Annotated in this window: 46 protein-coding genes; 25 read left to right on the forward strand and 21 right to left on the reverse strand. The window is 70.5% G+C overall.

Going from position 1 to position 53154, the window contains the following annotated elements; translation table 11 throughout:
* The 7 genes from RB614_RS40570 to RB614_RS40600 all read left to right on the forward strand — a co-directional run.
* On the forward strand, positions 1 to 2067 hold a 2067-nt coding region (locus RB614_RS40570), incomplete at its 5' end, for a (Fe-S)-binding protein (protein ID WP_308718049.1).
* Positions 2067 to 3161: an acyl-CoA dehydrogenase family protein gene (locus tag RB614_RS40575; RefSeq protein WP_308718050.1), complete on the forward strand. Its 1095-nt coding sequence runs from the start codon at positions 2067 to 2069 to the stop codon at positions 3159 to 3161. The genes RB614_RS40570 and RB614_RS40575, both read left to right, overlap by 1 nt.
* 11 nt (positions 3162 to 3172) lie before the next feature.
* Positions 3173 to 4396, forward strand: a complete 1224-nt coding sequence (locus RB614_RS40580) for an acyl-CoA dehydrogenase family protein (protein ID WP_308718051.1) — start codon at positions 3173 to 3175, stop codon at positions 4394 to 4396.
* An 84-nt stretch (positions 4397 to 4480) separates the two neighbouring features.
* Positions 4481 to 4801 (forward strand): ArsR/SmtB family transcription factor, encoded by a 321-nt coding sequence (locus tag RB614_RS40585; protein WP_308718052.1) that lies wholly within the window; start codon positions 4481 to 4483, stop codon positions 4799 to 4801.
* Positions 4802 to 4877: 76 nt separating this feature from the next.
* Positions 4878 to 8039 (forward strand): ATP-binding protein, encoded by a 3162-nt coding sequence (locus RB614_RS40590; protein ID WP_308718053.1) that lies wholly within the window; start codon positions 4878 to 4880, stop codon positions 8037 to 8039.
* Positions 8040 to 8097: 58 nt separating this feature from the next.
* Entirely contained in the window at positions 8098 to 9054 is a 957-nt protein-coding gene (locus RB614_RS40595) for a hypothetical protein (RefSeq protein ID WP_308718054.1), read from the forward strand.
* The gene (locus RB614_RS40600; protein WP_308718055.1) at positions 9051 to 9401 is read left to right on the forward strand and encodes a hypothetical protein; all 351 of its coding nucleotides are present in this window, start codon (positions 9051 to 9053) and stop codon (positions 9399 to 9401) included. The genes RB614_RS40595 and RB614_RS40600 overlap by 4 nt, the downstream gene beginning before the upstream one ends.
* A gap of 52 nt (positions 9402 to 9453) precedes the next feature.
* Here the strand turns inward: RB614_RS40600 and RB614_RS40605 are convergent, their stop codons facing one another.
* The 5 genes from RB614_RS40605 to RB614_RS40625 form a co-directional block, all read right to left on the reverse strand.
* Positions 9454 to 10632: an ABC transporter substrate-binding protein gene (locus RB614_RS40605; protein WP_308718056.1), complete on the reverse strand. Its 1179-nt coding sequence runs from the start codon at positions 10630 to 10632 to the stop codon at positions 9454 to 9456.
* Positions 10633 to 10654: 22 nt separating this feature from the next.
* Positions 10655 to 11416: an ABC transporter ATP-binding protein gene (locus RB614_RS40610; RefSeq protein WP_308718057.1), complete on the reverse strand. Its 762-nt coding sequence runs from the start codon at positions 11414 to 11416 to the stop codon at positions 10655 to 10657.
* 161 nt (positions 11417 to 11577) lie between these two features.
* Positions 11578 to 13356: a branched-chain amino acid ABC transporter ATP-binding protein/permease gene (locus RB614_RS40615; RefSeq protein WP_308718058.1), complete on the reverse strand. Its 1779-nt coding sequence runs from the start codon at positions 13354 to 13356 to the stop codon at positions 11578 to 11580.
* On the reverse strand, positions 13356 to 14222 hold the full coding sequence (locus tag RB614_RS40620; protein ID WP_308718059.1) for a branched-chain amino acid ABC transporter permease: 867 nt from the start codon (positions 14220 to 14222) through the stop codon (positions 13356 to 13358). Before RB614_RS40620 ends, RB614_RS40615 begins: the two co-directional genes overlap by 1 nt.
* A 315-nt stretch (positions 14223 to 14537) precedes the next feature.
* On the reverse strand, positions 14538 to 14885 hold the full coding sequence (locus tag RB614_RS40625) for a MerR family transcriptional regulator (RefSeq protein WP_308718060.1): 348 nt from the start codon (positions 14883 to 14885) through the stop codon (positions 14538 to 14540).
* 128 nt (positions 14886 to 15013) lie between these two features.
* On the opposite strand from RB614_RS40625, the gene RB614_RS40630 reads away from it, so the two are divergent.
* The gene (locus RB614_RS40630) at positions 15014 to 15727 is read left to right on the forward strand and encodes an SDR family oxidoreductase (protein ID WP_308718093.1); all 714 of its coding nucleotides are present in this window, start codon (positions 15014 to 15016) and stop codon (positions 15725 to 15727) included.
* Between the two features lie 616 nt (positions 15728 to 16343).
* The gene (locus RB614_RS40635) at positions 16344 to 18185 is read left to right on the forward strand and encodes a gamma-glutamyltransferase family protein (RefSeq protein WP_308718061.1); all 1842 of its coding nucleotides are present in this window, start codon (positions 16344 to 16346) and stop codon (positions 18183 to 18185) included.
* 24 nt (positions 18186 to 18209) lie between these two features.
* Here the strand turns inward: RB614_RS40635 and RB614_RS40640 are convergent, their stop codons facing one another.
* Entirely contained in the window at positions 18210 to 18872 is a 663-nt protein-coding gene (locus RB614_RS40640; RefSeq protein WP_308718062.1) for a TetR/AcrR family transcriptional regulator, read from the reverse strand.
* A 100-nt stretch (positions 18873 to 18972) separates the two neighbouring features.
* On the opposite strand from RB614_RS40640, the gene RB614_RS40645 reads away from it, so the two are divergent.
* Complete coding sequence (locus RB614_RS40645) at positions 18973 to 19569, forward strand: DUF4386 domain-containing protein (protein WP_308718063.1); 597 nt, start codon at positions 18973 to 18975, stop codon at positions 19567 to 19569.
* A gap of 40 nt (positions 19570 to 19609) precedes the next feature.
* Here the strand turns inward: RB614_RS40645 and RB614_RS40650 are convergent, their stop codons facing one another.
* The gene (locus tag RB614_RS40650; RefSeq protein WP_308718064.1) at positions 19610 to 20107 is read right to left on the reverse strand and encodes a MarR family winged helix-turn-helix transcriptional regulator; all 498 of its coding nucleotides are present in this window, start codon (positions 20105 to 20107) and stop codon (positions 19610 to 19612) included.
* A gap of 83 nt (positions 20108 to 20190) precedes the next feature.
* Between RB614_RS40650 and icmF the strand changes: the two genes are divergently transcribed.
* From icmF to RB614_RS40665, 3 genes are read left to right on the forward strand one after another with little or no spacing between them, the layout of a single operon-like run.
* A complete protein-coding gene (icmF, locus tag RB614_RS40655) occupies positions 20191 to 23403 on the forward strand; it encodes a fused isobutyryl-CoA mutase/GTPase IcmF (RefSeq protein WP_308718065.1) in 3213 nt (1070 codons plus the stop codon).
* The gene (locus RB614_RS40660; protein WP_308718066.1) at positions 23396 to 24595 is read left to right on the forward strand and encodes an acyl-CoA dehydrogenase family protein; all 1200 of its coding nucleotides are present in this window, start codon (positions 23396 to 23398) and stop codon (positions 24593 to 24595) included. Before icmF ends, RB614_RS40660 begins: the two co-directional genes overlap by 8 nt.
* A gap of 57 nt (positions 24596 to 24652) precedes the next feature.
* Complete coding sequence (locus RB614_RS40665) at positions 24653 to 25837, forward strand: thiolase family protein (RefSeq protein WP_308718067.1); 1185 nt, start codon at positions 24653 to 24655, stop codon at positions 25835 to 25837.
* A gap of 16 nt (positions 25838 to 25853) precedes the next feature.
* Here RB614_RS40665 and RB614_RS40670 read toward each other — a convergent pair whose 3' ends face one another.
* From RB614_RS40670 to RB614_RS40710, 9 genes are all read right to left on the reverse strand, one after another.
* A complete protein-coding gene (locus tag RB614_RS40670) occupies positions 25854 to 26963 on the reverse strand; it encodes an alcohol dehydrogenase catalytic domain-containing protein (RefSeq protein ID WP_308718068.1) in 1110 nt (369 codons plus the stop codon).
* Between the two features lie 39 nt (positions 26964 to 27002).
* A complete protein-coding gene (locus tag RB614_RS40675; RefSeq protein ID WP_308718069.1) occupies positions 27003 to 28628 on the reverse strand; it encodes an AMP-binding protein in 1626 nt (541 codons plus the stop codon).
* Positions 28625 to 29611, reverse strand: coding sequence for an aldo/keto reductase (locus RB614_RS40680; protein ID WP_308718070.1), 987 nt, complete (start codon positions 29609 to 29611; stop codon positions 28625 to 28627). The genes RB614_RS40675 and RB614_RS40680 overlap by 4 nt, the downstream gene beginning before the upstream one ends.
* A gap of 55 nt (positions 29612 to 29666) precedes the next feature.
* Entirely contained in the window at positions 29667 to 30431 is a 765-nt protein-coding gene (locus RB614_RS40685) for an SDR family NAD(P)-dependent oxidoreductase (protein ID WP_308718071.1), read from the reverse strand.
* On the reverse strand, positions 30424 to 31272 hold the full coding sequence (locus RB614_RS40690; protein WP_308718072.1) for an ABC transporter ATP-binding protein: 849 nt from the start codon (positions 31270 to 31272) through the stop codon (positions 30424 to 30426). The genes RB614_RS40685 and RB614_RS40690 overlap by 8 nt, the downstream gene beginning before the upstream one ends.
* Positions 31272 to 32060, reverse strand: coding sequence for an ABC transporter ATP-binding protein (locus RB614_RS40695; protein ID WP_308718073.1), 789 nt, complete (start codon positions 32058 to 32060; stop codon positions 31272 to 31274). Before RB614_RS40695 ends, RB614_RS40690 begins: the two co-directional genes overlap by 1 nt.
* Positions 32060 to 33109, reverse strand: a complete 1050-nt coding sequence (locus RB614_RS40700) for a branched-chain amino acid ABC transporter permease (protein ID WP_308718074.1) — start codon at positions 33107 to 33109, stop codon at positions 32060 to 32062. The genes RB614_RS40695 and RB614_RS40700 overlap by 1 nt, the downstream gene beginning before the upstream one ends.
* On the reverse strand, positions 33106 to 33975 hold the full coding sequence (locus RB614_RS40705) for a branched-chain amino acid ABC transporter permease (RefSeq protein WP_308718075.1): 870 nt from the start codon (positions 33973 to 33975) through the stop codon (positions 33106 to 33108). Before RB614_RS40705 ends, RB614_RS40700 begins: the two co-directional genes overlap by 4 nt.
* Positions 33976 to 34068: 93 nt before the next feature.
* Entirely contained in the window at positions 34069 to 35211 is a 1143-nt protein-coding gene (locus tag RB614_RS40710; RefSeq protein WP_308718076.1) for an ABC transporter substrate-binding protein, read from the reverse strand.
* Between RB614_RS40710 and RB614_RS40715 the strand changes: the two genes are divergently transcribed.
* Positions 35195 to 35395 (forward strand): hypothetical protein, encoded by a 201-nt coding sequence (locus RB614_RS40715; protein WP_308718077.1) that lies wholly within the window; start codon positions 35195 to 35197, stop codon positions 35393 to 35395. The genes RB614_RS40710 and RB614_RS40715 overlap by 17 nt on opposite strands.
* 79 nt (positions 35396 to 35474) lie before the next feature.
* On the opposite strand, the gene RB614_RS40720 is transcribed toward RB614_RS40715, so the two are convergent.
* On the reverse strand, positions 35475 to 37073 hold the full coding sequence (locus RB614_RS40720) for a class I adenylate-forming enzyme family protein (protein ID WP_308718078.1): 1599 nt from the start codon (positions 37071 to 37073) through the stop codon (positions 35475 to 35477).
* Positions 37070 to 37864: an enoyl-CoA hydratase/isomerase family protein gene (locus RB614_RS40725; RefSeq protein ID WP_308718079.1), complete on the reverse strand. Its 795-nt coding sequence runs from the start codon at positions 37862 to 37864 to the stop codon at positions 37070 to 37072. The genes RB614_RS40720 and RB614_RS40725 overlap by 4 nt, the downstream gene beginning before the upstream one ends.
* A 171-nt stretch (positions 37865 to 38035) precedes the next feature.
* On the opposite strand from RB614_RS40725, the gene RB614_RS40730 reads away from it, so the two are divergent.
* Positions 38036 to 39649, forward strand: coding sequence for a flavin-containing monooxygenase (locus tag RB614_RS40730; RefSeq protein WP_308718080.1), 1614 nt, complete (start codon positions 38036 to 38038; stop codon positions 39647 to 39649).
* Positions 39650 to 39652: 3 nt separating this feature from the next.
* Here the strand turns inward: RB614_RS40730 and RB614_RS40735 are convergent, their stop codons facing one another.
* Both RB614_RS40735 and RB614_RS40740 read right to left on the reverse strand, forming a co-directional pair.
* Positions 39653 to 40597 (reverse strand): SDR family NAD(P)-dependent oxidoreductase, encoded by a 945-nt coding sequence (locus RB614_RS40735; RefSeq protein ID WP_308718081.1) that lies wholly within the window; start codon positions 40595 to 40597, stop codon positions 39653 to 39655.
* Positions 40594 to 41574 carry a phosphotriesterase family protein gene (locus tag RB614_RS40740; RefSeq protein WP_308718082.1) on the reverse strand — a complete coding sequence of 327 codons (981 nt, stop codon included), beginning with the start codon at positions 41572 to 41574 and terminating at the stop codon, positions 40594 to 40596. Before RB614_RS40740 ends, RB614_RS40735 begins: the two co-directional genes overlap by 4 nt.
* A gap of 152 nt (positions 41575 to 41726) precedes the next feature.
* Here RB614_RS40740 and RB614_RS40745 point away from each other — a divergent pair, with 152 nt between their 5' ends.
* The 3 genes from RB614_RS40745 to RB614_RS40755 all read left to right on the forward strand — a co-directional run bounded on the left by RB614_RS40745 (position 41727) and on the right by RB614_RS40755 (position 45426).
* On the forward strand, positions 41727 to 42560 hold the full coding sequence (locus tag RB614_RS40745; protein WP_308718083.1) for an HpcH/HpaI aldolase/citrate lyase family protein: 834 nt from the start codon (positions 41727 to 41729) through the stop codon (positions 42558 to 42560).
* Positions 42561 to 42601: 41 nt separating this feature from the next.
* Positions 42602 to 44572 carry an acetoacetate--CoA ligase gene (locus RB614_RS40750; protein ID WP_308718084.1) on the forward strand — a complete coding sequence of 657 codons (1971 nt, stop codon included), beginning with the start codon at positions 42602 to 42604 and terminating at the stop codon, positions 44570 to 44572.
* A gap of 92 nt (positions 44573 to 44664) precedes the next feature.
* On the forward strand, positions 44665 to 45426 hold the full coding sequence (locus RB614_RS40755) for a FadR/GntR family transcriptional regulator (RefSeq protein WP_308718085.1): 762 nt from the start codon (positions 44665 to 44667) through the stop codon (positions 45424 to 45426).
* A gap of 7 nt (positions 45427 to 45433) precedes the next feature.
* Here the strand turns inward: RB614_RS40755 and RB614_RS40760 are convergent, their stop codons facing one another.
* Positions 45434 to 46627, reverse strand: a complete 1194-nt coding sequence (locus RB614_RS40760; RefSeq protein ID WP_308718094.1) for a CaiB/BaiF CoA transferase family protein — start codon at positions 46625 to 46627, stop codon at positions 45434 to 45436.
* A 66-nt stretch (positions 46628 to 46693) separates the two neighbouring features.
* On the opposite strand from RB614_RS40760, the gene RB614_RS40765 reads away from it, so the two are divergent.
* The 7 genes from RB614_RS40765 to RB614_RS40795 all read left to right on the forward strand — a co-directional run.
* A complete protein-coding gene (locus tag RB614_RS40765; protein ID WP_308718086.1) occupies positions 46694 to 47596 on the forward strand; it encodes a fumarylacetoacetate hydrolase family protein in 903 nt (300 codons plus the stop codon).
* Positions 47597 to 47663: 67 nt separating this feature from the next.
* A complete protein-coding gene (locus RB614_RS40770) occupies positions 47664 to 48827 on the forward strand; it encodes an acyl-CoA dehydrogenase family protein (RefSeq protein WP_308718087.1) in 1164 nt (387 codons plus the stop codon).
* Positions 48824 to 50068 carry a CaiB/BaiF CoA transferase family protein gene (locus RB614_RS40775; protein WP_308718088.1) on the forward strand — a complete coding sequence of 415 codons (1245 nt, stop codon included), beginning with the start codon at positions 48824 to 48826 and terminating at the stop codon, positions 50066 to 50068. Before RB614_RS40770 ends, RB614_RS40775 begins: the two co-directional genes overlap by 4 nt.
* Positions 50061 to 50825, forward strand: a complete 765-nt coding sequence (locus tag RB614_RS40780) for an enoyl-CoA hydratase/isomerase family protein (protein WP_308718089.1) — start codon at positions 50061 to 50063, stop codon at positions 50823 to 50825. Before RB614_RS40775 ends, RB614_RS40780 begins: the two co-directional genes overlap by 8 nt.
* Entirely contained in the window at positions 50825 to 51268 is a 444-nt protein-coding gene (locus RB614_RS40785) for a MaoC/PaaZ C-terminal domain-containing protein (protein ID WP_308718090.1), read from the forward strand. The genes RB614_RS40780 and RB614_RS40785 overlap by 1 nt, the downstream gene beginning before the upstream one ends.
* Positions 51265 to 52389: a CaiB/BaiF CoA transferase family protein gene (locus RB614_RS40790; RefSeq protein WP_308718091.1), complete on the forward strand. Its 1125-nt coding sequence runs from the start codon at positions 51265 to 51267 to the stop codon at positions 52387 to 52389. Before RB614_RS40785 ends, RB614_RS40790 begins: the two co-directional genes overlap by 4 nt.
* A partial coding sequence (locus tag RB614_RS40795; protein WP_308718092.1) for an electron transfer flavoprotein subunit beta/FixA family protein occupies positions 52386 to 53154 on the forward strand: 769 nt, incomplete at its 3' end. The genes RB614_RS40790 and RB614_RS40795, both read left to right, overlap by 4 nt.

Here is a 53154-nt window from a genome sequence, read left to right on the forward strand (position 1 = left end):
ACCGTGGTTGCGGTGGTGTTGGCTGTGCGTGCGGTGTGGCGGATGGTGGCGGTGATCCGGTTGGGTCAGCCTGATCCGTCCCGGTTTGTTGGTAAGTCGGTGCGGTTGAGGCGGATGTTGGCGGAGACGTTCGGGCATACCCGGATGTTGAAGTGGTCGGTGGTGGGGGCGGCGCACTGGTTTGTGATGGTCGCGTTCATCGTGTTGTCGCTGCTGGTGCTCGAGGCGTATTTCGAGGTGGTCGACCCGCACGCGGGTCTGCCGATCGTGGGTGGGTGGGCGGTTTACGGGCTGGCGACCGAGGTGATCGGGGTGTTCGGCCTGGCCGGTATCGCGGTGTTGATCACGATCCGGTTGGTGAACCGGCCGACCCGGCCGGCTGGGCGGTCGCGGTTTACCGGGTCGACGATGTGGCAGGGCTACTTCGTGGAGTGGGTGATCGTCGCTGTTCTGGTCTGCGGGTTCGTGATCCGCGGGTTCAAGACCGCGACCGGGCACATGCCCTGGCCGGCCTGGGCCGCCCCGGTCTCACACGCCCTCGGCGATCTGCTGCCCGCCTCCGAGGCTGGGCTGTCGATCGTGGCGGCGGTGAAGATCGTGGTGTCGATGACCTGGCTGATCACGATCGCCACGAACCTGACCATGGGGGTGGCGTGGCACCGGTTCGCCGCGTTCGTCAACATCTTCTTCAAACGGGACCCGGCCCGCCCGGCCGGCTCCGGGCTGGGCGCTGTCAAACCGATGACCTCGGGCGGCAAACTCCTGGACTTCGAGGAAGCCGACCCGGACAAGGACCAGTTCGGGGTCGCCGCCGTCGAGCAGTTCAGCTGGAAAGGGCTGCTGGACTTCACCACCTGCACCGAGTGCGGCCGCTGCCAGTCCCAATGCCCGGCCTGGAACACCGGCAAGCCGCTATCCCCGAAACTGTTGATCCTGTCGCTACGCGACCACGCCTACGCCAAAGCCCCCTACCTGCTCGCCGACACCAACAGCGACCACTCGACGGTGGACGCCCTGGCGTTGGCCGAGGCGCAGCGGCCGCTGATCGGCGGCGCCGACGAACAAGGGGTGATCGACCCGGACGTGTTGTGGTCCTGCACCACCTGCGGCGCCTGCGTCGAACAATGCCCGGTCGACATCGAACACGTCGACCACATCGTGGACATGCGCCGCTACCAGGTCCTGATCGAATCCGCGTTCCCGTCCGAAGCCGGCGTCATGCTCCGCAACCTGGAAAACAAAGGCAACCCCTGGGGCGCCCCACCCAACACCCGCGAAGACTGGACCAAAACCCTCGACTTCGACATCAAACGCGCCGACGCGGAGACGAAGTTCGAATACCTGTACTGGGTCGGCTGCGCCGCCGCGTTCGAAGACCGAGCCAAGAAAACCGCCCGCGCGGTGGCCACCCTGCTCCACCAAGCCGGCGTCGACTTCGCCATCCTCGGCGAAGGCGAAACCTGCACCGGCGACCCCGCCCGCCGCCTCGGCAACGAGTTCGTCTTCCAAATGCTCGCCGCCCAAAACGTCGAAACCCTCACCGAAGCCAACGTCACCAAGATCGTCGCCTCCTGCCCACACTGCTTCAACACCCTCGCCAACGAATACCCCCAACTCGGCCTCACCAACGTCCACGTCGTCCACCACACCCAACTCCTGGCCGACCTGGTCACCACCGGCAAACTCACCCCCGTCCAACCCCTACCCGGCACCATCACCTACCACGACCCCTGCTACCTCGGCCGCCACAACCGCGTCTTCACCCCACCCCGCCAACTCCTCACCACCACCACCGCCACCGGCATCACCGAAATGCCCCGCAACCAAGAACGCTCCTTCTGCTGCGGCGCCGGCGGCGCCCGCATGTGGATGGAAGAACGCATCGGCAAACGCATCAACACCGAACGCGTCGACGAAGCCCTCCACACCGGCGCCACCACCATCGCCGTCAGCTGCCCCTTCTGCCACACCATGATCAACGACGGCGTCACCGGCAAAGGCGCCGGCGTCGAGGTCGTCGACGTCGCCTCGGTACTCCTGCGCACCATCCAGAAAGGACAGCCGTGATGCAACTGGAGCTCACGAAGGACCAGGAGATGTTCCGGCGGACCGTCCGGCAGTTCCTGGAACGGGAAAGCCCGCTCACCAAGGTCCGCGAGCTGGCCGACGAGCCGGCCGGGTTCGACCGCGCCTGGTGGCGGCAGGGCGCCGAGATGGGCTGGACCGCGATGCTCGTACCCGAGGAGCTCGGCGGCGGCACCCTCTCCGGCCAGGGGCTGCTCGACCTCGCGCTCGTCGCCGAGGAGATGGGGCGCCTGGTCTCCCCCGGCGCGCTCGTACCGGTCAACGTGGTCATCGCGTCCATCGTGGACGCCGGCGTCGGCGGGCACGGCAAGGCGCTCGAAGCGCTGATGGCCGGCGAGGCGATCGCCGCCTGGTACGACGGCAGCGGCGTGACCGCGTCGCCCGCTGGCGGTGGCTACACCCTCGACGGCACCGCCGAGCTGGTCGAGGCCGGCGCCGACGCCGACCACCTGCTGGTCACCGCACGGACCGGCGACGGCCTGCGCCAGTTCCTGCTGCCGGCCACCGCGCCCGGGCTCACCCCCACCCGCCGCGACAGCCTCGACCTCGTCCGCCGCCACGCGGACATCGGCCTCGACGAGGTACGGGCCGATGTGGACACTCTCGTCGGCGGCGATCGCGACGCCGCGGCGGCGGTGGACCGGCAGCGCCAGATCGCCACGGTGCTGCAGACCGCGGAGACGGCCGGCGCGATCGACCGGGTCTTCGAGTTCACCACCCAGTGGGCCTTCGACCGGTACTCGTTCGGCCGGCCACTCGCCTCGTACCAGGCGCTCAAGCACCGCTTCGCGGACATGAAGATGTGGCTGGAGGCCAGCCACGCGACGGTCACCGCCGCGGCCCGCGCGGTGCAGGAGCGCTCGCCGCACGCCGCCGAGCTGGCCAGCGTGGCCAAGGCGTACGTCGGCGACCGGGCCGCCGCGCTCGTCCAGGACTGCGTGCAGATGCACGGCGGCATCGGTGTGACCTGGGAGCACGACATCCACCTGTACCTGCGCCGGGTCACCGTCAACCAGCTGACCTACGGCACCCCGAGCGACCACCGCCGCCGCGTCGCCGACCTGCTAGCCGCGTGAGGAGACCCGAGATGAGCGAAGACCTGGAGTCCTACCGCCTGGCGGCCCGCGAGTGGCTGGCCGCCAACCTGCCCACAGTGGACGGCGGCGGTGCGCGGCTCGGCAGCGACGACGAGGCCTGGCAGCGCGCCCGCGAGTTGCAGCGCATCCTCCACGATGGAGGGTACGCGGGCATCGCCTACCCCAAGGAGTACGGCGGGCGGGGGCTGACCCCGGCACACCAGCGGGTCTTCAACGAGGAGTCGGCCGGCTACGAGATGCCGCTGCTGCTCAACGTGCCGACGTTCTCCATCTGCGCCCCAGCCATCCTCGACTTCGGCACCGAGGAGCAGAAGCGCGAGCACCTGCCCGCCGTGCTCCGCGGTGACGAGGTGCTCGTCCAGTTCCTCTCCGAACCGCGCGGCGGCTCCGACCTGGCCGGCGCGATCACCCGGGCCACTCGCGACGGCGACATGTGGGTGCTCAACGGGTCCAAGATCTGGAGCTCCGGCGCGTACGCCGCGGACTACGGCATCTGCCTGGCCCGCACGGACTGGGAGGCGCCGAAGCACAGCGGGCTGACCATGTTCATCGTCAAGGTGCACCAGCCCGGCGTGGAGGTACGGCGGATCAAGCAGGTCAACGGCGACAGCGAGTTCTGCCAGGAGTTCTTCGACGACGTGCAGATCCCCGCCTCGGACGTGCTCGGCGAGGTCAACGGCGGCTGGGCGGTCGCCTCCCGGCTGCTGTTCCACGAGCGCACGGCGGTGGGTGGCGGCTCGCCGTACGTGAGTGGCGGCCACGCGGTCGCCCGGGTGCCGGAGCCGGACCTGGTCGAGCTCGCCCGCCGCGGCGGCCGCCTGGACGATCCGGGGGTACGCGAGCTGATCGCCGAGTCGCACATCCTGCGTACCGTGGCGGGTCAGCTCGTCGACCGGGTGTCGGCCGGCATCCGCGGCGGCGCGATGCCGGATCCGGCCGCGTCGCTGCCCCGCCTGTTCAGCGCGACCAGCAACGAGCGGCGGATCGACATCGCGCTCGCGGTCGCCGGCCCGGCCGCGGTCATCCCGCCGGCGGGAGCGCCCGGCGACCTCGGCGCGCGGTACCTGATGCGCCAGGGCGGCAGCCTCGGCGGCGGCAGCAGCGAGATGGCCCGAAACATCATCAGCGAACGGGTGCTCGGCATGCCGCGGGAGTTCGCGGCGGACAAGGGGGTGCCGTTCAGCCAGGTGCGGCAGAGCCAGACGCCAGGGTGAAACGACGGGGAAACCTCCGCGGCCGGCAGGGCGTGCTAGTGTGTGACGGTTATCGAACTATCTGATAATCGCCAGGAGCCCGCCTTGCCGCCGAAGGTCGCCCACCCGCCCACCGACCTCTCCGAGGTCTTCAAGGCCTTCGCCGACCCGATCCGGTGGGCCATGGTCGTGGAGATGTCGCAGTACGACGAGTACCCGGCGGCCAACCTCGAAGAGCTGGTGGGCCTGAGCCGCCCCACGATCTCGTACCACGTGAAGGTGCTCTACCACGCGGGCCTCATCGAGGTCCGCAAGGAAGGGCGCAACTTCTACTACCGGCTGCGCCGTGACGTCGTCCGTGACGTGATCGCGGAGACCAACCGGCAGCTCGGCATCGTCGCGAAGCGGCGCGCCAAGAGCGCGTGACCCACCGGCGGGAAAGCGCCTAACCAGCCATTTCGCGGAGTGACCTCGCGGTCGCGGCGCACTAACGTGATCAACGATGACGGATGAGGCCGCGTTCGTAGGCCGGGAGCGGGAGCTCACCGACCTGCTGGCGCTCGCCGGCCGCACCGAGGCGGGGCACGGCGAGTTCGTGCTCGTCCGCGGCGAGCCGGGCGTCGGCAAGAGCGCCCTCGCCGAGCGGGTCGCCACCGCCTGCCGGGCCGGCGGCTTCGCCGTCCACTGGGGCACCAGCCTCGACGGCGACGAGCAGCCGCCGTTCTGGGTGTGGATCCAGGTGCTGCGCGGCGTGCTCGCCACGCTGCCCGCGGCCGAGGTGCGGCAGGAGCTCGGCCCGGCGTACGGGGAGCTGGGCCTGCTGGTGCCCGAGCACGTGCCGCCGTCGCGGCGGGCCGAGGGTGGCACCGCCGACGCGCACGCGCAGTTCGTGCTCTACGACGCGATCACCCGGGTACTGCTGCTGGCCAGCCGGGCGCGGCCGCGGCTGCTGGTCCTGGACGACCTGCACGTGGCCGACCGCTCCTCGCTGCGCTGCCTCGCGTTCCTGGCCCGCCAGATCCGCGGCGCCCGGCTGATGGTCGTCGGTACGCACCGTGACGTCGACCTCAGCCCGGACGGCGCGTGGGCCGGCGCGTACGGCGACCTGGCCCGGCTCGCCGGCTCGGTCGAGCTGCACGGCCTCTCCCGCGACGAGATCGCCGCGCTGATCCAGGCGATGCTGCCGGGGCCGGACGCGGCGGGGGTCGCGCGGGAGGTCTTCCAGGACAGCGGCGGCAACCCGCTCTTCGCCCGCCAGGTCGCCCGGCTGATCGCGACCGAAGGGCAGGCCAGCCGCGTACCGGGAAACCTGCGCGAGGTCGTGCTTCGGCGGCTCGCCCGGTTCGCGCCACCGACCCGCGCCGTGCTCGGCGCCGCGGCGGTGATGGGTGCCGCGTTCGACGTCCAGGAACTGGCCGCGATGTGCGACCTGACCCCGCCGGAGCTGGTCGACACGCTCGACGGGCCGATCGCGGCGCGGATCCTGGAGCCCGACCCGGGGGTACGCGGGCGGCTCGCGTTCACCCACGGCCTGATGCGGCAGGTGATCCTGCAGGAGATGCCGGCCGGCAGCCGGACCACCCTGCACCTGCACGCCGCCCAGGCGCTCGAACGGCTGCGGCTGGCCGACCCCGGCCCCTACCTGTCCCGCCTCGCCGGCCACTACGTGGAGGCGGCCGCCGCCGGTGACGTGGGGCCGGCGATCCGGTACAGCCGGGCGGCGGCGGCCCAGGCCCTGTCGTCGTACGCGTACGAGGACGCGCTGCGCCACCTGCTGCACGTGCGCCGCTTCCTGGAACGCGACCCGGGTACCCCGCCCGAGCGCCTCGCCGAGGCGTTGCTGGAGGTCGCCGACGTCCAGGTGCGGGTGGAGGGGACCGGCCCGGCCGCCCGCACGTACCGGTCGGCGCTGGAGGTGGCCGACCGGATCGGCTCCGCGCGGCTGTACGCCCGCGCGGTCCTCGGCTGCTGCGTCGACGGCACCAACGGCTGGCACGAACGCCCGGACCTCGTCGCCCTGCTCACCGGCGCCCTGGACCGGCTGCCGGCGGCCGAGCGGGGGCTGCGCTCCGCGGTCCTCGCCGAGCTGGCCGAGGTGGTCGCGGTCTTCGACGACGGGTTCGAGCGGGCGGTCGAGGCGTCCCGGCAGGCGGTCGCCAGCGCCCGCGCCTCCGGCGACGACCTGGCGCTCAGCCGCGCGCTGCTGGCCCAGCTGCACGTGATCTGGGCACCGGCCGCCCTCGACGAGCGCAACGAGATCGTCGCCGAGCTGGCCGCCATCGCCCGCCGCCGCGGCGACGACGAGATGCTGATGCACGCGCGGCTCAACGCCTTCGGCCTCGCCCTGGAGGTCGGCGACCGGACGACCGCGGACGCGCTGCTGACCCGCATCGTCGCGGCGGCCAACCGGCTGCGCACCCCGCGCTGGACGCTGCGCCGGCTGACCAGCGAGGCCACGATGGCGACCATCACCGGCGACCACGAGCGGGTGCGGGCACTCGCCGACGAGGCCATCGAGCTGGGCGAACGCGCGCCCACCATCGAGTCGCCGGCCGCCCCGGCGCACATCCTGTCGGCGCTCGCCCTCGACGACCCGGGGCTCGACCTCGCCGACCTCGCCGACCGGTCCCGCCAGCTGGCCCTGGAGTTCGGGCACTCGGCCTGGTCGGTGGCGGCGTTGATGCTCACGCTCGCCGGCCGGTACGACGAGGCCCGGCCGGCGCTGCGGCGCGGGCTGGAGGTGCTCTCCACGTACCGCAACCGGCGGGCCCAGCTCAGCTCGGCCGTGCGGCTGGCCGAGGCCGCGCTCCGCCTCGGCGACCTGGCCGCGGCCCGCACGGTCTTCGGAGTGCTGCGGCCGTACGCGGACCGGGTCTCGGTCGCCGGCGACGGCTGGGCGGCGCTCGGCCCGGTCGCGCTCACCCTCGGCCAGCTCGCCGCCGGCCTCGACGACCGGGAGGCGGCGGTCGCCTACCTCGCGCAGGCCGAGGAGGTGTGCCGCCGGATGGGCGCGCCGGCCTGGCTCGACCGGGTGCGCGCGGCCCGCGCGCGGCTCACCGACCCGCCCGCGCCGCCGGCGGTGTTGCGGGCGTCCCTGGAACGCGAGGACGACTACTGGACGATCGGCTGCGGCGCGGCGACCGCGCGGCTCAAGGACAGCAAGGGACTGCGGTACCTCGAGGAGCTGGTCCGGCGGCCGGGCGTCGAACGGCACGTACTCGATCTCGTCACGGTCCTGGAGGGCGGCGCCGGCGCCGAGCGGCGGCGGCTGGGTGACGCGGGCCCGGTCCTCGACAGCCAGGCCAAGGCGGCGTACAAGCGGCGCCTGACCGACCTGCGGGAGCGGTTGGAGGACGCGGAGGCGATCGGCGACGAGGGCACCGCGGCGGCGGTGACCGCCGAGATCGACGCGATCGCGGCGGAGCTGGCCCGGGCGGTGGGGCTGGGTGGCCGCGACCGGCGGACGGCCTCCGCGGCGGAGAAGGCCCGCCTCAACGTCACCCGCGCGATCCGGGCCACCATCGCCCGGATCGGCGAGGCGCTGCCGCCGCTGGGCGCGCACCTCGACACGGCGGTACACACCGGAACGTACTGCGTCTACCAGCCGCCCGGCGGCCAGCGGGTGGTGTGGCAGGACCGCGCGGCGGTGTTCAGCCGCCGGTGAACGGCGGCGCCATCGATTGAACGCCTCAGTGTTACGCAAGTGTTAACCGGAGGCGACCATGGCACAGCCGCTCCCCCGCTCCGTCCCTGTCCCGGCCTTCTCGTGGCGCTTCGCCGTCACCGGTGTCGGCGCGATGCAGATGCTCGTGGCCGACGCCCTGCTCAACCAGAAAGACATCCCGGTACGGGTCACCGTGCGCGAGCCCGGCCGGCCCGCACTGCGCCCCGCCGGCTCCGCGCCCGCCCCCGAGGACGCGGTCGTGCGGCGGGTGCTGGCCGACCCGCGGGTCGAGATCGCGTACCCGCGCGGGATCTTCGCCGACGCCGTGCCCGATCCGGATGCCACGCTGCTGGTCGGGGATGCCCGCCGGCTCCCCGCGGCGCCGGACGCGACCGCGGCGGTGGTGGTGGGTTCGGCGGCCGCGGCGGTGGCGCTGGTCCGGCGTGCGCGCGGTACGCCCCTGCGGGACGTCCACCTGCTGCTGGACGAGGCGGCGCCGCGCCGCCGGCCGACCGCCGCCGCGCTGGAGTCGCTGCTCGACGAGGACGTGAACGCGGTGGTCGAGCCGTCCCGGTCCGGTGGCCTCGGCCCGGCCGTCCTCGACGAGCTGGGCGAACGGTTCGGCTCGCCGGACGCGGTGTGGCTGCACGTCGACTTCGGCTGGACGCCGGTGCAGGTGCTCGGCCGCGACCGGGTGCGCGGCGTCGTGCTCAGCCGTGGCCGCGACCTCCGCACGGTCACCGCGCAGGCGCTGCTCACCGGCCGCCGGTACCGGGCGGTCACGCTGCCCGGGCACGAGGGGGCCTACCTGGTCCCGCCCGGCGGCGTCCGGGTCAGCGCCGGCACGCCGTTCGAGTACGTGGCCGCGCGCACCGGACGGTACGACCGCGACTCGCGCGCCGCCGGCCGGGTCGCCGAAGCGCTGGTCCGCGACGCCCTCGCCGGCCGCCTCGCCCGCCCCTCCACAGTGGACTCCGACAACGTCGTCCCGCTGCGCCGCCGGCGCCCGGAATGACCTCCTCCCCGGGGGCCGCCCGCCTGCGCTCGCTGACGACCGCCGCCGAACGGGGCGACGCGGCCGCGCTGGCCGCGCTTGCCGAGGCGCTGTTCTGCGCGGCGCTGCAACCGTCGGACCAGCCGACCGCCGAACAGGTGCGGGCGGCCATCGGCGAGGTGGTGCACCGCTGCGACGGCGACCAGCGGACCTGCGCGTGCGACCTGGCCGAACGGTACGGCGCGGACCCGGAGCGGGCCCGCGACCGGATGAGCTGGTGCCGCAACGTGGTAACCGTGACCTACTGCGTGACCGGCGACCCGGGCGACAGCGCGTACCTGCGCGCCCTCTTCTGGCGCCGCGCCTGAGCAACGGATCCAGGGGAAGCCACGGCTCCCCCTGGATCGCGACGCCCCGCCGCTACTCGAACTTCTTGACCACCTTGATCTGTTCGCCGTCGACCTGGCCGACGTACTGCTGGTGCAGGCACTGGTGCTGTGCGTCGCACTCGTACGAGCCGACCAGCGTCTTGATGCCGTTGAAGCCGGTGAAGCCCTTCAGCGCCTTCAGGTAGTCCGACACGTCGTCCGGGTCCGTCGACTTCGTGCTGTCGATCGCGGACGCGACCGCGAGCACCGCGTCGTGCATCTCGGCTGTGTTGTCGGCCGGCTTGACCGCCCCGGTCACCGCCTCGTACCAGGCCTTCTGCTCGGGCGTACGCACGGTCGGGTCCCACACGCTCTCGGTCATGATGGTCACGTACGTGCCCTGCGCCATGTCCCACGGGATCGTGGAGCCGAACGCCCCGGTGAGCGCCGCCGCGCCGATGACCTTCGGCGGGGTGCTGGTCTGCTTGGCGATCTCCGAGTACATCAGCTTTCCGGTCTGCGCGTTGAGCAGTGCCACCATAAGCACGTCCGGCTTGCCCGCCAGGATCTTCGTGACCTGCGCGGAGACGTCGTTGTCGGTGGCGTTGATGTACTGGGTCTCCACGATCTGTGCGCCGCCCTGCTGGAGCAGCGGGGTTACCAGGTCGCCGTACCCCTTGCCGAACGCGGTCGAGTCGAGCAGCAGCGCCACCTTCTCGGCCCGCAGGTCCTGCAGCGCGTACTGCACCTGGTGCTCGGCCGTCTCGTCGTCGGGGATGTTGAAGCTGAACGTGTACGGGTTCTTCGTCTTGTCGAGGTTGTTCGCCGTGCTGGCCGTGCCGATCATGCTGATCGTCTTGGCCTTCAGGAAGACCGGCGAGGCGGCCAGGTTCTGCTGGGTGATCGAGTAGCCCACGACGAACGGCACGTCGGCCTGGGTGAACTTGCGGGCCGCCGCCTGCGCCGTGGCCGCCGTGGCGCCGATGTCGACGACCTCGGCCTTGAGCTTGCGGCCGCCGAGCACGCCACCCTTGTCGTTGACCTGTTTGATGGCGTACTCGATGCTTTTCTGGATGCTGTCGTTGGCGAGCGGGCCGGTCAGCGCGGCGGCGATGCCGATCGTGATGTCGCCGCCGTCGCCGGAGGCGGCGTCGCTCTCCCCACCGCAGGCGGCCAGCGGTCCGGCGGCGAGCAGCAGACCCGCCACCCCGGCGTGGAACCATCGTCTCATAGCACTGTCCTTAATGGAGTAGTCAGTCGGTGCCGAGGTACGCCTCGGCGACCACGTCCGCGTCGCGGAACTGTTCCGGCGGGCCGCTGGCCACGACCCGACCGTTGCGCAGCACGTGCACCTCGCTGGCGATGTCCAGGGCGGAGATGTTCTGCTCGACGATCAGCAAAGTGATCCCCTGGCTCCGCACGGCCGACAGCCGCTGGTACACCTCGTGCACCACCTTCGGCGCGAGCCCGATCGACGGCTCGTCCAGGATCAGCAGCTCCGGCTCGGTGAGCAGCGCCCGGGCGATCGCCAGCATCTGCTGCTCGCCGCCGGAGAGCAGGCGCGCCTTGTGGCCCGCCCGGGCGCGCAGCACCGGGAACGTCTCCAGCACCTGGTCCGTCCGGGCCCGGAAGTCCGTGGTGCGCCCGGCCGCCCGGGCCAGCGTGAGGTTTTCCACGACGGTGAGGTCCTTGAACAGGCGCCGCCCCTCGGGCACCAGCGTGATGCCGCCGGCGACCCGCTGCTCGGTACGGCGCTTGCGCAGCGACCGGCCGCGGAAGTACACGTCGCCGGCGGCCGGCTTGACGGTGCCGGCGATCGTCCCCATGAGACTTGTCTTGCCGGCACCGTTCGGGCCGAGCACGACGACGCACTCACCTGAGCCGACGCTCAGGTCGACGCCCTGGACGGCGACGAGCCCGCCGTAGGTGACCCGGACGCCTTCGAGCCGGAGCAGTTGGTCCACTGTGGAATCCTTCGCGACGGTGGCAGGTGAGCCCAGACGAAGATCACTCATGGCCGTCCTCGCTTCGCTCCGGGCGGCCACGAGACTCCCAACGCACAGCGCCCTATGATTCGCTCGCTACGCTCACTCATGGCCGTCCTCGCCTCGCTCCGGGCGGCCACGAGACTCCCAACGCACCGCACCCAATGATTCGCTCGCTACGCTCACTCATGTCAGACCCCCAGGTACGCGTCGATGACGGCCTTGTCCTCGCGTACGTCGGCCGGGGCGCCGTGCCCGATGACCGCGCCGAAGTCGAGGACGGTGACCCGGTCGGCGACGCCCATGACCACGTTCATGGAGTGCTCGACCAGGAGGATGCCCATGCCGAGGCCGGCGAGCCGGCGCAGCAGGTCGACGAGCGCGTCCTGCTCGATCGCGGTCAGCCCGGCGGCCGGCTCGTCCAGCAGCAGGAAGCGCGGGTCGAGCGCGAGCGCGCGGGCCAGCTCGGCGCGGCGCTGGTTGCCGAAGCCGAGCGACTTGGCCGGCACCGCCTCGAACGGGCCGATGCCGACCACGTCGACGACCAGCTCCACCCACGCCTTGCCGCGTACGTCCGGGAACGCGCGTCCCAGCGCGCCCGGCGTGCGGCTGCGGTGGTCGGCGGTCACCTGGACGTTCTCGTAGACCGGGAGGTCGGCGAAGAGCCGCCCGTTCTGGTAGGTGCGGGCGGTGCCGGAGGTGGCCCGCTGCGCCGGCCCGAGGCGGTCGATCCGCCGGCCGTCGAGCGTGATGGCGCCACTGTCCGCTGTGTACACACCGGAGAGCACGTTGATGAACGTGGACTTGCCGGAGCCGTTCGGGCCGATGAGCGCGTGGATCTGGCCGGCCTCGATCGTGAGGTCGACGCCGCGCAGCGCGCGCACGCCGCCGAACGACTTGACGACGCCCGTGGCGGCGAGGCTTCCGGCCGGCGCGTGCCCGTTGGCCGACGGGTCCACCGGGCGTGGCTCGCGCGGCGCCGGCGTGCGCGGTGGGATCGGCTCGACGAGGTGCTTGAGCGCGGGCACCCGGCCCGCGAGGGGGCGCAGGCCGCCGACGATGCCGACCGGGCTCACCAGCGCACCGAAGACGATCACCAGGCCGAACATCAGCTGGCTGTACGCGTGGTACTCGGTCAGGTACTCGTTGGCGGTCTGCAGCAGCGCGGCGCCGACGATCGCCCCGATCACGCTGCCCGACCCGCCGATCACCAGCATCGCGATGGTGACCACCGCGAGGTCGAGCGCGAACGCGGTCGGGTCGATGAACGCGAGCGTGTGCGCGAACAGGCTGCCGGCCACCGAGGCGAAGACCGCCTGGAGGACGAAGGCGAGGTTGAGCGCGCCGTTCACCTTGACGCCGCTGCCCAGCGCGGCCAGGTGGTCCTCGCGGATCGCCCGGAACTCGCGGCCGCGCTTGCCGCGCAGGATCGCTGAGGCCACGACCGCGAGCGCGACGAGGACGAGGATGTTGACGATCGTGTTCTTGGCGACCGTGTCGGCCTCGAAGCCGCCCACGCCGAACGACGGGATCGCCGCGATGCCGTCCACCCCGTTGGTGATGCCGGGGTACGCGAGCAGCAGCCCGCCGAAGATCTGCACCAGCGCGAGCGTGGCGATCGCCAGGTATATCTCGCTGACCCGGAGGGTCAGCAGCGCGAAAAGCGCCCCGACCGCCGCCGAGATGGCCGCGCCGACCGCCATCGCGGTCAGCGGCGCCATCTCGCGCGCGGTCGTGAGATAGGCGGTCGCGTAGGCGCCGACGCCCATGAAGGCGGCGTGGCCCATCGTGAACATGCCCGACGCGCCCTGGGCGAAGTTGAGTCCCACGGTGCAGAGCGCGTACGTGGCCATCAGGCCGACGGCCGCGAGCCAGCGCTGGTCGCCGGTGAGCGCGGCGACCGCGACCAGCGCGACCACGCCGACCGCGAGGGGTGCGGCGAACGGGTTGTGCAGCAGCCGGTACGTCATCAGACCTTCTCCACCAGTCGGGTCCCGAACAGCCCCGCGGGCCGCACGATGAACAGGAGGATCACCAGGCCGTACACCGCGATGTTGCGGTAGTCCGGGTCGATCAGGTACGCCGCGTTGACCTCCAGCACGCCCACGACGAGGCTGCCCACCACGGCGCCGACGAGGCTGCCGAAGCCGCCGACCATCGTGCCGACCATGGCCTTGAAGACGATGACGTACCCGAGTAGCAGCGAGACGAAGAACGACGGCGCGAGCAGAGCGCCGGCGACGCCGGCCAGCACGGCCGACCCGGCGAAGGACGCCTTCACCACGCGGGCGGTGTTGACCCCCATGATCTGGGCCGCCGTCGGGTCGTCGGCCGTCGCGCGCAGGACCAGACCCACGAAGGTGTACCGGTAAAGCAGCCACAGCCCGAGGACCACGACGACGGTGACCACCAGGATGATGAGCTGCTGGTAGTCGAGCGCGGCGCCGAAGACGTGGATGGCCGGGCGCTTGACGAGCACGTCCATGTTCTTGTCCTGCGGTCCCCAGACGAGCTGGATGACCGCCCGGACCACGAGGCCGAGCCCGAGCGTGGCGATCGCGCCGACCAGCAGGGCCCGGCGGCGGACTGCGGGTCTGGTCAGCAGTTCGGTGCCGAGGCCGATGACGGCCATCGCGACGGCGACCAGGAGCAGGCCGAGGTACCAGGGCAGGTGCCACAGCATCGTGAACGTGTAGCCGAGGTAGGCCCCGATCGTCAGGAAGTCGCCGTGCGCGAAGTTGAAGAACCGGGTGTTGTTGAACAGGACGATGAAGCCGATGGAAACCAGCGCGTACGCGCCGCCGAGCACAATGCCGTTGATGGTGGCCTGCAGCATGCCTTTCCTCCTGACGCCAAGGGCCACTTGCTGGTCGGTTCGGCCGCTTCGGGGCCGGTGTCCGGGTGATCACCGCCGACATCGTTGACGTCACACTGTAGTGGCGAGATCGTTAAATGTGTAGAGAATTTTGGAACTATGTTGTCAGCTGCGCCGGCCTCGTCCCAGTCGCATCACGTCCCCGCCGATCCGTGGATGTTTCGAGAATTCTCAAACCGTAACCTCGGCGTACGGCGTAGTCAACGGGACCGGGGCAGCCCGACGCCCCCGATCCCCGGTCGTGGGACCTACCCGGCGGTGAAGCGCCGGGCGTCGTCAGGCGCGGCGGGCCTCGGCGGCGGCGATGAGCTCGTCGAGCCGGGCGAGGGCGGCGTTCAGCTCGTCGACCCGCTGCTGGATGCGGGCCCGCTCGGCCGTGAGCATGGCCCGCTGCTCGCCGGTGGTGGTGCCGGTGTCGACGCACGGGAGGAGCTCGGCGATGCGGCGGCTGGGCAGGCCGGCGGCGTAGAGCTGCTGGAAGAAGCGGACCCGGTCGACGGCCGCCTCGTCGTACTCGCGCTGACCGCCGCGGCTGCGCTCGGAGGTGAGCAGGCCCTGCTCCTCGTAGTAGCGCAGCGCGCGCACGCTCACCCCGGCGCGCTTGGCGGCCTCGCCGATCCGCACGGCAACCCTCCGGTGTAATCGCGGTCACGGTACTTGACTCTGACGTCAACGGTAGGTTCTACCGTTCGGGCATGAGCATAACGAACCCGGAAGCGAACGCCGAACAGTACGCCGAGGCCGCCCGCGGCCTGCCGATCGAGGGTGCGGTCGCGCTCGTGACCGGCGCCAACCGCGGCCTGGGCCGGCACTTCGCCCAGCAGCTCGTCGAACGCGGCGCGGCCCGGGTGTACGCGACCGCCCGCCGCCCGGAAAGCGTCGACCTGGCCGGCGTCGTGCCGCTGCGCCTGGATGTCACCGACGAGGCAACCATCCGAGCCGCAGCCGCCGCGGCCGGCGACGTGACGCTGCTGGTCAACAACGCCGGGATCAGCCATTGGACCAACCTGGTGACCGGCACCCTGGACGCCATCCGGGCCGAGATGGAGACCAACTTCTGGGGGAACCTGGCCATGGTGCGCGCGTTCGCCCCGGTGCTCGCGGCCAACGGAGGCGGGGCGATCCTGAACGTCCTGTCCGCGCAGTCCTGGTTCGCCTACCCGAGCACGAACGGCTACCACGCCGCCAAGGCGGCCCAGTGGGCGCTGACCAACGCGGTCCGGATGGAACTCGCCGAGCAGGGCACGCTCGTGACCGGACTGCATCTGGGCGCGGTGGACACCGATTTCAGCGCCGCCTACGACGGACCCAAGGGCGATCCCGCCGACGCCGTCCGCGCCGGCCTCGACGGAATCGCGGCCGGCGCCATCGAGGTGCTCGCCGACGACTGGAGCGCGCACGTCAAGCGGTCCCTGGCCGACGACCCCGCCCGCCTCTACGCCGAGATCCGCGCCGGCGCCGTCTGACGGCGACCGCCGCGCCGGCGTCCAGTTCGGAACGGACGCGCAAACCAGCTCCCCGGGTAGGTCCGCGTCCGGTATCGGATCGAAGTAGTCGCGGGACTCGACGATGAGGCCGTCGCGGACGCGCATGACGAAGACGGACCTTCGCAGACGCCGTTCACCAGGCGGAGGAAGACCTCACGTGGACTGCTCGTGCTGGGCTTGCTTCGCGCGGGTCAGTCATTGCCAGGGCACGCCGACCATGCCCGCGCCTCTGCCAGAATCTCGCCCGTCTCGGCGTCGAGAATGACCGATCGCCCAGTGCCGAGCGGCGGCGGAAAGGCGTCTGCTCGCGGTGGCGATGACGGACACGCCGGCACCGGGTCCGGAGGTAGCGCAGCGACCGGCTCTCCGATGAGGACAGCCATGCTCACCGTGACGATCACCGCTACCGCACGCGGTGCACGTCCCGCTCGGCGATTGGCTGACTCCGTGGAAGGAGGATCCAGGTCGATCACAACCACAGCCGAACGGTACCCGTGGCTGGCCTCCGGCCGTTGCGCCGACTCTCCACCGAGTGCGGACGGCGGGTTTGAACTCGGGCGCGGTTCGGGCCGTACACGTATCAATGGATGTGAAAATGGTGGGTCGGGGCCGGCGCCTGGCGGCGGCGGCCGTGGTCGTGATGAGCGGGTCGTTGGCTGGCGTCGGGCCGGCTGCCGCGCCGGCGACCGCGGACGCCGCGCGGTCGCGGGCCTGCGAGCATCGCTCCAATGAGGACCGGACCGCGCCCGCGCGCGGCCGGCGGTTGATGGTCGCCGCCGCACATCCGCTGGCCGCGGCGGCGGGTTGCCGGGTGCTCGCCGGCGGTGGGATGGCGGCCGACGCGGCGATCGCGGTGCAGATGGTGCTGGCCGTCGTCGAGCCGCAGTCGTCCGGGCTGGGCGGTGGAACGCTGATCACCTATTACGACCGGCGCTCGGGACGGGTCGAGTTCTACGACGGCCTGGCCGCGGCACCCGCGGCGGTGACCGAAGGGTTGCGGACGCCCACCGCCGCGGAGATGGAGTCGCTGGGGGTCGACAGCTTCGGCGCCGCGGCCACCTACTCCGGCCGGGCGGTGGGGGTGCCGGGCACCGTCGCGGTGCTGGACCAGATCCACCAACGGCGCGGCCACGCACCCTGGAGCGGCCTGTTCGACGCCGCGGTCGACCTGGCCGAGAACGGCTTCGCGATGCCGCGGTACCTGCACGACACCATGAGCGCACCGGCCGGCGGCGTGCCGCGCTGCGACTATCCCGATCTGGCCGCCCGGTACTGCCGGGACGGAGCACCGATACCGGTCGGCGAAACGGTTCGCAACACCGACCTCGCCGCGGTGCTGCGCGAGGTCCGCGACGGTGGCGCCGCCGCGTTCTACGATCCGGCGGGGAGGGTCGCGCCGGCCATCGTCGAGCGGGCCGCGCGGGGGCCGTTCAAGCTCGCCGCCGACGAGAGCGGCCCAGCGGTCATTCCGAGCCTGATGACGGTCGCGGATCTCGGCGGATACCGGGCGGTCGGCCGGGAACCGCTGTGCCGGTGGGTGCTCGACCGCCAGGTGTGCACCGCGGCACCGCCTTCGTTCGGCGGGCTGAGCGTGCTGCAGCAGCTCGGGTTGCTGGAGCGGGCGGACGTGGCGGCGATGGCGCCGGACTCCCTGCTTCGCACCCACTATTCCATCGAGGCCAGCCGGCTGGCCCAGTTCGATCGGCGCCAGTACGTCGGCGACCCGGACTTCGACCCCGTCCCGGTCGCCGGTCTGCTGGCCGGCGAGTACCTGGACAGCCGGTTCGCGTTGCTGTCACCGACCACCGCGGTGCGGGAGGTCGCCCCGGGCCGGCCGGGCGGCGACGAGGGCACCACGAGCAATGTCAGCATCGTCGACCGGGCCGGCAACGCGCTGTCCATGACCACGACGATCAACTCGTCGTTCGGCGCGCAGATCGAGGCGCGCGGCATCGCGCTCAACAACGTGCAGGAGAACTTCACCCGGCCCGACTCGATCTCGCCCGGGCAGCGGGTGAACGGGATGGAGCCAGGCAAACGCCCGCGGACCTCGATAGCGCCCACGGTCGTCCTCGACCATGCCGGCCGTCTCGACCTGGTCGTCGGTGCGGCCGGCGGCAGCGCCATCCCCGACTACATCACCCAGGCCACGCTCGGCGTACTGGTCGACGGCCTCGACCCGCAGACCGCGATCAACCAGGGGCACTGGAGCGGTCAGGAGATCGCGAGCGACTGCGGCGGTGTCATCGGCCCGCGGTCGGAACTCGAGGAAGGCACCGCGGCCGCCGGGTTGCTCGACAGGCTCCGTGAACTGCGGCATCCGTGCGCGCGCGTGGTCGAGCTGCGCAGCGGGCTGACCGCCGTCGACGTCGACGGTCGCGGCCTGCTGTACGGCGCCGCCGATCCACGCCGCGACGGCGCCGCCGTCGGCTACTGAGGGCTTTCGGAGTCGGGGCGGCGCTCACTGTGGGCGCGTGGCGCTGGTGTGCGCCGCCAGCGCGTCGAGGATCAGATCGAGGCCGAACTCGAACTGGCCGCCGAAATGGTATCCAGGCTGCTGGACGTGTTGGGTGGCGAACTCGACCAGATGCGGGTAGTCACCCGGCACGAAGCCTTCCATGATCGAGCCTGCGACCGCGTCGGCGGAGTCCGCACCGTCGAACGGCAGCGACGCCTCCTGAAGCACGAAGCCGTAGACGTACGCATCGACGATCGCGTACGCGTGGGCCGTCATCCGCAGCGAGAATCCCCCGGCCCGCAGCACGCCGAGCATGGCGTCGTTGTGGCGCAGGGTCGCCGGCCCGGGATTGGTTCGGGTTTCGACCAGGGCCAGCGCCCACGGGTGCCGCGCGAGGACCGCGCGGGCGGAGAGGGAACGACGGCGCACCTCGGCACGCCAGTCGCCGCCCACCTCGGGCAGTTCGATCTCCGCGAAGACCCGGTCGACGAGGGCGTCGAGCAGCTCGTCCTTGTTGCGGACGTAGTAGTACAGCGACATCGCCTTGGCGTTCAGCTCGGCGGCCAGCGACCGCATGGTCAACGCCCCCAGACCGCGTCCATCGGCGATCTCGACCGCGGCCCGCAGCACCCGCTCGCGACTTAGCTGCCGTGCCTGTTCGCCCACAGGTTGGTTCCCGTCTTCCCGACATTCCGTTGACCGGCCTCGCCGCCAAACGTATCGTACTTAGTACCACTTACTTAGTACGAGACCTTGAGAGGCGAAGATGTCCGTCCGCACGGCCGGCAGATACGCCGGTGCGTTCTTCTTGTTGGCATTCGTCTCGTACGGCATCGGCAGCGCTCTGGCCGGCCAGTTCGTCGGGACGGCGCTCGTGGTGCTCAACTCCGTCATGGTGGCGGCCATCGGCGTCCTGGTCTTCCGGGCTCTGGGCCGGCAACACCCGAGGACCGCCCGGATATACCTTGTCGCGCGCACCGTGGAAGCGTTCCTGCTCACCGCCGGGATCGTCCTGCTGGACGCGGCAGGGTCCGGTGCCGCCGACATCGCCTACCAGGCGGCGATGCTGTCGCTGGGGCTGGGCAGCCTGCCGTTCTGCCTGGCCCTCGATCGGCGGCGATGGCTGCCGACCTGGCTGGCGATCTGGGGATTCGCCGGATACGCACTGCTGGCGACGGGCGCGGCCGCCGAGCTGACGGGCGCCCCGATCGGCCTCGTCCTGGCGATCCCCGGCGGCCTATTCGAGATCGTCTTCGGCCTGCTGCTACTCCGCCGAGGCTTCGCACCGTCCACCACCCAGCCCGGCACCGCCCCCGCCGGAGCGTCGAGCACCGCGGCGGCCCGCACAGCGACTCGCAGCTGAGCCCGAGTCCGGTCGTAGATCAGGGCGGCACCGGGTGACCTCAGAAGTCGCCCGCGTCCCGGCGCATCTCGGTGAGTACGTCGATGAGGGTGCCGGCCTCGCGCCGCGATATTCCCGGTTCGGCGAAGACGGTGGCGTTGAGGTCGTGAGTCGCCGCGTCGGCGAGTTCCCGGCCGCGGTCGAGCAGTTCGACGACGGTGGCGCGCCGGTCGTCCGGGTGCGGCACGCGGCGGACCAGGCCGGCGGCTTCGAGCCGGTCGACGGCGTTGGTGACGCTGGTGGGGTGGACCTGGAGGCGTTCGCCGATGATGCTCATGGGTAGCGAGCCCTTGCGGCTGAAGTAGAGGAGCATCAGCACCTCGTAGCGGGCGAATGTGACGCCGTGGGGTTTGAGCGCCGCTTCGACCCTGGCGAGCACGATCTGGTGGGCTCGCATGAGCGAGGTGACGGCCGCCATGCCGTCGGCGGCGTCGCGCCAGCCGTGGGCGGCCCAGAGACGGCGGGCCTCCGCGATGGGGTCGAGTGGCAGTCCGGGCACGAAGGTCAGCGTAACGGGCGACACAGATATGCGGGCGTCCAAAATATGGACGTCAGATAGTTGGTCGTCCTAGCATCTCGGTCATGAGTCTCCACGCGCCGACCCACCCCGTACGGTTCGTGACGGCGGCCAGCCTCTTCGACGGGCACGATGCCGCTATCAACGTGATGCGCCGGCTGCTGCAGGGCCAGGGCGCGGAGGTCGTACACCTGGGCCACGACCGCGGCGTGGAGGAGGTCGTCACCGCGGCGCTCCAGGAGGACGTCCAGGGCATCGCCGTTTCGTCGTACCAGGGCGGTCACGTGGAGTACTTCGAGTACCTGGCGGACCGTCTCGCCGAGCGCGGCGCCGGCCACGTCCGGATCTACGGCGGTGGCGGCGGCACGATCGTGCCGGAGGAGGTCGCCCGGCTCGCCGCGCGGGGCGTGCGGATCTTCACGCCGCAGGACGGGCAGCGCCTGGGCCTGCCCGGCATGATCAACGAACTGATCCGCGAGTGCGACGTGGACACGTCCGGCCAGCGGGTCGACCTCGCCGCGCTGCTGGCCGGTGAGGAGACCGCGCTGGCCCGCGCGATCACGGTCCTGCAGGCCGGCGCCGACCCGGCCCTGGCGGCGGCGGTCGGCGAGGCGGCGGACCAGCGCGCGGTCCCGGTGCTGGGCATCACCGGCACGGGCGGGTCGGGCAAGTCGTCGCTGACCGACGAGCTGGTGCGGCGGCTGCGCCGGGACGCCGAAGACAAGCTGCGGGTGGCGGTCATCGCGATCGACCCGACCCGCCGGCGCGGGCGCGGGGCGCTGCTCGGCGACCGGATCCGGATGAACAGCATCGCGCCCGGCGTCGTGTACTTCCGGTCGCTGGCCACCCGCCGCCAGGACGGCACGGTGCCCGATCACCTCGCCGACGTGATCGCGGCGTGCAAGGCCGCCGGCAACGACCTCGTCATCGTGGAGACGCCGGGCGTCGGGCAGGGCGACGCCGCCATCACCTCGTACTCGACCGTCTCGCTGTATGTCATGACGCCGGACTTCGGCGCCGCCAGCCAGCTCGAAAAGATCGACATGCTCGACCTGGCCGACGTCGTGGCCATCAACAAGTTCGAGCGCCGGGGTGGCGAGGACGCCCGCCGCGACGTGGCCCGGCAGCTGGTGCGCAACCGGGAGAGCTTCGGCACCCCGTGGCAGGAGATGCCGGTCTTCGGGACGAGCGCCGCGCGGTACGGCGACGACGGGGTGACCGCCCTCTACCACCACCTCAAGGACCTGCTGTTGGCGCACGGGCTGCCCGCTTTCCCCGGTGTGCTGGACTCCGTCGCGGGCCGGGTCTCCACCGGGCTCACGTCCGCCCTGCCGGCGGGGCGGGAGCGTTACCTGAGCGAGGTGGCCGAGGCCGTGCGCGGATACCACGCGACGACGGGGGCGCAGGCCGCCGTGGCCCGGCGCCGGCAGCATCTCGCCACGACCCGCGAGCTGCTGCCGGAAGACGGGGCGGTCGCCGGCTTGCTGGAGGCCACCGAACGCGAGCTCGCCGGCGACGTACGCGAGCTGCTCGACCAATGGCCGGCGACCCGCGCGGCGTACCAGGCGGACGAGCTCGTCTACCGCGTGCGGGACGCCGAGATCCGGGCCCCGCTGACCCGGCAGACCCTGTCCGGCAGCCGGATCCCGCGGGTCGCGGTGCCGCGGGTGGAGGACCACGGCGAGCTGGTGCGGTTCCTGCGGGCGGAGAACCTGCCCGGTGCCTTCCCGTTCACCGCCGGGGTGTTCCCGCTCAAGCGGACGGGCGAGGCGCCGGCCCGCATGTTCGCGGGGGAAGGCGACGCGTTCCGCACCAACCGGCGCTTCCACCTGCTCAGCGCCGACCAGCCCGCCACGCGCCTGTCGACCGCGTTCGACTCGGTGACGCTGTACGGCCGCGATCCCGAGCTCCGGCCCGACGTCTACGGCAAGGTCGGCACGTCCGGGGTGTCGATCGCGACGCTCGACGACATGCGCGAGCTGTACGCGGGCTTCGACCTCTGCGACCCCAAGACCTCGGTCTCCATGACGATCAACGGGCCGGCGCCGACGATCCTCGCGATGTTCCTCAACGCCGCGATCGACCAGCAGACGGCCGCGTTCACCGCCGCACACGGGCGCGACCCGGACGAGGACGAGCTGGCCGCCATCCGCGCCCGCACGCTCTCGACCGTGCGGGGCACCGTGCAGGCCGACATCCTCAAGGAGGACCAGGGGCAGAACACCTGCATCTTCTCCACCGAGTTCGCGCTGCGGTGCATGGCCGACGTGCAGCAGTGGTTCATCGCGAACCGGGTGCGCAACTTCTACTCGATCAGCATCAGCGGCTACCACATCGCCGAGGCCGGGGCCAACCCGATCAGCCAGCTCGCGTTCACGCTCGCGAACGGGTTCACGTACGTCGAGGCGTACCGCGCCCGCGGCATGGCCGTCGACGATTTCGCGCCCAACCTGTCGTTCTTCTTCTCCAACGGGATGGACGCCGAGTACACGGTGATCGGCCGCGTGGCGCGGCGGATATGGGCGATCGCGATGCGCGAGCTGTACGGGGCCGGCGAGCGGTCGCAGAAGCTCAAATACCACATCCAGACGTCGGGCCGGTCGCTGCACGCGCAGGAGATGGACTTCAACGACATCCGCACCACCCTGCAGGCGCTGTGCGCGATCTACGACAATGCCAACAGCTTGCACACCAACGCCTACGACGAGGCGGTGACCACGCCGACCGCGCAGTCGGTACGCCGCGCGCTCGCCATCCAGATGATCATCGACGCCGAGTGGGGGCTGGCCGCCACCGAGAACGCGCTCCAGGGTTCGTACATCGTGGACACCCTGACCGACCTCGTCGAGGAGGCGGTGCTCGCCGAGTTCGACCAGATGTCACAGCGCGGCGGCGTCCTCGGCGCCATGGAGACCGGCTACCAGCGCGGCCGCATCCAGGACGAGTCGATGCTCTACGAGCAGCGCAAGCACGACGGCTCGCTGCCCATCATCGGCGTCAACACCTTCCTGGGTACGGCCGAGAGCGAGACGGCCACCACGACGCTGGAGCTGGCCCGGGCCACCGAGGCGGAGAAACGGTCGCAGATCGAGCGCCTCGCCGACTTCAAGGCACGGCACGCGGCCGACGCTCCCGCCGCCCTCGACCGGCTCAAGGCGGCAGCCAGCACGGGCGGCAACACGTTCGAAGCGCTGATGGACGCCGTCCGGCACTGCACGCTCGGCCAGATCACCGAGGCGTTCTTCGAGGTCGGCGGCCAGTACCGGCGGAATGTCTGAAGGCCGGCCAGATGAGGGAGAAGCGGTCGTGAGTGGATCCACATTCGACCTCTACCAGCTGCCGGAGAGGTACCAGGAGTTGCGGGACGTGGTCCGCACGCTGGCCGACAACAAGATCGCCCCGCACGCGGCCGACGTGGACGAGCGGTCCCGGTTTCCGATCGAGGCGTACGACGCGTTGCGAGCCGCCGACCTCCACGCTCCACACATCGCGGAGGAGTACGACGGAGCCGGTGCCGACGCGCTGGCGACCTGCGTCGTGATCGAGGAGATCGCGCGTGCGTGCGCTTCCTCCGCACTGATCCCCGCGGTCAACAAGCTGGGCACCCTGCCCCTGATCCTGGCCGGCTCCGCCGAGATCAAGCGTCGCTACCTGCCGGTCGTGGCACGGGGCGAGGCGATGTTCTCGTACGGACTCTCCGAACGGGAGGCCGGCTCGGACACCGCGAGCATGCGCACCCGCGCGGTCGCCGACGGCGACGGCTGGGTGCTGAGCGGTCAGAAGTCCTGGATCACCAACGCGGGTGTCTCCCACTACTACACCGTGCTGGCGGTCACCGACCCGGACGGGCAGCGCGGCCGCAACGTCACCGCGTTCGTGGTGGAGGATGGCGACCGCGGCTTCTCCGTCGGCGAGCCGGAACGCAAGTTGGGCATCAAGGGCTCCCCCACCCGGGAACTGTTCTTCGACGAGGTCCGCATCGGCGACGACCGCAGGATCGGCCAGGTCGGCGACGGCCTGAAGATCGCCCTCCGGACCCTCGACCACACCCGGATAACGATCGGCGCGCAGGCCGTCGGCATCGCTCAAGGCGCTCTCGACCACACCGTGGCGTACGTCAAGCAGCGGCGCCAGTTCGGCAAGGCGGTCGCGGAGTTCCAAGGCGTACAGTTCATGCTCGCCGACATGGCGATGACGTTGCAGGCGGCCCGCCAGACGGTATACGCCGCCGCGGCCAAGTCGGAACGCGAGGACGCCGACCTGTCGTTCTTCGGCGCCGCCGCCAAGTGCTACGCCTCCGACGTTGCGATGCGGATCACCGTCGACGCGGTGCAGCTGCTCGGGGGCGCCGGCTACGTCAAGGACTTCCCGCTGGAACGCATGATGCGCGACGCCAAAATCACCCAGATCTATGAAGGCACCAACCAGATACAACGCCTCGTCATGGCCCGCCACCTCCTGCGTACGTGACCGCGGCTCGCCGCACAGTGTGACGATCGCTCTGCCTACCCATCGGAAGGACGCCCCATGACCGCAGCCGAAAAGATCCTCATCCTGGATGGCGCCCGCACGCCGATCGGAAGCTTCGGCGGGGTGTTCAAGGACGTGCCCGGCTACGAGCTGGGCGCGGTGGCCGCGAAGGAAGCGCTGCGTCGATCCGCCGTCGACGCCGCCGACATCGACGAGGTCGTCATGGGCTGCATCGGTCAGGTCGGCCCCGACGCGTACAACGCGCGGCGCGTCGCGCTGGCCGCCGGCCTCCCCACGAGCACACCCGCGTACACCGTGAACCGGCTCTGCGGATCCGGCCTGCAGGCGATCTGGTCCGCCGCGATGCAGATGCGCTGGGGCGGCGTCGACCTCGCCCTGGCTGGCGGCGACGAATCCATGACGCGGATGCCGTTCTACGACTTCGACGCGCGCACCGGCTACAAGCTCGGCAACCACACCCTCGTCGACGGCACCGTCATGATGCTCACCGATCCCTTCCACCACATCCACATGGGAGTCACCGCCGAGAACGTGGCCAAGAGATACGACGTGTCGCGGCAGGCTCAGGACGACTTCGCGTGCCTCTCCCAACAGCGCGCCGCCTCCCCCGCGGCCAAGGCCGCGTTCGCCGAGGAGATCGTGCCCGTCGAGGTCGGTGGCCGGAAGCCGCACACCGTATCGGTCGACGAGCACCCCAAGCCGGAAACCACCATCGAGGTACTCGCCTCGCTACGCCCGGCGTTCACAAAGGACGGTACCGTCACCGCCGGCAACGCCTCCGGCATCAACGACGGGGCCGCGGCCGTCGTCCTCGCCCGGGAGTCGGTAGCGGCCGAACGCGGTCTGCCCGGCCTCGTCACGCTCGAAGCCGTCACCACCGCGGCGCTGGAGCCCGAGCTGATGGGCTACGCGCCCACACCCGCCCTCCAGAAGCTCTTCAAACAGACCGGCACCCAACCCGGCGACATCGACATCGTCGAGCTCAACGAGGCCTTCGCCGCCCAGGCCGTCGCCGTCATCCGCGACGCCAAGCTCGACCCGGAACGGACCAACCCGTACGGCGGCGCCATCGCGCTGGGCCACCCGGTCGGCGCCACCGGCGCCATCCTCACCATCCGCGTCGCCAAACACCTCCAGCGCACGGACGGCGAGCTCGGCATCGTCACCATGTGCATCGGCGGCGGGCAGGCCCTGGCCGCGTTGTTCCGCCGAGCCTCCTGACGGCTCCGCCGGCTCCCTACGCCGGGACGAGCACCGTACGGCCGGGCACCCCGTCCCGTAGGTCCCGCAGCGCGAGGTTCACCTCGCTCATCGGGCGGGTCCGGGTGACCAGCTCGTCGAGCTTGAACCGTCCGGCCAGGTACAGCTCCACGATGCGCGGGAAGTCCTGCCAGGGCCGGGCCCAGGCCATCCCCCCGCGGGTGACGGACTTGGTGATGGACGCGGGGTAGCTGACCTCACTGCCGGGCGGGGCGAGGCCGACGATGGTCAGCTGGCCGCCGTTCGCCGTCGCGTCGAAGGCTTGCCGGATCGTCACGGGCGTGGAGACCGCCTCGAACCCGAAGTCGACGCCCCGGCCACCGGTCAGCGACAGCACCTGCGCCACCCAGTCCGGCGCCGAGGCGTCGACGGTGTGCGTCGCGCCGAACAGCTCCGCCGTGGCCAGCTTCGCCGCCCCGATGTCGACCGCGATGATCGTCGTCGCGGCGGCCAGAAACGCCGACTGGATGACGTTCAGACCCACGCCGCCCGCGCCGACGACGAGGACGGAGGCACCCGGATGCACCTTCGCCACGTTGAAGACGGCGCTGTAGCCGGTGGTGACGCCGCAGCCGATCAGGCAGGCCCGGTCGAGCGGCATGTCCGCACGGACCTTCACGCAGCCGCTCTCCGGTACCACGATGGCGTCGGCGAACGACGAGCAGTACGCCATGTGGTGGACCGCCCGCCCGTCCACGGAGAACCTGGTGGTGCCGTCGGCCAGGTAGCCCTGGTGCAGCTCGGCACAGCGCGCCGGCCGGCCGGAGCGGCAGGTCGGGCAGCGGCCACAGCCCGGGTAGATGTTGATGATCACGTGGTCGCCGGGGGCCACCGCCCGGACGTCGGAGCCGACCCGCTCGACGACGCCCGCGGCCTCGTGGCCCGGGATGATCGGCAACGGCGGCCGCCGCGCGCCGTGCGGGCCGGGAATCTCCAGGCTTCCGTCGACCAGGTGCAGGTCGGACCCGCACAGTCCGCTCGCCGCGACCCGCACCACCACCTCGTCCGCCCGGGGTGCGTCGAGTGAGACCGTCACCAGCTCCAGCGGACCGGGCGGGGCGTACAGCACCGCGGCCTGGATCTCCACCTACGCCTCCCATCGCCAGGATCTACATGAGACTGTGGCTCACCGCGAAGGCGGCCTTCGAGCACCTGGCCGGCTGAGCGTCGGCATCTCCACGTCACGGTCCCAGTCCCGCCGGGTATCCGTATTGGCGCGCAGCGTGTGTTTCTGGATCTTGCCGGTCGGCGTCTTCGGCATCTCCGCGAGAACCTCCACGAACCGCGGCAGCATGAACCGCGGCATCTGCTCGCCGACCAGGAAGTCCAACAGGCCCCGCGGGTCGACCGCCTGCCCGGGCTTGGCCACCACGCACACCTTCACCTCGTCCTCGCTCCACTCCGAGGGGGCCGGGATGGCGGCGCACTCCAGGACGGGTTCGTACCGCAGCACGTACGCCTCCACCTCCGTGGAGGAGATGTTTTCGCCACGGCGGCGGATGCTGTCGCGCACCCGGTCGACGAAGTAGTACTCGCCGTCCGCGTCCCGCCGGAACCCGTCGCCGGTGTGGAACCACAGGTTGCGCCATGCCCGCACGGTGGCTTCCGGGGCGCCGAAGTACCCGGTGAACGTGGTCCACGGCACGGTGGGCCGGACCACGAGCTCCCCCACCTGGCCGACCGGCACCTCTCGGTCCAGCGCGTCGACGATGCGCAGCTCGAACTCGGGGAACGGCCTGCCGCACGCCGCCGGATCCCGCGGCGACAGCTCGGTGCGGCTCACCACGCCGAGCTCGGTCATGCCGTAGACGCTGTAGGCCCGAAGGCCGAAGCGCCGCTCGAAGTCCTCGAGATTCTTGAGCAAAGGCACCATCGACGCTATCCGCAACGGGTTGTCCGCGTCGTCCGGCGCCGGCTCCTGGCGGTAGACGAAGTTGGCCGTCGCCCCGAGGAAATGCGTCACCGTGCAGCCGTACTCGCGGATCTCGCGCCAGAACGAGCTGGTCGAGAACGTCTCCCGCAGCACCACCCGGGCCCCGGCGCGGGCTATGCCGTGCGTCCAGAACGTCCCCGCGATGTGAAACAGCGGGTACGGCAGGTAGAGCGCGTCGTCCTTCGTCAGCAGATCGTCCGGCGGCGAGACGTGGTCCGCGCCGTTCGCGTACATCTGCCAGGTGAGCATCGCGGCCTTGGCCACACCGACGGTACCCGACGTGTAGACCACCATGGCGAGGTCGTGCGGCCGCGGGCCGTCCAGCGGCTCGATCTCGTCGACGCCGTCGACCAGCGCCTGACCGTCCACAAAGGTCAGTGTGGCCGCTGGCGGGGGTTCGAACGGACCGCCGACCGTGATGATCGTCTTCAGCCGGCTGAGCCGGTCGGCGACGTCGAGCACGGCCGGGATCCAACGGACGTGACAGACCAGCAGCTCCGCCTGAGCGTTCTCCAGGGTCGCCGCCAGGATCGAGCCGCGGAACTCGGTGTTCACCGGGACATCGGTCGCTCTCAGCCAGCCGAGGCCGATCCAGATGTTGACGCTTTCCACGCAGGTGGGCGTAAACCGTGACACCCGGTCGCCCGCCTTCACCCCGAGCGAGCGGAACGCCATCGCCCACCGCGTCGCGCGGTCGTGGGTTTCCGCGTAGGTCTGTGCCCCGCCGCCGACCTCCTGGACGAAGACGCGCTCGCCGTGCTCGCCTGCGTGGCCCGCGACGACCTGCGGGAGGAGCGCTGCCGGTCCCTGGTGGTTCACGTTTCCTCCTCGTCCCGCCGCCACCGGGAAGTCCGATCCGGCCGGGGAATGGCGTCCAGCAGGTCCATCGGCGGCACGTCGTCGGCCAGCGCTCCGATCGCGGCCAGGCCGGCATCGTCCAGCACGACGTCCAAGCAGCCCAGGTTCTCCAGGAGCTGTTTCTGGCTCTGGACCCCGAACACCGGAACGACACACGGCGCCACCTGCCGGATCCAGGCAAGCGCCACCTGGCTGGCGCGGAGACCGTACCCGGACGCGAGATCCCGGAATCGGCCGGCGAAAGCGAACCGCGCGCCCCAGTGCCCATCGTTGAACCAGGGCGTGTACCGCCGGTAGTCACCCTCGGGAAGGTCGGCCGGCGCCGGCGGATGGTCGGTGAGGAAGCCCTGGGCGAGCGGCGCCCACGCCATGCCGGCGATCCCGAGCCGGTCGCAGGTGGCCGCGATGGATCCGCCGGGTTCCCGGGCCAGGACGCTGAACGGGAACTGAGCCACGCTCAGCTTGGCCCGGCCGGCGAACGCGGTGAGCTCGGCCGGCGTGACGTTGGAGACGCCGATGGCCCGCGCTCGTCCACTGTCGACCAGCCCGGTGAGCGCGGCCGCCGTCTCGTCCAATCCGGTCGACGGATCGGGAAAGTGCAGCATCACCACGTCGACGTGGTCCGTGCCGAGCGTACGCAGGGTCCCGTCCAGGCTCTCCCGGAGGAAGCCCGCACTGGCATCGCGGACCCGACGGCTGGCGGCGGAGTCGTCGTGGCGGAGGCCGACCTTCGCACAGAGGACGATCTCGTCCCGCCGCCCCCGCAGGATGTCCCGCATGGCCTCGGCGAAGGCGGCATCCGCCCGGCCGTTGCCGTACGACGCGGCACCGTCGAAAAAGGTTATCCCCCGGTCGAACGCCGCACGGACAGCGTCCTTCGCCGCGTCCGTGTCCGGACCCCAGTCGCCCCCCAACTGGTGCGTTCCCACGCACAGCGCAGACACGCTGAGACCGGATTCGCCGAGCGGGACCCTCTGCGACACATACTCCCGCGCCATGTCAGAACGCCGAGATTCCGCCGTTGACGCTGATCGACTGCCCGGTGATCCGGGCGGCGTCAGCACTGGCCAGAAACACGATCAGGCCGGCCAGGTCATCGGGCTCCGCGACGCCCAGGTGGGCGGCGGCCATCGCCTTCTGGAAGAGCTTGGCGCTGAACGGCTGCGCCATCGTGCGGTCGTAGCCGCCGGTATCGCGGATGAGCGACGGCGTGACGGCGTTGACCCGGATGTTGTCCCGCTTCGCCTCCATGGCCAGAGTCCGGGAGAACATGGTGATGGCGGCCATGGCAGCGCCGATGACGGCTTCGCCGGGTGTCGGGACCTTGGCGGCGTCCGAAGCGACATTGATGATCACCCCGCCACCGCCGCTCCGCATCGACGGCAGGACCGCGCGGCACAGATGCAGCACCCCGACAAGTTGCGCGCTGACCCCGTCGCGGAGGTTTTCGATCGGGTACTCGTGAAAAAGCGCCGGCACCGACGGTCCACTGATCGTGTTGACGAGCACGTCGACCGTACCGAACTCCTCGACCGCCCGGCGGGCCACGGCCAGCGCCCCGGCGGGCTCGTTGAGGTCGGCGCGGACGAAGCGGGGCCGCGCGTCGGGGTAGGCCGCGGCGATGCGGTCCACGGCCCGCCGTCCTCTCTGCTCGTCACGGCCGGCGAGCACGAACCGCCGCGTACCGGCGGCCGCGAACCGCAGCGCGGCGCGGATGGCGACCTCGGACGTTCCGCCGCCGAGCACGACGCAGGCGTCACTCACCGGCTTGGCGGGTCTGCTGGGTGGATTGGGCAAGCTCATGCTCGGGTGCGTCCTCCTCGGTGGACTGGAACTCAGCGCCCAGGTACGCCTCGATGACCAAGGGGTCGTTGCGCACCTCGCCCGGCGTGCCGTGGGCTATCTTGCGGCCGAAGTCCAGTACGACGATCTCCTCGGCAAGGCCCATGATGACGTTCATGTCGTGCTCGACCATCAGCACGTTCACGTCGTGGTCGTCGACGTAGCGCAGCACCAGGTCGGACAGCTCGGCCTTCTCCCGGCTGTCCATGCCGGCCATCGGCTCGTCCAGCAGCAACAGCTTGGGGTCCTGCACCAGAGCGCGGGCGAGCTCGACCTTCTTGCGGACGCCGTACGGCAGCGAGCGCACCTCCTCGTACCGCAGCGGGGCGAGCCCGCAGTCCTCCAGGATCCCGCCGACGTACTCGCGCTGCTCCCGCTCCTCCCGGCGGGCCCGGGGTCCGCGCAGCATCCCCGCGAGCATCCCGGTCCGGGTGTGCTGGTACCGCCCGAGGAGCACATTCTCCTCCACTGTGGACTCGGGCAGCAGCGCGAGGTTCTGGAAGGTGCGGGCGATCCCCTGCCGGGCGATCTGGTGCGGTCGCTGGCCGAGCAGGCTGCGGCCGCCGCACGTGACGGTGCCCCGGGTCGGTCGCTGCACCCCCGTGATGCAGTTGAACAGCGTCGACTTGCCCGCGCCGTTGGGACCGATGACCGCCGCTATCCGCCGGGCCGACAGCGTGAAGGAGACATCGTTGAGGGCGTGGACGCCGCCGAACGTCACGGTCAGGTTCTCCACGGCGAGGATCCGGCTGTCGGCGGCCATCAGCCGACCTCCGTCCGGCGGGCATCGGCCGGGACAGCCTGGCCGCCGCCGAGGTACCGGCTCTCGACCTCGGGATCGTGCAGCAGCGCGTCGCTGTCGCCGGAGTACGCGATGCGGCCGTTCTCGAGCACGTAGGCGTAGTCGGAGAACTTGAGCGCGAGCCGGGCATTCTGCTCCACCAGCAGGACACCGACGTGGGTGTCGCGGCGCAGCACCTCCAACTGCTCCACGATCCAGTAGACCACCTTCGGCGCCAGTCCCAGGGACAGTTCGTCGATCATCAGTACCCGCGGCCCGGTCATCAGCGCCCGGCAGATCGCCAGCATCTGCTGCTCACCGCCGGACAGCCAGCCACCCTGCATGTCCAGCCGCCCGCGCAGCGCCGGAAACAGGCTCAGCGCCTGTTCGATCCGGTCGCCGGCGCTCCCCCGCGCGGCACGCGGCACGGCCACCTTGAGGTTTTCCCGGACGGTCAGCTCCGAGAAGATCTTGCGGCCCTCCGGGACGTGGGCGATGCCGGCACGCACCACCTCCTGGGGGCTCATCGCGCCGACGTTCCGGCCGTCGAACCGGATGGTGCCCGAGACCGCGCGCCCCCGGTAGAGGTCGAGCACCCGCGAGAGCGCGCGGATCGTCGTGCTCTTCCCCGCGCCGTTCGGGCCCATGAGCGCGACCCGCTGACCCGGCGCCACCCGCAGCGAGATGCCGTCCAGGGCACGCGCGCCGGAATACTCGACCACCAGGTCGGTCACCGTGAGGCCGTCGTCGTCCGTGCTCCGCCCGGCCATCACGCGTCCCGCCCGGCGGGTGCGCGCCGCGGTATCACCAACGCCGCCCGGGCCGCGATCATGGACATTTCCGCGAGACCCCCCGGTCGCAGCACGATGATGAGGATGATGGCGAGGCCGAACACGACATTGTTGAAGCCGTCCTTGTTGTCGTAGAACCAGCCTGACCCGGCCTGGTTCGACAGCGTCTCGATGAGCTTGGGCAACGCCGTCCAGATGGCCACGCCGACCACGGATCCCGCCACCGTCGAGGAGCCGCCGATCACGATGATCGCGATGAGCTGGATGGCGAGGTCCAGGGTGAACAGGTCGACCGTCGTCGTGGTCAGGTAGTACGCGTAGAGGATGCCGGCGAGGGTGGTCAGCGCGGAGCTCAGCGCGTACACCTTGACCTTGGTGACGCCGACGTTGATCCCCGCTGCCGCGGCGGCGAACTCCTGGTCCCGTATGGCCACCAGGACCCGGCCCTGCCGGCCTCGTGAGAGACTGCCGACCGCGTAGACGACCAGGATCGTGATGGCCATCAGCAGGCCGTACCACGCGATGTCGGTGTCTATCGGGTACCCGAAGACGCTCACCGGCGGGTAGCCGATCCCGGCGTACCCGAAGGTGTCGGAGTACTCCAGGTACGCGAAGACCGCGATGAAGTGGAAGGCGAGCGTGGCCAGCAGGGCGTAGAGGCCCTTCAGCGACAGCGACGGCAGCCCGACCACCGCGCCGACGAGCGCGCCGACGGCCAGGCCCAGGGCGAGGACGGCCAGGAAGGGCAGTTCCAGCCTGGTGCCGAACAGGCCGCCCAACGCCGCGCCGAGAGCGTAGAACCCGGCCGATCCGATGGAGATGAGCCCGGCCCGCCCGGTCAGCAGGTGCAGCGCGAGCGCGGCCAGCAGGGTGATGAGCGCGAAGTTGACGTCGAGCAGGGAGATGTGGAGAAACCAGCCGCCCTGGATGCCCCAGACGCCACCGGCGGCGAGCAGCGGCAGCACCACACCGGCGGCCACCTTCGCGGCCGGCGCGCGCACCCTCGCCACCCAGCGGGACGCGGTCATGCCCGCATCGCCTCTCTCGTTCCGAGGATGCCCTGCGGGCGAAGCAGCAGGACGGCCAGGAGCACCGCGTACACGACGGCGATCGCGGCCTGCTGGCTGGCGTACGCCTCGGCCAACTTCTCCAGGACGCCGACCAGGATGCCACCCACGATCGCCCCCTGCACGCTGCTGATACCGCCGATGATGACGGCGGGGAACGCGATCAGGGCCAGGTTGGACAGCTGCACCGACACCACCGAGGTGCTGGCCAGCAGGACGCCGGCGACGGCCGCCAGCAGGGCGCCCACGCCGAACGCGACGGCGTAGATCCGGCTGGCGTTGACGCCGGACAGGATGGACGCCTCCATCTGGTTGGCCACCGCCCGCATCTGCAGCCCGAGCGACGACCGGGTGAAGAACAGGCCGAACAGCAGCAGGCAGACGACCGCGATGCCGATCGTCAGCAGGTCCGACACGGCGATCCGGACCGAGCCGATGTCGACCGCGTTGCTCGGGATCGGGCCGTCGAACTGCCGGGGGTCGGGACCGTAGAGGATCAGTATCAGCGCGCGCAGCGCCAGGCCGAGCCCGATGGTGGTCATGACCGTGGCGAGCAGCGGCTTGCCCATCATCGGCCGGATGATCAGGTAGTGCACGAGCACGCCCAGGATCGGGACGATGACCAGGACCGCCACGATCGCGAGCCAGCCCGCGCCGAGGGCCGCGGTCAACGACGTCAGGAGAAAGGCGCTGAGTGCCACGAACTCGCCGTGCGCGAAGTTGAACACACCTGTGGACTTGTAGACGAGCACCAGCCCGATGGCGACAAGCCCGTAGATACTGCCGGTGGCGATGCCACTCACGATGTCCTGGATGAAGCTAGCCACCGTGCGCACCTGCCGCTATGTCTGGCATGAGCTGTCCTTCGTCGATGCGCCGGTGCCACGAACGTCGCCGTGGCACCGGCGGCCTGCGGTCGGCTACTTGATGCAGTCCTTGTTCCAGCTGTCCAGCGACCTCGTCACGTAGTAGTTCGTGAGGCAGCCGGCGTAGTCGTCGAACTCGCCCACCGGCTCGAACGCGCCGGACGACGGGTTGTACTTGTACGGACGGACGCCGGCGATGCCGACGTGGTCGTCCGGCGAGAAGGTGACAGCCGGCGAGAGGGCGCCGTTGTCCAGCTCGTTGAGCTTGTCGAGCTGCTGCTGAACGGCATCGCGGGTGGGACGGTCGCCGGCCCCTTCGATGGCCTTCGCCATCACCATCGCGATGGTGTATCCCTGCGTGAACTCGGGCCTGTCGTACACCTTCGCCTCGAGGCCCGCCGCCTTGGCCGCCGCGATCAGCGGCTCGCCGTCGGCGCCGGCGGCCCCGGGAGCGGTGTAGCAGTTGAAAGCGTAGTAGGAGTTGACGACGCCCGGCGCGGTCGCCGGGACGGAGCCGTCCTGGAGCACCGCGGCGGTGCCGATCGGCAGGTTCTTCACGCCGAACTTCGCCAGCGACTTCATCGTCACCTGTGCGGTGCTGGTGGCGCCGTGGGCGATGAGCATGTCGGGCTTCTTGTCCGCGACGTCGCGCCCGAACACGTCCTCGTTCAGGGCGCCGTACTCGGTGACGTGGTTCGCCACGAGCGTCCCGCCCGCCTTCTGGACCAGTTCCTTGACCACGCTCGCCCACTCGTTGCCGGACGCGACGGGGGTCTGGGAGGTCATGATCCGGGGTGCCGCCAGGCCGAGCTGCTCGACCATGAAGGCGACCGCGACCTCGGCCTGGTCCGGGTAGGTGCACGCGAGCGAGTAGAAGTTCTTGTTGAACGGCTTCATCATGTCGGCTCCGGTGACGATGGAGCCGACGAACGGCAGGTTGTTCGCCCGGGACTGGGCGGCCACCGCGCTCTGCTGAGTCGAGTTGAGACCGGTGAAGGCGAGCGCCGGGGTCTGCGTGACGAACCGGCGGTAGTTCGAGACGCCCTTGGGCGCCTGGCTCTGGTCGTCCAGCACGACCACGTTGACCTTGCGACCGTTGATGCCGCCCTTGCCGTTCACCGCGTCGAAGTACGCCTTCACGCCGCTGGTGTAGGGCAGGTAGTTGGAGGCGGCCGGACCGGTGACGTCGGAGCTCATGCCGATGGTGATTTCCGTTGCGGACACGCCGTCCTTGGGCGAGGAGAACGAGGACGACGAGGAGCTCGATCCGCAGGCCGACGCCAACAGGAGCCCACCCACCAGGGCGGGAACGGCGGCCGTCCGGCCAAAGGTCGAATTTATCTTCATGCAGATCTTCGCCTCTCATGTTGCTGTGGCGTGAACCACATGTATCAAGCGTATTATTCGTAGGGTTACGGAGTCAAGGAGCTGTCACGCCGGTACGCGTGCGCCCGGAGGCCCTAGAGCTCCCGAAACTCCCCGGCGCGCAGGCGTTCGACCACGACAAACTTCTGGATCTTGCCCGAAGGGGTACAGGGCAGGACATCCGTAACGAACCATCGCTTCGGTGTCTTGTGCGGAGCGAGGTGGGCGCGGACGTAGTCGTGCAGGGCCTGGGCGTCCACCGCCGCCGGATCGGCCGTGAGGACCGCGGCGACCTGTTCGCCCCAGCGCTCGTCCGGGAGCCCCACCACCGCGGCACCGGTCACCGCGGGGTGCGCCACCAGCACCTCTTCGATCTCCCGCGGGTAGATGTTCTCGCCGCCCCGGATGATCATGTCTTTGAGGCGGGACCGGACGGTGAGGTAGCCGCGCTCGTCCATGCTGCCGACATCGCCGGTGGCCAGCCAGCCGTCGTCGGACAGGGTCCGGCCGGTGGCCTCCGCCATGTCCCAGTAGCCGCTCATCACCTGCCGGCCCCGCGCCTGGATCTCGCCGGTCGCGCCGACCGGCACGACCTCTCCCGCGGGGTCGACCACCCGGACCGAGACGTACCGCTGCGGACGCCCTACCGTCTCCGTACGGTACCGGAGGGAGTCGGTCGGGCGCGTCTGCGCGATCGGTCCGCTGGTCTCGGTCTGGCCGAAGAGGTTGAACAGCGGTACTCCGAGCTCGCGCTCCACCCGCTGGGCCAGGGCCACCGTCACCGGGGCCCCACCCACCATGACCGAACGCAGCGTCGACAGGTCGTACCGGTGCCGCTGCGGATGATCGAGGATGTCGATGATCATCGTGGGAACCAGCAGCAGGCTCGTGCCGCCATGGGTCTCGATGGCCGCCATCACCTTGCCGGTCTCGAACCGCTGCATGATGACCTGGGTGCCGCCGTACGAGATGGCGGCGATCGTGCCGTGCCCCAGGCCGCCGATGTGAAACATCGGCATCGTGTTGATCCACACGTCGCCCGCCTTCAGGCCGGCGTTGCCCGCGACGGTGATCATGGAGTGGGTGATCGCCTGGTTGCTGAGCACCGCGCCCTTGGGAACGCCCGTCGTGCCGGAGGTGTAGAGGATCTGCACCGGATCGGCCGGGGCGACCACCGGATCGCCGTCCTCCGCCGCCTCGCCACCGAGGTACGCGTCCCACTCGTCCACGGCGATCCGGTGGCGCACGGTCGGGGCATCCGCGCCGGCCCTGCCGAGGATGGCGTGCATGTCCGTGCCGCGGTACGACCGTGAGTAGAAGACGCCGGCGGCCGCCGACTGGTCCAGGACGTAGGCGAGCTCCTTCTCCCGATACGCCGGGTTGACCGGGACGAGGATCAGACCGGCGCGGGCGAGCGCGCACTGGAGCAGCACGAACTCGGGACAGTTGGGCATCCAGACCGCGACCCGCTCGCCGCGGGCGAACGTGTGACGCAGCCGCCGCGCCAGCCTGGTGACATCCGCGTCCAGCCGGGCGTACGTCCACTGTCGCCGGTCTTCGAAGTCGACCTGCGCGAGGACGTCGGGGTGTGCCTGAGCCGCGCTCCGGAGCAGCCCGCTCAGGGTGTGTGGTTCGATGCCGTCGAGGCTCTCCGCCTCCCACAGAGACCGTGCCAGCGGCGTGTGCGGCGTCATGGCTTCCGAAACCTCGCGATCCGCGCCTCGTGCTCGGCGGAGTCGTGCAGCGTGGTGTTGGCCAGGCGTTCGACGAACCGCTGCGCGCGCGGGTCGGCGTACGTGTTGACGTCGATCACGGCCTTGGCGAGGCCGAGGGTGTCCGGGGGTATGGCCATCAGGCCGCGGACGAACTCGTACACCGCGTCCATGAAGCCCTCTTCCGGAAAGATCTCCTGTACCAGCCCGATCGTCAACGCCCGCTCGGCGTCCACCCATTTGCCGGCCATCGCGAGGTACTTCGCCCAGGCGGGGCCGACCATCCGCACCAGCCGGCTGGACCCGCCGGCCCCGGGCAGGATGCCGATGTTCACCTCGGGGAGCCCGAACTGCGCCCGCGGCGTGCAGAACCGGAAGTCGCAGGAGAGCGCCATCTCCAGGCCCGCGCCGAGACAGGTCCCCTGGACCGCGGCGACGACCGGCTTCTCGATGGACTCGAAGTAGTCGTAGAGGTTGTGGATGGCGCGGTAGTGGCGGCGGTAGTTGAGGCCGGGCTGTCGCTCGTCCGAATCCAGCGGGGGGAAGCGGCCGGGCATCGAGTTGAGGTCGATGCCCGCGGCGAAGTACCTGCCCGTGGCGGTGATGACCATGCAGCGAAGGTCGTCGCGCCGCTCCAACGCTGTCGCCGCGGTCCAGAAGGCCTCCGTCATCTCCAGCGTGATGGCGTTGAGGGCGGCCGGGCGGTTCAGCTCGACCGTGACCACGCCGTCGGCCTCGATGATCCGTACCTGCTCGCTGTCCGCCGTGGACACACGCACCCTCCTCGGTCAAGTCCTCACGTGCCCGCGTCAGCGGTCCTTACCATGACATCTATCCGCACAGTATGGCCATATCGTCCCGCTGGTCAACGTCGGTCTTCCTGGTTGCGGGCCGAATCCCTCCGGCAATACTATGCGGATAATCCGTGGAGTTAGGGGTATTGCATGACCGAGAACGCTGTGGACCACGACGTTGTCATCGTCGGCGCCGGGGTATGCGGCCTCTACGCCCTCCACCTGATGCTGAAGCAGGGCCTGCGGGTCGCCGTGCTGGAGCGGGCCGACGGCCTGGGCGGCACCTGGTACGCGAACCGGTACCCGGGCTGCCGCTTCGACTCGGAGAGCTACACCTACGGATACTCCTTCTCCGAGGAGCTGCTGCGGGAATGGAGCTGGAGCGAGCTCTTCGCGGCACGGCCGGAGACGCTGGACTACCTCAACCACGTCGCGGACCGGTTCGAGCTGACCAAGCACATCCAGTTCGGCAGCACGGTCGTCGCGGCCGCCTACGACGAGAGCCGCAGCGCCTGGACGGTACGCCTGGACGACGGCCGGAGCCTCTCCACGCGGTTTCTGATGACCGCGATCGGCCACCTCTCGGCCCCGGTCATGCCGCGGATCCCCGGGTTGGACAGCTTCCAGGGCAGGTCGTTCCACACGTACCACTGGCCGAGCGAGGGGGTCGAGCTGACCGGCCAGCGCGTCGCCGTCGTAGGCACCGGATCCACCGGCGTCCAGATCATCGCCGAGATCGCCGACAAGGTCGACCAACTCGTCGTCTTCCAGCGCAACCCCAACTGGTGCGCCCCGTTGCACAACCGTCCCATCGGCAGCGAGGAGATGGAGCGGATCAAGGCGTCCTACGACGAGATCTTCGAGCGGTGCGCGCAGACGCCGGGCGGCTTCCTGCACGGGCCGGACCGCCGGAAGGTCTTCGAGCTCTCCGAAGAGGAACGGCTCGCCTTCTGGGAGGAGCTGTACGCCGCGCCGGGCTTCGGCATCTGGCTCGGCAACTTCCGCGACACCTTCATGGACGAAGCGGCCAACGCGGAGCTCAGCGCGTTCATCGCCGGCAAGATCAGGCAGCGGGTCAGCGACCCCGCCGTCGCCGACAAGCTGATCCCCCGCGATCACGGGTTCGGCGCGAAACGGGTACCCCTCGAGACCCGCTACTACGAGGCGTACAACCGGCCCAACGTGCGGCTCGTGGACATCAAACAGACGCCGATCGAGCGGGTGACGCCGGCCGGGATCCGCACCGGCGAAGCCGAGTACGCCTTCGACCTGATCGTCTACGCCACCGGGTTCGACGGGGTCACCGGACCGTTCGACCGCATCGACATCACCGGCGTCGGCGGCGTGAAGCTCGCCGACAAGTGGGCGGACGGCCCCCGGACCCTGCTGGGCACCCAGATCAACGGATTCCCCAACCTGTTCACCCTCGTCGGCCCCCAGAGCGGCTCGGTCGCGACGAACTTCCCCCGGGGTATCGAGGAGGCCTGCGAGTGGGTCTCCGGCCTCGTCGCCTTCGTCCGGGAGCGCGGGTACCAGCGCGTCGAAGCCACCGCGTCGGCCGAACAGCAGTGGGTCGACCACGTCAAGGAGATGGCGGCGAAGGTCCTGCTGAGCCGAACCAGGTCCTGGTTCACCGGCTACAACCCCAACCTCGACCGGAGCACCGAGAACCGGTACGTGATGTACACCGGCGGCGCCGTGCGCTACCGCCAGCGGCTCCAGGAGCAGGCCGCGAACGGGTATCCCGGCTTCACCATGGCGTGAGCCCTACGCGGTCTCCGCCTTCCGGACCTGCTCGGCCACCGCGGCGAACTCGCCCTCGTGCGAGGTCGGAACCACGTACCCCGTCGGATCTTCGACCTGGTCCATGCGGTCGGCGACGTCCTTGCCGGAGACGGGGACCGCGGGGTCGCTGAGCCAGCCCTGGGTCACCCCCACGAACGCCCTGGCGTACCGGCCCGCCACCGCGGAGTACATCCGCCCGGTGACCCGGCAGGCCGGGCTGGCCAGATAGCTGACCAGGGGCGTGACCAGGTCGGCTCGCATGCGCGGGACCAGCGCCCGGCGGTCCTCGCGGGGCCACGAGATCCTGGTACGGCCGGGGTTGGTCGCGGCTGCGGGCAGCACGATGTTGGCCAGCACGCCGTGCTCCGCGCCCTCGATCGCGAGCACGTTGGTCATCCCGAGCAGGCCGGCCTTGGCCGCACCGTACGCCAGCTGGCCCCGCATCCCGAACAGGCCCGCGCCCGAGCTCAGCGAGACGATGCGCCCGAAGCCGCGGCGCGTCATGCCGCGGTAGGCCTCCTGGGACAGCAACACCGCGCCACGGAGGTTGACCCTCAGCATCGTGTCCAGGTGGTCGAGGTCGACCTCCTCCACGGCGGCCTGCCGGACCACGGCGGCGTTGTTCACCAGCGCGTCGAGCCGGCCGAAGGTGTCTTCGGCGAGCGCGACCAGCTCGACCGCGGTCTCCGGCTCGCCGACCGCGCCGACATGCGCCACGGCGCGTCCGCCGGCCTCGACGATCTCTTCCGCCACCACCTGTGCCGTCGGCCGCCCGCTGTCCTCGTCGCGGCCGATGTCGTTTACCACCACGGACGCGCCCTGCCCGGCGAAGGCGACGGCGAACTGGCGGCCCAGGCCGTGCCCCGCCCCGGTGATGATCACTGACCGGCCGGCGAGCCCCGCGCCGTCCCGCGCCGCGGCCGTCATTCGCCCGCACCCGCGGCGAAGATCCGGCGCGGATTGTCGATCGTCATGAGCTGGATCTCCTCCGTGCTAATCCGTTCCCGCAGCATCGGGATCACCTCGTCCGGAATGGTGGTGAGACGGGAACGCGGCATGTAGGTTTCCTTCTCCTCGGCGGACAGAAAGTCGCACCAGCACATCGAGTCGTGCGACATGACCATCTGGCTGGCGTAGCCGCGGCGGCACATCTCCACCACGACGTCCACCCGCTGCTCCACGGTCAGCCGGAACCACGGCGGCGCGTCGAGCCCGAACCGGTCCATCCCGATGTAGCTGCCCCGTTCACAGAGCGCCGAGAGGTAGGCGAAATCGGTGGAGTCCCCGCAGTGCCCGATCACCACCCGGCTCAGGTCGACCCCTTCGCGCGCGAAGACGTCCTGCTGCATGAGGCCGACCTTGGTCTTCGGGCGGGTGTGCGTGGTGATCGGCGCGCCGGTCGCCACCTGCGCCCGGGCGGCCGCCCGGAGCATCATCTCGTTCTCCCGGTCCAGGACCGGATCGGTGCCGGCCTTGATGATTCCGGCCTTGACGCCGGTATCGGCGTAGCCGACGGTCAGGTCCCGAACGAACAGCTCGGCCATCCGGTCCGGATCCGTCGTCTCCTCGGGCGCCTTGTACCTGAACGGGTACGGGACGGGAAAGTGCGGGTGGACGCCGGTCGAGAAGATGACGTTGACATTGGTCGCCGCCGCCGCGATCCGCCGGATCAGCGGGACGTCGCGGGACATGTTCGGCGGCGTGCAGTCGACGATCGTGCGGACGCCGCGGTCGCCGGCCGCGCGCACCTGCGTCGCGACCTCGTCGGCCCGGGCGGTCAGGTCATCGAGGTGCGGCCACTGGTCGTGCAGGTTCGCCGACTTCACCATCAGATGCTCGTGCATCAGCGTGAAGCCCAGGTCGGCAACGTCGACCGGTCCCAGCGCCGTCTCCACCGTCGCCATCGCCTCTCCCCTGTCGCTATACCCTTACTATGCATATAGTACGGGTACTAAGGAACGGCCTCCAAGCAGACCGCGAGGTATGAGTGAGTACGAGTGGCACGTCGTCGTTGGGGAAGTATGTCGGGGTTCGCAGCATTATGGAGTCCCCGATCATGGACGACCGGAAGTGGGCGAAGGTTCCGGACATCCCCGCCGACTCCTTCATGCTCGATCTGGAGGACAGCGTCTCCCCGGCACTCAAGGAGGCCGCTCGCGACAAGGCCGTCCAATACCTGGCCCAGCCCGACTACTTCCAGCACAAGCCGGTCCTGGCCCGCCCCAACCACCTGTCCACGCCCTGGGGCAAGGACGACCTGGTGGCACTGGCCGAGGCCGGCGTCGGCTGCCTCGCCTATCCGAAGGTCGGTACCGTCGAGGAGCTGGACGAGGTCCGGGCGATCCTGAACGCGCACGGCGCGGACCCGGACGTCTTCGCCATCGTCGAAACCGCCGACGGGGTGCTCAACGCCGCCGCGATAGCCCGCCACCCCAGCGTGTGCGGGCTGATGTTCGGCCCCGGAGACCTCAGTGTCGACAGTGGAATCACGTTGCTCACCGCCGGCGGCGAGCTGAATCCGGCCCTGGTGGCGCCGAAGGTGCACACGGTCCTGGCCGGCGCCGCGGCCGGCGTACCGACCGCCGACATCGCCTACCTGACCAACATCCGCGACCTCGACGAGGCGCGCCGCAAGTACCAGGACTCCCAGTTGCTCGGCTTCACCACCGGGATCACGTTCTACCCGCCGCACGTGCCGGTCGTGAACGCGGTGTTCGGTCCCTCCGAGCAGGAGGTGGCGCGCGCCCTGGAGATCGTCGACGCCTACGAGCAGGTGCGTAGCCGGGGCGAGACGGCGGTCACGCTGGCCGACGGCCGGGTCCTGCTCGTCCACGACTACGAGAAGGCGCTCGTCGTCCGTGCCCGCGCCCGCGCCATCGGCCTCGCCTAGATGCGCTCGCCCGGTCTCGACGACGCCAGGACAGGATGACAATGGAGCAGCTGGAGCCAATCTGGGTCCCGCCGGACGAGCTCGTCGCGAGCGCCAACGTGACCCGCTTCGCCGAGCGCGTGTCGAAGTCGACGGGCCTGGTCATGGACGACTACCACGCGCTCTGGCAGTGGTCGGTGGCCGACCTGGACGGTTTCTGGCAAGCCGTCTGGGAGCACTTCGGCCTGACCGCCTTCGGCACCGCCGAGCGCGCGCTCGCCGACGACCGGATGCCGGGCGCGTCGTGGTTTCCGGGCGTGCGGCTCAACTTCGCCGAGTACCTGCTCGGCCGCGAGGTTCCCGGCGGCGACGACGCGGTGGCCATTGTGGACGCCGCGGAGAATCGCCCGCCGGTCGAGATCACCCGCGGCGAACTCCGCCGTGGCGTGGCGGCCCTGGCGCAGGCGCTGCGCGGGATGGGGATCCAGCCCGGCGACGTCGTGGCCGGCTACCTGCCCAACATCCCGCAGGCGGTGACCGCGATGTTGGCGGCGGCGGCGATCGGGGCGATCTGGTCGTCGGTGGGCCAGGACTACGCGCCGGCCGCGGCGGTCAACCGCTTCGGCCAGCTACGGCCGCGGGTGCTGATCGCGGCCGACGGGTACGTGTTCGCCGGGCGGGTACACCGCAGGACCGGGGCGGTCAGGGAGATCCGCGCGGGGCTGCCGACCGTCGAGCGCGTCGTCATGATCTCGCGCCTGGACGGTGCCGACCTGGACGGCGACTGGCTTCGCTGGGACGGCATCCCCCAGCCGGACGGCCCGCTCGCCTACGCCCGGGTGCCCTTCGACCACCCGCTCTGGGTGCTCTTCTCCTCGGGCACGACCGGTCGGCCGAAGGGGATCGTCCACGGCCACGGCGGCATTCTGGTGGAGACCGTCAAGCAGATGTCCCTGCACTGGAACCTCTCCGGCGGCGACCGGGTGTTCTGGTTCACCTCGCCGAGCTGGGTGATGTGGAACCTGCAGCTGTCCACATTGGCCGTCGGCGCCGGCGTCGTCTGCTACGACGGCTCGCCCACCAGCCCCGACCCGGGCCGGCTCTGGGACCTCGTCGCCGCCACCGGGGCCACCTTCTTCGGCGCGAGCCCCGGCTACCTCCAGGCCACCGCCAACCACGGGCTGGCACCGGCGGCCGCGTTCGACCTGGCCGCGCTGCGGGCCATGGGCAGCACCGGCTCGCCGCTGCCGCCGGCCCTGCACCGCTGGGCGTACGAGCGGGTCGGGCCGCTGCCGCTGTGGTCGATGAGCGGCGGCACCGACATCGCGGGCGCCTTCCTCGGCGGCGTGCCGACGGTCCCGATCTGGCCCGGCCAGCTCTCGGTCCGCTGCCTCGGCGTGGCGGCACAGGCCTGGACCGAGGAGGGCGCCCCGGTCGTCGACCGGGTGGGCGAGCTCGTCGTCACCCGGCCGATGCCCAGCATGCCGGTGGCGTTCTGGGACGACCGCACCGGGGAGCGCTATCGGGAGGCGTACTTCTCGACGTTTCCGGGGACGTGGCGGCACGGCGACTGGATCTCGATCACCCCGTGGGGCAGCTGCGTCGTGCACGGCCGCTCCGACTCGACCCTCAACCGCAACGGCGTGCGCATCGGCAGCGCCGAGATCTACGCGGTGGTCGAGGCGATCGACGGCGTCGACGAGGCCTTGGTCGCCGGCGTGGAGCTGGCCGACGGCGGGTACTGGATGCCGCTGTTCGTGGCCCTGTCCCCCGGCCGGGAGCTGACCGACGAGCTGCGTGCCACGGTGAACGACGCGGTCCGCACGCAGGCCTCGCCGAGGCACGTGCCGGACGAGATCATCCAGGTGAGCGGCATCCCACACACCCGGACCGGCAAGAAGCTGGAGATACCCGTCAAACGGCTGCTCCAGGGTGCCGCGGTCGCGGACGTGGCGACCCCCGACGCGGTTGACGACCCGGAACTCCTCGCGCAGTACGCCGCCCTGGCCCGGCGAGGCGGCGCGCGGCGATGAGGAGGCGGGTGGCTGCGTTTGTTACGTATAGTTAGGGTACTACCTGGCACACCAGGACGACTTCTTCCCCCTACTGACAGGAAAGGTGTTCCGTGAGGCAGACGGAATCGACCGGAGCACCCGAGCAGTCGGCGCAGCAGCGAAACGTACGCCCGGAGAAGCTTTCGGAATCGATCGCGCGGGATATCGTCCGGGAGATGCGCGGCCTGCCGCCCGGCTCGATGCTCCCGCCGGAAAGCAGCATGGCCAATACCTACAACGTCGGCCGCGGCTCCCTGCGGGAGGCGCTGCGGATCCTGGAGGTGCATGGCCTCATCGTCGTGCGGACCGGTCCCCGTGGCGGGCCGATGGTGGCGCCGCGCGCCGACAGTGTCAACTTCGCCCGCCTGGCCTCCCTGCACCTGCACCTCACCGAGGCCACCTACCGCGACATCATCGAGGCCCGCCTGGTGCTGGAGCCGGTCATGGCGCGGCTGGCCGCCGAGCGGCAGGACCGTGCGGTCCTGGAGCAGTTGCAGGCCTACGTCGAGCTGCCCGAGCCGCAAAATGACAAGGAGTATCTGCACAGCGTCAGCGAGTTCCATTCGCTGGTGGCCGGGATGTCCACCAACCCGGTGCTCGATCTGTACAGCCGGTCCCTGAAGGACATCTACACCGACCGGATCGAGTCGATGGTGTTTCCGGTCTCGGCCCGCTCGAAGGTACACGCCGACCACACCCGGATCGCGCGGGTGATCGTGGAGGGCTACACCACCGAGGCGGAGCGGCTCATGCGGGCGCACATGGAGGAGTTCCTGAAGTTCTCCGCCGACAGCCATCCGGGCATCCTGGACGAGGTCGTCGACTGGCGTTAGCCCGCCCTCAGACGGTGCCCGCGGCGCGCAGCCGGTCCAGCTCCGCCGCGGTCAGGCCGACCAGCTCCCGGTACACGTAGTCGTTGTCCTGCCCCAGGTCGGGCCCGGTCCGCCAGACCCGGCCGGGCCGGTTGGCAAGGCGGGGCACGACACCGTGCATCCGGACGGTGCCCAGCGTCGGGTCGGTGACCGAGATGACGTCGTCGCGCTCGAGGTAGGTCGGGTCGTCGACGATGTCCGCGACCGAGTAGATGCGGCTGGCGATGACCTCCTGCCGGGTCATCTCCGCCAGCGTCTGCGCCGCGGTGTGCCCGGCGATCCAGGCGGCCAGCGCCTTGTCCAGCCGGTCCCGTCCGCGCACCAACTGGTCCATCGTGGCGTACTCGTCGACCGGGAGCCCGACCAGCGCCGCGATGTTGCGCACCGACTTGGGCGTCCCGGACGTCACGATGATCCAGGCACCGTCGCTCGTCCGATAGGTGTTTATCAGCGCCGACGGCACCGCCTCGACCTGGTTGCCCGCCCGGGTGGGCACGAACCCCAGCTGGTCGTAGAGGATCACCTGCCAGTCGATGAGTCGGTAGAGCGACTCGAAGAGAGCGAGGTCGATCCACTCACCGTGGAAGTCGGGCTCGTGCCGGCGGGTCAACGCCGCGCTGATCGCGAACGCCCCCATCAGCCCGGTCACCGCGTCGGCCTGGGAGTAGCCGACGGCCAGCGGCGGGCCGTCGGCGTGGCCGGTCAGGTGCAGGGCGCCGCTGCGGGCCTCGCCGACCTTGCCGAAGCCCGGTTCGTTGCGCAGCGTCGACGCGGCGCCGTTCGCCGAGATCTGGAGCATCACCAACCGGTCGTTGACGGCGTGCAGGGAGGCCCAGTCCAGGCCCCACCGCTCCAGGGTCTCCACCCGCATGTTCGTGATCACGACGTCTGACCAGGCGGCCAGCCGGCGCGCGACCCGCTGGCCCTCGGGCGAGCGCAGGTCGAGCGTGACCGACCGCTTGTTGCGGCCGATCGCGGACCACCAGACGTGCTTGCCGCCCTTGGCCAGGCTGAGCTGACGGGTCGGGTCACCCGTCCCGGGCGCCTCGACGTGCACCACCGTGGCGCCGAGGTCGGCGAGGAGCCCTCCGGCGACCGGCCCGGCCACGACGTGTGCGAACTCGACGACCTTGAGCCCCTCGAACACCGGCCCCTCAACCATGTGCACCGCCTATCCTTCCCGATCATTCAACCGTATAATACATATAGTTCTGGCAGAGGGAGGGGTATGAAGCTCGCACAGCTGCGGACCGAGGGCACGACCGTGGTCGCGGAGGTTCTCGGCGACGTCGCGGAGGTCATCGCCGAGGGCGGCCAAGACCTACTGCTGCGGGTCGCCGCCCACCCGCACGACATCGACCGGGACGGCACCCGCGTCCCCCTCGACAGCGCCACCGTGCTCACTCCGATCGACCGCCCGCCGTCGATCCGGGACTTCTTCGCCTTCGAGCAGCACATGCGCACGTCGCGGGCCAGCGCCGGGCAGGATCCCGATCCCGGCTGGTACGAGCAGCCGTTCTTCTACTTCTCCAACCCGGCGGCGGTGATCGGGCCGGACGTCCCGATCCGGCCGCCGACCGGGACCCGCGCGCTCGACTACGAGCTGGAGGTCGCCGCCGTGATCGGCCGCGAGTGCGCCGACCTGGACCCGAGCGACCCGACGAGCATGTCGGCGATCGCCGGGTTCACCATCCTCAACGACTGGTCGGCCCGCGACATCCAGGGCCGAGAGATGAAACAGCAGCTCGGACCGCAGAAGGCGAAGGACTTCGCGACATCGGTCGGGCCCTGGTTGGTGACCCCGGACGAGATCGCCCTGGCCGACCCCACCCGCCCGAAGGGGCGCATGCAGGCACGGGTCAACGGCGAGCTGTGGTCCGACGGCGAGCTCGCCGACATCTACTTCTCCTGGTCGCAGCTGCTCGCGCACGCCGCGGCGGACACCCGACTGCTGCCCGGCGACCTCTTGGGCTCGGGCACGTGTGGCACGGGCTGCATCCTCGAGCTGCGGACCTCCGGCCTGCGCGCCACGCGCCACTGGCTGCGCCCCGGCGACACCGTCGAGCTGAGCGTCGAAGGGCTGGGCACGCTGAGGAACACCATCGCTCCCCGCGAGTCCGTTGCCATCTAGTCGGTTTATACATATAGTTATCGCAAGACGGCGCCGCCTGGAAAGCAACTCGGCAAAGGAGCAAGTGTTGGCCTTCTTCAACTTTCTGACCGCCGAGCAGCAGGCATGGCGTGAGAGCTGCTACCGCTACATGGAGCGGGAGATCACCCGGGAGTACATCCGCGAGTGCGACATGGCCCGCGAGTACTACTACGAGGGATACCGGAAGATCGTCGAGCAGGGCTGGCACAGCCTGCTCATCCCGCCCGCGCTCGGCGGCTCCGGCGCCGGCCCGGTCGAGTACGCGCTGATGTGCGAGGCGGGCGGCCGGTACGGGTACGACTTCGTCGCCGCGGTCGTGGGCACGCCCTCGTTCAACGCCCAAAATCTCATCAAGTTTGGCAACGAAGACCAGCTGGACCGCTTCATCAAGCCGTACGTGCGCGGGGACATCCGCTTCTCGATCGGCATCTCCGAACCGCAGGCCGGCTCGGACGCCGCGGCCACGGCCACCCGTGCGGTCCGCGATGGTGATCACTACGTGGTCACCGGTGCCAAACAATGGATCTCCGGTTCCGGCGCGCAGAACGCGGTCATCCTCATGTTGGTGCGGACCGATCCCAGTGCGCCCAAGCACCAGGGCCTCTCGATGATCCTGATCCCCAACGACCTGCCGGGGATCCAGCTGAACAAGCTCAAGACGCTTGCTCGCCGGGGCATGGGCACCTACCAGGTCTTCCTCGACGAGGTCCGGGTGCCCGCGGCCAACCTGCTCGGCGCCGAGGGTCAGGGCTGGGAGATCATCGGCGCCAATCTGGAGTTGGAACGGATCGCCTGCGCGGCCGGCTACGTCGGCTGCGCCCAGCAGGCTGTGGACGACGCCCTGCTCTACGCCCACCAGCGCGAGCAGTTCGGCCAGCCCATCTACCAGTTCCAGGTGATCAAGCATATGCTCGCCGACATGCAGACCGAGGTGGACGCGGCCCGCCTGGTGCTCTACCGGGCGGCGGCGACCGTCGAGGCCGGCCAGCCGGCCCTCCGCGAGGTCTCCATGGCCAAGCTCCTCGCGTCGGAGACGTTGCAGAAGGTCTCCCGGCAGGGTGTGCAGATCATGGGTGGCCACGGCATGCTGCCCGAGGCGGACATGGAGCGGTACTTCCGCGAGGGCATGCAGTCCACGATCGGCGGCGGCACCTCGCAGATCCAGCGCTCGATCATCGCCAAGACGATGCACAAGGCGCTCATGGCATGACGGCGCCACCGTTGCAGGGAATCCGGGTGCTCGACTTCACCCGGCACCTCGCCGGGCCGTACGCCACGACGATCCTCGGCGACTTCGGTGCCGACGTGATCAAGGTGGAGTCCCGCCCGGATGGCGACCCGACCCGGCACCTACGCATGGGTGTCGAACCGCCCGACGCCGACAGCCAGGCGTTCATGAACTACAACCACGGCAAGCGCAGCATCGCCATCGATCTGCGCCGGCCGGACGGCGTGGCGCTGGCGCGGAGGCTGGCCCGCGGGTGCGACGTGGTCATCGAGAACTACCGCCCGGGCGTGGCCGACGCGATCGGCATCGGCTACGAGGCGCTGAGCGCGGACAACCCCGGCCTGATCTACTGCGCGCTCTCCGCGTTCGGCCAGAACGGGCCGTGGGCCCGGCAGCCGGCGACGGATCCCGTGGTCCAGGCCATGTCCGGCGTGCTCGAGGTGACCGGTCACGCCGGTGACCCGGTCCGGGTGGGCGTGCCGATCTCCGACGTGGTCGGGGGCATGGCGAGCGTCCAGGGGATCCTGCTCGCGCTCTACGCGCGCCGCCACACCGGCGTCGGCCAGCTGGTCGACGTGTCCCTCCTGCACGCGATGATCCTCACCCACACCACCCGACTGGCGGAGTACTTCGCCACCGGTGCGGAGCCGCGCGGGCAAGGCACGGCACACAGCCTCGTCGCGCCGTACGAGCTGTTCGAGACCGCCGACGGCAAGGTCATCGCCGGCTCCTGGGCCGAGGACACGTGGCCCCGGTTCTGCCGGGCCATCGGCCGCACCGACCTGACCGAGGACCCCCGGTTCAAGACCAACGTGCTACGTGTCCGCCACCGCGCCGAGCTGGCCGCGATCATCCAGGCCGAGCTCTCGCAGCGTACGACCGAGCAGTGGCAGGGCAGCTTCCACGAGGCCAACGCGCTGTTCGGTCCGCTGCTGCCGATCTCGCAGGCGATCACCCATGCCCAGATGGAGGACCGGCCAGCGGTGGTGCGGATCCCCCATCCGGTGCACGGCACCGTGTCGGTACCCAACCCGGCGTCGGCGGTCCGCCTGCACGGGACACCCGGCGGGGTACGCATCGCACCCGCGCTGCTGAGCCAGCACGCGCGGGAGATCCTGCTCGATTTCGGCCTGTCGACGGCGGAGATCGACGCCCTCGGCCGCGACGGGACGGTCGACCTCGGCCAGGACGAGGTCTCCCACGAGGCGGCCCAGCATGTCTGACGCCGTGACCTACGAGGTGGCCGACGGCATCGCGACGATCACCATCAACGAGCCGGAGTCCCGCAACGCGCTCTCGCCCGCGGTCCGGGAGGGGCTACGCGAAGCCTTCCGGCGCCTGAACGACGATCCGCGGGCCCGCGTCGGCATCCTCACCGGGGCCGGCGACCACGCGTTCTGCGCCGGCGGCGATCTGAACGACATGACCAACTCGACCCTGCGCGCCGTGCCACCCGACTACATCCCGATCCCGGGGCGCAACATGCGCGTGGACAAGCCGTGGATCGCCGCGGTCAACGGATACGCCGTCGGTGGCGGCGTGCTCTACACCCTCGTCGCGGACCTGGCGATCGCCGCCGACACGGCCCGGTTCGTCATGCCGGAGGCCAAGGTCGGCCGCGGCGCGCCCTGGTCGGTGGGTCTGATCCACCAGCTGCCGCGGAAGGTCTGGTTCGAGATGGCGGTCACCGGCGACACGGTCGACGCTCCGCGGGCGAGGGAAATCGGCCTGGTCAACCACGTCGTCCCGGCGGCGGAGCTGGCTGCCGCCGCGCGGGAGCTGGCGGCCAAGGTGGTGCGCGCCGCTCCCCTCACCGTGTCGGCCACTCTCAAGATGGTGCGGGCCTCGACGGAGATGGGCCAGACCGCCGCCTGGGACACCGCCGACGAGATCTTCAGCCATGTGTACGTGAGCGAGGACGCGCTGGAAGGTCCGCGTGCCTGGGTCGAGAAGCGCCGGCCGGTGTGGAAGGGGCGTTGATGCAGGTACTGGTGGACGGGTACTTCGACGATCTCGAACCGGGCTACACGACGGGTCCCTCACGCGGGCGCACCATCACCGAGACCGACGTCGTGCACTTCATGATGCTCACCGGAAACTGGGCCGAGATCCATTCCAATGTGGAGTTCGTCAAGGGTACGCCGTACCGGCAACGACTGGTGCAGGGCAGCCTGGTCCTGGCGATCAGCCAAGGCCTCTTCACCACCGGCCGCGCCGTCGCCGCCTTCTACGGCCTGGACCGGCTGCGCTTTCCCAAGCCGGTCTTCATCGGCGACACCATCGCGGTGGAGTGCGCGCTCACCGGCAAGAAGGACCGCGACGAGCGCTTCGGCCTGGCGACCTGGCGGATGACGGTGCGCAACCAGGACGAGGCCACGGTCCAGGTGGCGGACTACACCATGCTCACCTACCGGACGCCATGAGCGGCGTCCTCGGCGGTGTCCGGGTGCTCGAGCTCGGCGGTATCGGCCCCGGCCCGCACGCCGCGATGATGCTCGCCGACCTCGGCGCCGACGTCGTCCGCGTGGAGCCCCCGACACCCGGCGTCCACCTGATCCCGCCGGCCGACGACGCCGTGCTGCGCAACCGCCGCTCCATCGCGGTCGACCTCAAGTCGACGCCCGGCCGCGACATGTTTCTGTCCCTTGTGGACCGGGCCGACGTGTTGCTCGAAGGGTTCCGCCCCGGTGTGGTCGAACGGCTCGGTGTCGGTCCGGCCGAGTGCCTGGCCCGCAACCCCCGGCTCGTCTACGGGCGGATGACCGGCTGGGGACAGTCCGGACCGTTGGCGCGGCGCGCCGGACACGACATCAACTACCTGGCCCTGACCGGCGCGCTGCACGCGGTCGGGCGACCCGGCGCCAAACCCTTTCCGCCGCTCAACCTGGTAGGGGACCTCGGTGGCGGATCGCTGTTTCTCGTCGTCGGCATCCTCGCGGCGCTGTTCGAGCGGGAACGCTCCGGCCAGGGCCAGATCGTCGACGCGGCGATGGTCGACGGCGTGAGCACGTTGATGGCGATGTACTGGTCGCTGACCGAGCATCGACTCTGGTCGGCCGAGCCCGGAACGCACATGACCGATGGTGCGGCGCCCTTCTACAACACCTACGCGTGCGCGGACGGACGCTACGTCGCGGTGGGCGCGGTCGAGCCGCCGTTCTATCACGCCCTCGTCACCGGGCTCGGCCTGGATCCGGCCGCGCTGCCACCGCAGCTGGACCCCGACTCCTGGCCGGATACGACAAGGCGGTTCGAGGAGATCTTCGTAACCAGGACCAGAGACGAGTGGGCCGCGCATTTCGCCGATACCGACGCCTGCGTGACTCCCGTGCTGGCGCTGAACGAGGTCGCCGATCACCCCCACATCCAAGCGCGCGGGACCGTCGAGACCGTCGACGAGCGGCGTCAACCCGCACCCGCACCACGGTTCTCCCGCCACCGCCCGCCGCCGCTGCGCGGCCCCCACGTGCCGGGATCCGACCTGGCCGAGGTGCTGCGCGATTGGATCGAACCAGAGACGAACGGTCAGGTGAGGACGGAGTGAACATCGTCGTACTCGTCAAGCAGGTGCCCGACTCTAGCGCGGAGCGTTCACTGCGTAGTGACGATAATACGGTCGACCGTGGGTCGGTGAGCAGTGTCATCAACGAGATGGATGAGTATGCCATTGAGGAGGCGTTGCGGGTTCAGCAGGCGCATGGTGGTGAGGTCACGATCTTGACGATGGGGCCGGTGGGTGCGTCGGAGTCGATTCGTAAGGCGTTGTCGATGGGTCCGGATCGGGCGGTGCATGTGCTCGATGACGGGTTGCATGGTTCGTGCGCGCTGGCCACGTCGAGGGTGCTGGCGGCGGTGTTGGGCAGGCTTGGCCCGGATTTGGTGTTGTGTGGTGCGGAGTCGACCGATGGTCGGGTGCAGGTGATGGCGCACATGCTGGCCGAGCGGTTGGGGGTGGCGGCGTTGACCGGTGCGCGGAAGCTGACCGTCGAGGGCGGGTTGTTGACGATCGAGCGGCAGACCGAGGAAGGGGTCGAGGTGGTCGCGGCGCAGGCGCCGGCGGTGGTGTCGGTGTGGGACACGATCAACGAGCCGCGGTATCCGTCGTTCAAGGGGATCATGGCGGCTAAGAAGAAGCCGGTGCAGACGCTGTCGTTGGCCGATCTGGGTGTGGCGGCCGGTGAGGTGGGTGCGGCTGGTGCCAGCTCGGCGGTGGTCGGGCAGAGCAGGCGGCCGCCGCGGTCGGGTGGGGTGAAGATCACCGATGAGGGTGCAGGCGGCGTGCGGCTGGTCGAGTTCCTGGCTTCTGAGA

Origin of the sequence: Phytohabitans maris, assembly GCF_031085175.1 — a bacterium.
Classification (GTDB): domain Bacteria; phylum Actinomycetota; class Actinomycetes; order Mycobacteriales; family Micromonosporaceae; genus Phytohabitans; species Phytohabitans maris.

Bases quoted from the DNA above. Each gene is read 5' to 3' on its own strand.
- RB614_RS40575 (WP_308718050.1), top strand. From the start codon at position 2,067: ATGCAACTGGAGCTCACGAAGGACCAGGAGATGTTCCGGCGGACCGTC.
- RB614_RS40580 (WP_308718051.1), top strand. From the start codon at position 3,173: ATGAGCGAAGACCTGGAGTCCTACCGCCTGGCGGCCCGCGAGTGGCTG.
- RB614_RS40590 (WP_308718053.1), top strand. From the start codon at position 4,878: ATGACGGATGAGGCCGCGTTCGTAGGCCGGGAGCGGGAGCTCACCGAC.
- RB614_RS40595 (WP_308718054.1), top strand. From the start codon at position 8,098: ATGGCACAGCCGCTCCCCCGCTCCGTCCCTGTCCCGGCCTTCTCGTGG.
- RB614_RS40600 (WP_308718055.1), top strand. From the start codon at position 9,051: ATGACCTCCTCCCCGGGGGCCGCCCGCCTGCGCTCGCTGACGACCGCC.
- RB614_RS40605 (WP_308718056.1), bottom strand. From the start codon at position 10,632: ATGAGACGATGGTTCCACGCCGGGGTGGCGGGTCTGCTGCTCGCCGCC.
- RB614_RS40610 (WP_308718057.1), bottom strand. From the start codon at position 11,416: ATGAGTGATCTTCGTCTGGGCTCACCTGCCACCGTCGCGAAGGATTCC.
- RB614_RS40615 (WP_308718058.1), bottom strand. From the start codon at position 13,356: ATGACGTACCGGCTGCTGCACAACCCGTTCGCCGCACCCCTCGCGGTC.
- RB614_RS40620 (WP_308718059.1), bottom strand. From the start codon at position 14,222: ATGCTGCAGGCCACCATCAACGGCATTGTGCTCGGCGGCGCGTACGCG.
- RB614_RS40635 (WP_308718061.1), top strand. From the start codon at position 16,344: ATGGTGGGTCGGGGCCGGCGCCTGGCGGCGGCGGCCGTGGTCGTGATG.
- RB614_RS40645 (WP_308718063.1), top strand. From the start codon at position 18,973: ATGTCCGTCCGCACGGCCGGCAGATACGCCGGTGCGTTCTTCTTGTTG.
- icmF (WP_308718065.1), top strand. From the start codon at position 20,191: ATGAGTCTCCACGCGCCGACCCACCCCGTACGGTTCGTGACGGCGGCC.
- RB614_RS40660 (WP_308718066.1), top strand. From the start codon at position 23,396: ATGTCTGAAGGCCGGCCAGATGAGGGAGAAGCGGTCGTGAGTGGATCC.
- RB614_RS40665 (WP_308718067.1), top strand. From the start codon at position 24,653: ATGACCGCAGCCGAAAAGATCCTCATCCTGGATGGCGCCCGCACGCCG.
- RB614_RS40690 (WP_308718072.1), bottom strand. From the start codon at position 31,272: ATGGCCGCCGACAGCCGGATCCTCGCCGTGGAGAACCTGACCGTGACG.
- RB614_RS40695 (WP_308718073.1), bottom strand. From the start codon at position 32,060: ATGGCCGGGCGGAGCACGGACGACGACGGCCTCACGGTGACCGACCTG.
- RB614_RS40700 (WP_308718074.1), bottom strand. From the start codon at position 33,109: ATGACCGCGTCCCGCTGGGTGGCGAGGGTGCGCGCGCCGGCCGCGAAG.
- RB614_RS40710 (WP_308718076.1), bottom strand. From the start codon at position 35,211: ATGAGCTCCGACGTCACCGGTCCGGCCGCCTCCAACTACCTGCCCTAC.
- RB614_RS40720 (WP_308718078.1), bottom strand. From the start codon at position 37,073: ATGACGCCGCACACGCCGCTGGCACGGTCTCTGTGGGAGGCGGAGAGC.
- RB614_RS40730 (WP_308718080.1), top strand. From the start codon at position 38,036: ATGACCGAGAACGCTGTGGACCACGACGTTGTCATCGTCGGCGCCGGG.
- RB614_RS40735 (WP_308718081.1), bottom strand. From the start codon at position 40,597: ATGACGGCCGCGGCGCGGGACGGCGCGGGGCTCGCCGGCCGGTCAGTG.
- RB614_RS40740 (WP_308718082.1), bottom strand. From the start codon at position 41,574: ATGGCGACGGTGGAGACGGCGCTGGGACCGGTCGACGTTGCCGACCTG.
- RB614_RS40745 (WP_308718083.1), top strand. From the start codon at position 41,727: ATGGACGACCGGAAGTGGGCGAAGGTTCCGGACATCCCCGCCGACTCC.
- RB614_RS40750 (WP_308718084.1), top strand. From the start codon at position 42,602: ATGGAGCAGCTGGAGCCAATCTGGGTCCCGCCGGACGAGCTCGTCGCG.
- RB614_RS40760 (WP_308718094.1), bottom strand. From the start codon at position 46,627: ATGGTTGAGGGGCCGGTGTTCGAGGGGCTCAAGGTCGTCGAGTTCGCA.
- RB614_RS40765 (WP_308718086.1), top strand. From the start codon at position 46,694: ATGAAGCTCGCACAGCTGCGGACCGAGGGCACGACCGTGGTCGCGGAG.
- RB614_RS40775 (WP_308718088.1), top strand. From the start codon at position 48,824: ATGACGGCGCCACCGTTGCAGGGAATCCGGGTGCTCGACTTCACCCGG.
- RB614_RS40780 (WP_308718089.1), top strand. From the start codon at position 50,061: ATGTCTGACGCCGTGACCTACGAGGTGGCCGACGGCATCGCGACGATC.
- RB614_RS40785 (WP_308718090.1), top strand. From the start codon at position 50,825: ATGCAGGTACTGGTGGACGGGTACTTCGACGATCTCGAACCGGGCTAC.
- RB614_RS40790 (WP_308718091.1), top strand. From the start codon at position 51,265: ATGAGCGGCGTCCTCGGCGGTGTCCGGGTGCTCGAGCTCGGCGGTATC.